At 66.8% G+C, this 56,306-nt stretch carries 56 protein-coding genes (1 of these 56 running past the window's edge); 30 read left to right on the forward strand and 26 right to left on the reverse strand.

Annotation, left to right across the window (positions count from 1 at the left end; genetic code table 11):
* Positions 1–138: 138 nt before the first annotated feature.
* On the reverse strand, positions 139–915 hold the full coding sequence (locus tag KVT39_RS27780; protein ID WP_105392265.1) for an enoyl-CoA hydratase: 777 nt from the start codon (positions 913–915) through the stop codon (positions 139–141).
* 129 nt (positions 916–1,044) lie between these two features.
* Between KVT39_RS27780 and paaN the strand changes: the two genes are divergently transcribed.
* The 5 genes from paaN to paaK all read left to right on the forward strand — a co-directional run bounded on the left by paaN (position 1,045) and on the right by paaK (position 6,669).
* A complete protein-coding gene (gene paaN, locus KVT39_RS27785; RefSeq protein WP_217590680.1) occupies positions 1,045–2,751 on the forward strand; it encodes a phenylacetic acid degradation protein PaaN in 1,707 nt (568 codons plus the stop codon).
* Positions 2,752–2,838: 87 nt separating this feature from the next.
* A complete protein-coding gene (gene pcaF, locus KVT39_RS27790; RefSeq protein ID WP_217590681.1) occupies positions 2,839–4,041 on the forward strand; it encodes a 3-oxoadipyl-CoA thiolase in 1,203 nt (400 codons plus the stop codon).
* A 45-nt stretch (positions 4,042–4,086) separates the two neighbouring features.
* Positions 4,087–4,878 carry a 2-(1,2-epoxy-1,2-dihydrophenyl)acetyl-CoA isomerase PaaG gene (paaG, locus tag KVT39_RS27795; protein WP_217590682.1) on the forward strand — a complete coding sequence of 264 codons (792 nt, stop codon included), beginning with the start codon at positions 4,087–4,089 and terminating at the stop codon, positions 4,876–4,878.
* Between the two features lies 1 nt (position 4,879).
* Positions 4,880–5,332 (forward strand): hydroxyphenylacetyl-CoA thioesterase PaaI, encoded by a 453-nt coding sequence (gene paaI / locus KVT39_RS27800; RefSeq protein WP_131946572.1) that lies wholly within the window; start codon positions 4,880–4,882, stop codon positions 5,330–5,332.
* Positions 5,333–5,370: 38 nt separating this feature from the next.
* Positions 5,371–6,669 carry a phenylacetate--CoA ligase PaaK gene (gene paaK / locus KVT39_RS27805; protein ID WP_217590683.1) on the forward strand — a complete coding sequence of 433 codons (1,299 nt, stop codon included), beginning with the start codon at positions 5,371–5,373 and terminating at the stop codon, positions 6,667–6,669.
* Positions 6,670–6,920: 251 nt separating this feature from the next.
* Here paaK and KVT39_RS27810 read toward each other — a convergent pair whose 3' ends face one another.
* Positions 6,921–8,045: a murein transglycosylase A gene (locus tag KVT39_RS27810; RefSeq protein WP_235212544.1), complete on the reverse strand. Its 1,125-nt coding sequence runs from the start codon at positions 8,043–8,045 to the stop codon at positions 6,921–6,923.
* Between the two features lie 28 nt (positions 8,046–8,073).
* Between KVT39_RS27810 and KVT39_RS38105 the strand changes: the two genes are divergently transcribed.
* Entirely contained in the window at positions 8,074–8,217 is a 144-nt protein-coding gene (locus KVT39_RS38105; RefSeq protein WP_014898203.1) for a hypothetical protein, read from the forward strand.
* 14 nt (positions 8,218–8,231) lie between these two features.
* Here the strand turns inward: KVT39_RS38105 and apaG are convergent, their stop codons facing one another.
* Positions 8,232–8,606 carry a Co2+/Mg2+ efflux protein ApaG gene (gene apaG, locus KVT39_RS27815; RefSeq protein WP_034183732.1) on the reverse strand — a complete coding sequence of 125 codons (375 nt, stop codon included), beginning with the start codon at positions 8,604–8,606 and terminating at the stop codon, positions 8,232–8,234.
* Between the two features lie 183 nt (positions 8,607–8,789).
* Here apaG and rpe point away from each other — a divergent pair, with 183 nt between their 5' ends.
* The 8 genes from rpe (at position 8,790) to KVT39_RS27855 (ending at position 16,105) form a co-directional block, all read left to right on the forward strand.
* Positions 8,790–9,476: a ribulose-phosphate 3-epimerase gene (rpe, locus tag KVT39_RS27820; protein ID WP_011883156.1), complete on the forward strand. Its 687-nt coding sequence runs from the start codon at positions 8,790–8,792 to the stop codon at positions 9,474–9,476.
* A 4-nt stretch (positions 9,477–9,480) separates the two neighbouring features.
* A complete protein-coding gene (locus tag KVT39_RS27825) occupies positions 9,481–10,245 on the forward strand; it encodes a phosphoglycolate phosphatase (RefSeq protein ID WP_105392260.1) in 765 nt (254 codons plus the stop codon).
* Between the two features lie 357 nt (positions 10,246–10,602).
* Positions 10,603–12,096: an anthranilate synthase component I gene (trpE, locus tag KVT39_RS27830; protein WP_105392259.1), complete on the forward strand. Its 1,494-nt coding sequence runs from the start codon at positions 10,603–10,605 to the stop codon at positions 12,094–12,096.
* A gap of 13 nt (positions 12,097–12,109) precedes the next feature.
* Positions 12,110–12,700, forward strand: a complete 591-nt coding sequence (locus KVT39_RS27835) for an aminodeoxychorismate/anthranilate synthase component II (protein ID WP_105392258.1) — start codon at positions 12,110–12,112, stop codon at positions 12,698–12,700.
* Between the two features lie 13 nt (positions 12,701–12,713).
* A complete protein-coding gene (gene trpD / locus KVT39_RS27840; protein ID WP_034183751.1) occupies positions 12,714–13,745 on the forward strand; it encodes an anthranilate phosphoribosyltransferase in 1,032 nt (343 codons plus the stop codon).
* 29 nt (positions 13,746–13,774) lie between these two features.
* Positions 13,775–14,560, forward strand: a complete 786-nt coding sequence (gene trpC, locus KVT39_RS27845; RefSeq protein WP_034183727.1) for an indole-3-glycerol phosphate synthase TrpC — start codon at positions 13,775–13,777, stop codon at positions 14,558–14,560.
* Positions 14,560–15,186, forward strand: a complete 627-nt coding sequence (locus KVT39_RS27850) for a CYTH domain-containing protein (RefSeq protein ID WP_217590684.1) — start codon at positions 14,560–14,562, stop codon at positions 15,184–15,186. Before trpC ends, KVT39_RS27850 begins: the two co-directional genes overlap by 1 nt.
* 13 nt (positions 15,187–15,199) lie before the next feature.
* On the forward strand, positions 15,200–16,105 hold the full coding sequence (locus KVT39_RS27855; protein WP_217590685.1) for a uracil-DNA glycosylase: 906 nt from the start codon (positions 15,200–15,202) through the stop codon (positions 16,103–16,105).
* A gap of 107 nt (positions 16,106–16,212) precedes the next feature.
* Here the strand turns inward: KVT39_RS27855 and KVT39_RS27860 are convergent, their stop codons facing one another.
* From KVT39_RS27860 to KVT39_RS27875, 4 genes are all read right to left on the reverse strand, one after another.
* The gene (locus KVT39_RS27860; protein WP_034183724.1) at positions 16,213–16,809 is read right to left on the reverse strand and encodes an FMN-dependent NADH-azoreductase; all 597 of its coding nucleotides are present in this window, start codon (positions 16,807–16,809) and stop codon (positions 16,213–16,215) included.
* Positions 16,810–16,956: 147 nt separating this feature from the next.
* Positions 16,957–18,756, reverse strand: coding sequence for a M61 family metallopeptidase (locus KVT39_RS27865; RefSeq protein ID WP_217590686.1), 1,800 nt, complete (start codon positions 18,754–18,756; stop codon positions 16,957–16,959).
* A gap of 103 nt (positions 18,757–18,859) precedes the next feature.
* Complete coding sequence (locus KVT39_RS27870) at positions 18,860–19,588, reverse strand: DsbC family protein (RefSeq protein ID WP_217590687.1); 729 nt, start codon at positions 19,586–19,588, stop codon at positions 18,860–18,862.
* Between the two features lie 90 nt (positions 19,589–19,678).
* Complete coding sequence (locus KVT39_RS27875) at positions 19,679–20,857, reverse strand: UbiH/UbiF family hydroxylase (protein WP_217590688.1); 1,179 nt, start codon at positions 20,855–20,857, stop codon at positions 19,679–19,681.
* A 245-nt stretch (positions 20,858–21,102) separates the two neighbouring features.
* Between KVT39_RS27875 and ychF the strand changes: the two genes are divergently transcribed.
* Positions 21,103–22,197 (forward strand): redox-regulated ATPase YchF, encoded by a 1,095-nt coding sequence (gene ychF / locus KVT39_RS27880; RefSeq protein ID WP_034183720.1) that lies wholly within the window; start codon positions 21,103–21,105, stop codon positions 22,195–22,197.
* Positions 22,198–22,270: 73 nt separating this feature from the next.
* Here ychF and KVT39_RS27885 read toward each other — a convergent pair whose 3' ends face one another.
* The 5 genes from KVT39_RS27885 to KVT39_RS27905 form a co-directional block, all read right to left on the reverse strand.
* Positions 22,271–23,332 (reverse strand): radical SAM protein, encoded by a 1,062-nt coding sequence (locus KVT39_RS27885; protein WP_217590689.1) that lies wholly within the window; start codon positions 23,330–23,332, stop codon positions 22,271–22,273.
* A 39-nt stretch (positions 23,333–23,371) separates the two neighbouring features.
* Entirely contained in the window at positions 23,372–24,241 is an 870-nt protein-coding gene (locus KVT39_RS27890) for an alpha/beta fold hydrolase (protein ID WP_175750186.1), read from the reverse strand.
* 375 nt (positions 24,242–24,616) lie between these two features.
* Positions 24,617–26,008: a GABA permease gene (gene gabP / locus KVT39_RS27895; RefSeq protein WP_105392250.1), complete on the reverse strand. Its 1,392-nt coding sequence runs from the start codon at positions 26,006–26,008 to the stop codon at positions 24,617–24,619.
* A gap of 418 nt (positions 26,009–26,426) precedes the next feature.
* Entirely contained in the window at positions 26,427–26,771 is a 345-nt protein-coding gene (locus KVT39_RS27900; RefSeq protein WP_217590690.1) for an MmcQ/YjbR family DNA-binding protein, read from the reverse strand.
* An 81-nt stretch (positions 26,772–26,852) separates the two neighbouring features.
* Complete coding sequence (locus KVT39_RS27905; protein ID WP_217590691.1) at positions 26,853–28,127, reverse strand: MFS transporter; 1,275 nt, start codon at positions 28,125–28,127, stop codon at positions 26,853–26,855.
* Positions 28,128–28,320: 193 nt separating this feature from the next.
* On the opposite strand from KVT39_RS27905, the gene gcvA reads away from it, so the two are divergent.
* The 3 genes from gcvA (at position 28,321) to ettA (ending at position 31,501) form a co-directional block, all read left to right on the forward strand.
* Positions 28,321–29,238, forward strand: coding sequence for a transcriptional regulator GcvA (gcvA, locus tag KVT39_RS27910; RefSeq protein WP_034183715.1), 918 nt, complete (start codon positions 28,321–28,323; stop codon positions 29,236–29,238).
* A gap of 102 nt (positions 29,239–29,340) precedes the next feature.
* The gene (locus tag KVT39_RS27915) at positions 29,341–29,649 is read left to right on the forward strand and encodes a DUF3761 domain-containing protein (protein WP_217590692.1); all 309 of its coding nucleotides are present in this window, start codon (positions 29,341–29,343) and stop codon (positions 29,647–29,649) included.
* Between the two features lie 184 nt (positions 29,650–29,833).
* On the forward strand, positions 29,834–31,501 hold the full coding sequence (gene ettA / locus KVT39_RS27920) for an energy-dependent translational throttle protein EttA (RefSeq protein WP_034183713.1): 1,668 nt from the start codon (positions 29,834–29,836) through the stop codon (positions 31,499–31,501).
* A gap of 136 nt (positions 31,502–31,637) precedes the next feature.
* Here the strand turns inward: ettA and KVT39_RS27925 are convergent, their stop codons facing one another.
* The 4 genes from KVT39_RS27925 to KVT39_RS27940 are packed head-to-tail and all read right to left on the reverse strand — an operon-like array spanning position 31,638 to position 34,952.
* On the reverse strand, positions 31,638–32,261 hold the full coding sequence (locus tag KVT39_RS27925) for an HAD-IA family hydrolase (RefSeq protein ID WP_217590693.1): 624 nt from the start codon (positions 32,259–32,261) through the stop codon (positions 31,638–31,640).
* Positions 32,258–32,809, reverse strand: a complete 552-nt coding sequence (locus tag KVT39_RS27930) for a cysteine hydrolase family protein (protein ID WP_072443018.1) — start codon at positions 32,807–32,809, stop codon at positions 32,258–32,260. The genes KVT39_RS27925 and KVT39_RS27930 overlap by 4 nt, the downstream gene beginning before the upstream one ends.
* A 55-nt stretch (positions 32,810–32,864) precedes the next feature.
* Positions 32,865–34,679 (reverse strand): aminopeptidase P family protein, encoded by a 1,815-nt coding sequence (locus tag KVT39_RS27935; RefSeq protein WP_175750190.1) that lies wholly within the window; start codon positions 34,677–34,679, stop codon positions 32,865–32,867.
* Between the two features lie 18 nt (positions 34,680–34,697).
* A complete protein-coding gene (locus KVT39_RS27940) occupies positions 34,698–34,952 on the reverse strand; it encodes a hypothetical protein (protein ID WP_034183709.1) in 255 nt (84 codons plus the stop codon).
* A 171-nt stretch (positions 34,953–35,123) separates the two neighbouring features.
* Between KVT39_RS27940 and KVT39_RS27945 the strand changes: the two genes are divergently transcribed.
* From KVT39_RS27945 to KVT39_RS27975, 7 genes are all read left to right on the forward strand, one after another.
* Entirely contained in the window at positions 35,124–35,885 is a 762-nt protein-coding gene (locus KVT39_RS27945; protein ID WP_034183708.1) for a response regulator transcription factor, read from the forward strand.
* Positions 35,886–35,911: 26 nt separating this feature from the next.
* Positions 35,912–37,210 carry a glutamyl-tRNA reductase gene (gene hemA / locus KVT39_RS27950; RefSeq protein WP_034183707.1) on the forward strand — a complete coding sequence of 433 codons (1,299 nt, stop codon included), beginning with the start codon at positions 35,912–35,914 and terminating at the stop codon, positions 37,208–37,210.
* Positions 37,211–37,291: 81 nt separating this feature from the next.
* Positions 37,292–38,374: a peptide chain release factor 1 gene (gene prfA / locus KVT39_RS27955; protein ID WP_105392244.1), complete on the forward strand. Its 1,083-nt coding sequence runs from the start codon at positions 37,292–37,294 to the stop codon at positions 38,372–38,374.
* Between the two features lie 7 nt (positions 38,375–38,381).
* Complete coding sequence (gene prmC / locus KVT39_RS27960) at positions 38,382–39,224, forward strand: peptide chain release factor N(5)-glutamine methyltransferase (protein WP_034183705.1); 843 nt, start codon at positions 38,382–38,384, stop codon at positions 39,222–39,224.
* Between the two features lie 67 nt (positions 39,225–39,291).
* Positions 39,292–39,603 (forward strand): Grx4 family monothiol glutaredoxin, encoded by a 312-nt coding sequence (gene grxD / locus KVT39_RS27965; RefSeq protein ID WP_006753626.1) that lies wholly within the window; start codon positions 39,292–39,294, stop codon positions 39,601–39,603.
* 26 nt (positions 39,604–39,629) lie between these two features.
* Positions 39,630–40,226 (forward strand): UbiX family flavin prenyltransferase, encoded by a 597-nt coding sequence (locus tag KVT39_RS27970; RefSeq protein ID WP_034183704.1) that lies wholly within the window; start codon positions 39,630–39,632, stop codon positions 40,224–40,226.
* Positions 40,227–40,436: 210 nt separating this feature from the next.
* Entirely contained in the window at positions 40,437–41,228 is a 792-nt protein-coding gene (locus KVT39_RS27975; RefSeq protein ID WP_034183703.1) for a class III extradiol ring-cleavage dioxygenase, read from the forward strand.
* A gap of 109 nt (positions 41,229–41,337) precedes the next feature.
* Here the strand turns inward: KVT39_RS27975 and KVT39_RS27980 are convergent, their stop codons facing one another.
* Positions 41,338–42,936: an APC family permease gene (locus KVT39_RS27980; RefSeq protein ID WP_034183702.1), complete on the reverse strand. Its 1,599-nt coding sequence runs from the start codon at positions 42,934–42,936 to the stop codon at positions 41,338–41,340.
* A 420-nt stretch (positions 42,937–43,356) separates the two neighbouring features.
* Between KVT39_RS27980 and KVT39_RS27985 the strand changes: the two genes are divergently transcribed.
* Positions 43,357–43,560 (forward strand): cold-shock protein, encoded by a 204-nt coding sequence (locus KVT39_RS27985; protein WP_034183701.1) that lies wholly within the window; start codon positions 43,357–43,359, stop codon positions 43,558–43,560.
* A 95-nt stretch (positions 43,561–43,655) separates the two neighbouring features.
* Here KVT39_RS27985 and KVT39_RS27990 read toward each other — a convergent pair whose 3' ends face one another.
* The 3 genes from KVT39_RS27990 to KVT39_RS28000 form a co-directional block, all read right to left on the reverse strand.
* On the reverse strand, positions 43,656–44,906 hold the full coding sequence (locus KVT39_RS27990) for an Hsp70 family protein (RefSeq protein ID WP_034183700.1): 1,251 nt from the start codon (positions 44,904–44,906) through the stop codon (positions 43,656–43,658).
* Positions 44,907–45,092: 186 nt separating this feature from the next.
* Positions 45,093–45,698: a nitroreductase family protein gene (locus KVT39_RS27995; RefSeq protein ID WP_034183699.1), complete on the reverse strand. Its 606-nt coding sequence runs from the start codon at positions 45,696–45,698 to the stop codon at positions 45,093–45,095.
* 156 nt (positions 45,699–45,854) lie between these two features.
* The gene (locus KVT39_RS28000) at positions 45,855–47,138 is read right to left on the reverse strand and encodes an MFS transporter (protein WP_217590733.1); all 1,284 of its coding nucleotides are present in this window, start codon (positions 47,136–47,138) and stop codon (positions 45,855–45,857) included.
* A 220-nt stretch (positions 47,139–47,358) separates the two neighbouring features.
* Here KVT39_RS28000 and KVT39_RS28005 point away from each other — a divergent pair, with 220 nt between their 5' ends.
* Both KVT39_RS28005 and KVT39_RS28010 read left to right on the forward strand, forming a co-directional pair.
* Positions 47,359–47,979, forward strand: a complete 621-nt coding sequence (locus tag KVT39_RS28005; RefSeq protein ID WP_034183698.1) for a TetR/AcrR family transcriptional regulator — start codon at positions 47,359–47,361, stop codon at positions 47,977–47,979.
* 76 nt (positions 47,980–48,055) lie between these two features.
* Positions 48,056–48,628: a DUF1415 domain-containing protein gene (locus KVT39_RS28010; protein WP_105392241.1), complete on the forward strand. Its 573-nt coding sequence runs from the start codon at positions 48,056–48,058 to the stop codon at positions 48,626–48,628.
* A gap of 49 nt (positions 48,629–48,677) precedes the next feature.
* Here KVT39_RS28010 and KVT39_RS28015 read toward each other — a convergent pair whose 3' ends face one another.
* The 5 genes from KVT39_RS28015 to KVT39_RS28035 all read right to left on the reverse strand — a co-directional run bounded on the left by KVT39_RS28015 (position 48,678) and on the right by KVT39_RS28035 (position 52,540).
* Positions 48,678–49,568: an SAM-dependent methyltransferase gene (locus KVT39_RS28015; protein WP_217590694.1), complete on the reverse strand. Its 891-nt coding sequence runs from the start codon at positions 49,566–49,568 to the stop codon at positions 48,678–48,680.
* Positions 49,569–49,657: 89 nt separating this feature from the next.
* Positions 49,658–50,791 carry a class I SAM-dependent methyltransferase gene (locus KVT39_RS28020; protein ID WP_217590695.1) on the reverse strand — a complete coding sequence of 378 codons (1,134 nt, stop codon included), beginning with the start codon at positions 50,789–50,791 and terminating at the stop codon, positions 49,658–49,660.
* Between the two features lie 125 nt (positions 50,792–50,916).
* Complete coding sequence (locus tag KVT39_RS28025; RefSeq protein ID WP_034183695.1) at positions 50,917–51,249, reverse strand: YegP family protein; 333 nt, start codon at positions 51,247–51,249, stop codon at positions 50,917–50,919.
* Positions 51,250–51,419: 170 nt separating this feature from the next.
* Positions 51,420–51,914 (reverse strand): LEA type 2 family protein, encoded by a 495-nt coding sequence (locus KVT39_RS28030; RefSeq protein WP_034183694.1) that lies wholly within the window; start codon positions 51,912–51,914, stop codon positions 51,420–51,422.
* A gap of 416 nt (positions 51,915–52,330) precedes the next feature.
* Positions 52,331–52,540, reverse strand: coding sequence for a hypothetical protein (locus tag KVT39_RS28035; RefSeq protein WP_217590696.1), 210 nt, complete (start codon positions 52,538–52,540; stop codon positions 52,331–52,333).
* A 17-nt stretch (positions 52,541–52,557) separates the two neighbouring features.
* Between KVT39_RS28035 and KVT39_RS28040 the strand changes: the two genes are divergently transcribed.
* Positions 52,558–54,726, forward strand: coding sequence for a M1 family metallopeptidase (locus tag KVT39_RS28040; protein ID WP_217590697.1), 2,169 nt, complete (start codon positions 52,558–52,560; stop codon positions 54,724–54,726).
* A 134-nt stretch (positions 54,727–54,860) separates the two neighbouring features.
* Here KVT39_RS28040 and KVT39_RS28045 read toward each other — a convergent pair whose 3' ends face one another.
* Positions 54,861–55,781, reverse strand: coding sequence for a LysR family transcriptional regulator (locus KVT39_RS28045; protein ID WP_034183692.1), 921 nt, complete (start codon positions 55,779–55,781; stop codon positions 54,861–54,863).
* A gap of 162 nt (positions 55,782–55,943) precedes the next feature.
* On the opposite strand from KVT39_RS28045, the gene KVT39_RS28050 reads away from it, so the two are divergent.
* Positions 55,944–56,306, forward strand: partial view of a zinc-binding alcohol dehydrogenase family protein gene (locus tag KVT39_RS28050; RefSeq protein WP_217590698.1) — the 5' end (the start) only. Its footprint extends 615 nt past the window's final position; 363 of the gene's 978 nt are visible here — the first part of the coding sequence; the start codon lies at positions 55,944–55,946; the stop codon falls past the right edge of the window.

Raw genomic sequence — 56,306 nt, forward strand, 5'->3', positions numbered from 1 at the left:
CGCAAGCCCCTTTGTGAAATTATTTTGAAACAGTCACCGTGCGCTATCGCGCACGGTGACTTGGGGCTCGACGGGCCGGGCGACTACGCCGCAACCGGTGCCAACCAGTCGCCAGACAGCTGCCGCTGCGCAGCCCACTTAGCGGTTCTTGAACTCGGGCTTCCGTTTCTCGACGAATGCCGCCATCCCTTCCTTCTGGTCCTCAGTCGCAAACAGCGAATGGAACAGCCGGCGCTCGAAGTGGACACCTTCTGCCAGCGTCGTCTCGTACGCGCGGTTCACCGACTCCTTGACCATCATCACCGCCGGCAGCGAGAACTCGGCGATCGTCGCCGCGGCCGCAATCGCCTCGTCGAGCAGCTTGTCGGCCGGCAGCACGCGCGACACGAGCCCGGCTCGCTCCGCTTCGGCGGCGTCCATGAAGCGCGCGGTCAGGCACATGTCCATCGCCTTCGCCTTCGACACCGCGCGCGGCAAACGCTGCGTGCCGCCTGCGCCCGGCATGACGCCAAGCTTGATCTCCGGCTGGCCGAACTTGGCCGTGTCCGCCGCGAAGATGATGTCGCACATCATCGCGAGCTCGCAACCGCCGCCCAGCGCGAAACCCGACACCGCGGCAATGATCGGCTTGCGGATCTGACGGACCGTCTCCCAGTTGCGCGTAATGTAGTCGCCCCGGTAAACATCCATATAGGAATAGGTGGCCATCATGCCGATGTCGGCGCCGGCTGCGAACGCCTTCTCGCTCCCCGTCACGACGATCGCGCCGATGCCGTCGTCCGCATCGAACGCCTTCAGTGCATCGCCCAACTCATCCATCAACGCATCGTTCAGCGCGTTCAGCGCCTTCGGACGGTTCAGCGTAACCAGCCCGACACGCCCCCGGGTCTCCGCCAGGATGTTCTCGTAAGCCATCTATTTCTCCTCGATCAATGAAATGAGAAACGCCTCGCACATGCGAATAGTTTGATGCTAACATTCTTCGACCAACCGGTCGGTTAATTAATCGATCCAACCCCTCTCATCGTCCATCAGGCCGCCGCCATGACCCATGCACTGTTCACGAAGCACGAAGACACGCTGAAGCACGCACTCGCCGCCATCGAGAGCCGCGGGTACTGGAGCCCGTTCGCCGAAATGCCGAGTCCCAAAGTGTACGGGGAAAGCGCGAACGCAGACGGCGAAGCAGCTTTCAAGTCGCACCTCGACAAGACGTTCGCACTCGACCAGCCGGCGTCCGGCGAAGCGGTCGGCGCGGAGCGATCGCCGTACGGCATCGCACTGGGCATCCGGTATCCGAAGTCGACGCCCGACGCACTGATCGCCGCCGCAGCCGCCGCGCAACGCACGTGGCGCGAAGCCGGCCCCAGCGCCTGGATCGGCGTCAGCCTCGAAATCCTCGCGCGCCTGAACCGCGCGAGTTTCGAGATCGCCTACAGCGTGATGCACACCACGGGGCAGGCATTCATGATGGCGTTCCAGGCCGGCGGCCCGCACGCGCAGGATCGTGCGCTCGAGGCTGTCGCCTATGCATGGGACGAACTGCGCCGCATCCCGGCCGATGCGCATTGGGAAAAGCCGCAAGGCAAGAACCCGCCGCTCGCGATGCACAAGCGCTACACGATCGTCCCGCGCGGCACGGGGCTCGTGCTCGGCTGCTGCACGTTCCCGACCTGGAACGGCTACCCGGGCCTGTTCGCCGATCTGGCAACCGGTAACGCCGTGATCGTCAAACCGCATCCGGGTGCGATCCTGCCGCTTGCAATCACGGTCCGGATCGCCCGCGACGTGCTGCGCGAAGCCGGGTTCGATCCGAACGTCGTCACGCTCCTTGCGACCGAGCCCAACGACGGCGCCCTCGTTCAGGACCTCGCGCTGCGCCCCGAGATCAAGCTGATCGACTTCACGGGCAGCACGCAGAACGGCACGTGGCTCGAACGCCATGCCCACCAGGCACAGGTCTACACCGAGAAGGCCGGCGTCAACCAGATCGTGATCGACTCGACCGACGACCTGAAGGCCGCAGCCAAGAACATCGCGTTCTCGCTGGCGCTGTACTCCGGCCAGATGTGCACGGCGCCGCAGAACATCTATGTGCCGCGCGACGGCATTCGGACGGCGGACGGCCATGCGAGCTTCGACGAAGTCGCGCAAGCCATCGCGGTTGCCGTGCAAAAACTCACCGGAGACCCGGCACGCTCGGTCGAACTGATCGGCGCAATTCAGAACGACGGCGTGACCGCACGTATCGACGACGCCCGCCAGCTCGGCCGCGTACTCGCCGACAGCGTGGCCCTTCAGCACCCCGCGTTCCCCGATGCCCGTGTGCGCACACCGCTCGTGCTGCAACTCGACGTGACCGATCGCGAGAAATTCACGCAGGAGTGGTTCGGCCCGATCTCGTTCGTGATCGCGACCGACTCGACCGCGCAGTCGCTCGATCTCGCCGGTGAAATCGCGGCGGAACATGGCGCGCTGACCCTCTCCGTCTACAGCACCGACGACGCAATCGTCGACGCCGCCCACGACGCAGCGGTGCGCGGCGGTGTCGCGCTGTCGATCAATCTGACGGGCGGCGTGTTCGTCAACCAGTCGGCCGCGTTCTCCGATTTCCACGGCACGGGAGCCAACCCGGCTGCCAACGCGGCGCTGGCCGACCCGGCGTTCGTCGCCAACCGGTTCCGTGTGGTGCAAAGCCGCGTCCATGTTGCCCCGAAGGCGGTACCCGCGGAAGCCGGCCAAACGGCATAACCCGAATGGCGGACGTGCAAACGCCGCCACGTTCTCTACCATGAACGAATCCGCCACCCTGCGGGTTCGTTGCTCATCGATACGCCCATGACAGACGCCTACATCTGCGACGCGATTCGCACCCCCATCGGCCGCTACGGCGGCGCCCTGAAAGATGTCCGTGCCGATGATCTCGGCGCGGTGCCGCTCAAGGCGCTGATCGAGCGCAACCGCAACGTCGACTGGACGGCGATCGACGACGTGATCTACGGCTGCGCGAACCAGGCAGGCGAAGACAACCGCAACGTCGCGCGCATGTCGGCGCTGCTCGCGGGCCTGCCGACCGCCGTGCCGGGTACGACGCTGAACCGGCTGTGCGGCTCCGGGATGGACGCGGTCGGCACGGCCGCGCGCGCGATCAAGTCGGGCGAAGCGCGCCTGATGATCGCCGGCGGCGTCGAGAGCATGACGCGCGCGCCGTTCGTGATGGGCAAGGCCGCGAGCGCGTTCGCGCGCCAGGCCGACATCTACGATACGACGATCGGCTGGCGCTTCGTCAATCCGCTGATGAAGCAGCTTCACGGCGTCGATTCGATGCCGGAGACGGCCGAGAACGTCGCGGTCGACTACAACATCAGCCGCGCCGACCAGGACCTGTTCGCGCTGCGCAGCCAGCAGAAGGCCGCGCGTGCGCAGCAGGACGGCACGCTCGCCGAGGAAATCGTCGCCGTCACGATTGCGCAGAAGAAGGGCGATCCGGTGGTCGTGTCGCGCGACGAACATCCGCGCGAGACGTCGCTCGAAGCCCTCGCGAAGCTGAAGGGCGTCGTGCGTCCGGACGGCTCTGTAACGGCCGGCAATGCATCGGGCGTCAACGACGGCGCGTGCGCGCTGCTGCTCGCCAATGCACAGGCAGCCGATCAGTACGGCCTGCGCCGCCGCGCGCGCGTCATCGGCATGGCGACGGCAGGCGTCGAGCCGCGCGTGATGGGCATCGGCCCCGCGCCGGCCACGCAGAAACTGCTGCGCCAGCTCGGCATGACCATCGACCAGTTCGACGTGATCGAGTTGAACGAGGCGTTTGCGTCGCAGGGTCTCGCGGTACTGCGCATGCTCGGCGTCTCCGACGACGATCCGCGCGTGAACCCGAATGGCGGCGCGATCGCACTCGGTCATCCGCTCGGCGCATCGGGGGCCCGGCTCGTGACCACGGCGCTCCATCAACTCGAGCGTACGGGCGGCCGCTTTGCGCTCTGTACGATGTGCATCGGCGTCGGCCAGGGCATCGCACTCGCGATCGAACGCGTGTAACCGATGCGCCGCGCGCCTATAACGAAGTCATGAAGGAGACACTGCATGTCCTATCAGGCGATTCAGCTGGATATCGATCAGGCCGTGCGCGTGGCCACGATCACCCTCAACCGCCCCGACAAGCTGAACAGCTTCACGCGGGCGATGCATCGCGAACTGCAGTCGGCTCTCGATGAAGTCGAAGCGGCCGGCGCACGCGCGCTGATTCTGACGGGTGCGGGACGCGGCTTCTGCGCGGGCCAGGACCTCGCCGACCTCGACTTCACGCCGGGCGCGTCCACCGACCTCGGCACGCTGATCGACGAGCATTTCAATCCGCTGATCCGCCGCCTGCAGCGTCTGCCGCTGCCGGTGATCGCCGCCGTCAACGGCACGGCAGCCGGCGCTGGCGCGAATCTCGCGCTCGCATGCGATCTCGTGTTCGCCGCCCGCTCGAGCAGTTTCATCCAGGCCTTCGTCAAGATCGGGCTCGTGCCCGATTCAGGCGGCACATGGTTCCTGCCGCAACGCGTCGGCATGGCACGTGCGCTGGGGCTCGCGCTGACCGGCGACAAGCTCGGCGCCGAACAGGCCGAACAGTGGGGCCTGATCTGGCGTGCGGTCGACGACGACGCACTCGCCGCATCAGCCCGCCAGCTCGCGACCCAGCTCGCGCAGCAGCCGACGCTCGCGATCGCATCGATCAAGCAATCGATGCGCGACAGCGTCACGAACACGCTCGACCAGCAGCTCGACCTGGAACGCGACATGCAGCGCAAGCTGGGCCAGTCGCACGACTACGCGGAAGGCGTGAAGGCATTCGTCGAGAAGCGTGCTCCACGCTTCGAGGGGCGTTGACATGACGGCCGCCACCGCCACGCTCGATCCCGATGCGCTCGCCCGCGCCACCGCGCAGGCCATGTTCGACGCCGATGCATGCAGCCGCGCGTTCGGGATGGAAATCGCGGAAGTACGCGCCGGCTACGCACGCCTGCAGATGCGCGTGCGGCCCGAATTCCTGAACGGGCATCAGACCTGCCACGGCGGGATCATCTTCACGCTCGCCGATTCGACGTTCGCGTTCGCGTGCAACTCGTACAACTTGAATACGGTCGCTGCCGGCTGCTCGATCGAATTCCTGCGCCCCGTGCACGGCAACGACGTGCTGACGGCCGAGGCGATCGAACAGGCGCGCGCCGGCCGCCAAGGCATCTACGACATCCGTGTCACGAACCAGACAGGCGAAACGGTCGCGATGTTTCGCGGCAAATCCGCCCAGATCAAGGGCACTGTCATCCCGGAAGACCGCTGACGTCAACGGCTCGCACATAACAAACACTGGAGACATGCATGACTACCCCGCTACCGCTCGAGCCGATCGAGACCGCCTCACGCGACGAGCTGACCGCGCTGCAGCTCGAACGCCTCAAGTGGTCTCTCCGGCATGCGTATGACAACTCTCCCGTCTATCGTCGCAAGTTCGACGATGCGGGCGTGCATCCCGACGACCTGAAGACGCTCGCCGACCTGTCGCGCTTCCCGTTCACGACGAAAGGCGACCTGCGTGACAGTTACCCGTTCGGGATGTTCGCCGTGCCGCAGGACCAGATCTCGCGCATCCACGCGTCATCGGGCACGACCGGCAAGCCGACGGTCGTCGGCTATACGGCCGGCGACATCGACACGTGGGCGAATCTCGTCGCGCGCTCGATCCGCGCCGCCGGTGCACGCCGCGGCGACAAGGTACACGTCAGCTACGGGTACGGCTTGTTCACCGGCGGGCTCGGCGCGCACTACGGCGCCGAACGCGCGGGACTGACCGTGATCCCGTTCGGCGGCGGCCAGACCGAGAAGCAGGTACAACTGATCCAGGATTTCCGGCCCGACATCATCATGGTGACGCCGAGCTACATGTTGTCGATCGCCGACGAAATCGAGCGCCAGGGCCTCGATCCCGTGCAGAGCTCGCTGCGCATCGGCATCTTCGGCGCGGAGCCATGGACCAACGACATGCGCGTCGCGATCGAGCAGCGGATGGGCATCGACGCGGTCGACATCTACGGGCTGTCCGAAGTGATGGGCCCCGGCGTCGCGTCCGAATGCGTCGAGACCAAGGACGGCCCGACCATCTGGGAAGATCACTTCTATCCGGAAATCATCGATCCGGAAACCGGCGAAGTGCTGCCGGACGGCGAATTCGGTGAGCTCGTGTTCACGTCGCTGACGAAGGAGGCGCTGCCGATCATCCGCTACCGGACACGCGACCTCACGCGCCTGTTGCCCGGCACCGCTCGCACGATGCGCCGGATGGAAAAGATCACCGGCCGCTCGGACGACATGATGATCGTGCGTGGCGTCAACGTGTTCCCGACGCAAATCGAGGAACAGTTGCTCAAGCAGCGCGCGCTCGCACCGCACTATCAGATCGTACTGACGAAGGAAGGCCCGCTCGACGTGCTGACGCTCTACGTCGAGCCCTGTCCCGACACCGCTCCGGATACGGCGGCGATCCACGCGGCGAAACAGGCGCTCGCGCATGACATCAAGTCGCTGATCGGCGTGACGGCCGTGATCAACGTGCTGCCCGTGAACGGGATCGAGCGCTCGGTCGGCAAGGCGCGCCGCGTCGTCGACAAGCGCAAGGGCTGACGGCAGACGCTGCGCGTGCGTCGCGCGGAGAGGCAATCCCGTTGCGCAACAAGAAAATAGCCCGATCGGCCAACGCCAATCGAGCTATTTATTGTGTTCCGCGACGTCGTTCAACGCGACAGGCGCATCACACAGACTGAAACCACACGGGTGCACCGCTCTCAAACCGACGCACTCCACGCGCACCGCCGCGCCCACGAATGCCGCACCTCATGCGCGGGCGGCCCCCGAGCAGCCGGCGCCGCCTCACGTCACGAATTCGGGAACAGCAGCCACATCCGGCCGACCTGCTTCATCCGGCCGGCCTGGTCGCCTGCGTCGTCGCCGAGTCCCCAGAAATAGTCCGCCCGCACGCCGCCCTTGATCGCGGAGCCCGTATCCTGCGCGAACACGAGCCGGTTCATCGGCGTATTCGTCAGCGGACGCGTGGTCTGCAGGAACACGGGCGTGCCGAGCGGGATCGACGACGGATCGACCGCGATCGACCGCTCCGCCGTCAGCGGCACGCCGAGCGCGCCGATCGGGCCGTCCGCGCCGCCGTGCGGCGCGTCTTCCTTGGTCGGCATGTCGCGGAAGAACACGAACCGCGGATTCGTGTCGAGCAACGCGTCGACGCGGTTCGGATTCGCCTTCGCCCACGCCTTGATGCCCTGCATCGTCGCCTGTGCGGGCGTCAGCTCGCCGCGATCGAGCAACCACTTGCCGATCGAGCGGTACGGCTGGTTGTTGGTGCCGCCGAAGCCGACCCGCATCACCGAACCATCGTCGAGCAGCACGCGCCCCGAGCCCTGCACCTGCAGGAAGAACGCCTCGATCGGATCGTCGACCCACACGAGTTCGTTGCCGTTCAGGATGCCCGCGCGCTCGAGCTGCGCGCGCGCAGGCAGCGCGGCGCCCGCGCGATAACCGGCCGGCCAGCGATAGAGCGCGTATTGATACGGGCCGCGGCGCACGCGCGAGCCATGCAGCAGCGGCTCGTAATAGCCGGTCACGAGCCCGTCGAGCGTGCCGTCGGTGTTCGCGAGCTGGAACGGCGTGAAATACGTTTCGAAGAAGGTGCGTGCGCTGCTGACGTCGAGTTCGTCGAGCCGGTCGGCGGCCGCACAAGCGCGCTGCCAGGCCGGCTGGCGCGCTAGCCGCGCGCAGTTCTGCCGCAGCGCAGCCGTCGCGCCGAGCAGCGAATCGTCCTGCCAGCCCGGCACCTGCTGCCATGCAACCGGCGTGAGCCGCTTCGCGGCAACCTGCCCCGGCACGATCGCCGTGCCGGTCGGTGGTTTCAGCGCAGACGTTCGCGTCGGCGCGCCGCCGCACGCTGCAAGCAGCGCCGCCGCCGCGGCCGCCGCAACCCAGCCGGCCAGCCGGGGCCCAAACCACATACAATGTCCGTTCTTGATGGAAACCGCCATGTCAGATTTTCTCGACCAATATCCGATGCTCATCTTCGCGCTCGAAGCCTTCGTAGCGCTTGCCCTGCTGATCTTCATCGTCGTGTGGACGTCGTCGGGCAGAAAGAAGCACGCCCGCAACAACGATCGCCAGCCGCGCTGACGCGCTCCGTACGCTCAATGCAGCGTGCGCGGCATATGCAGCGCAAACTCGTCGACCGGTGCCTCGAAACGCTCGCCGTCCTCCGCCACGCAGAAGTACGCGCCACGCATCGTGCCGACCGGCGTCGCGATCACGGCCCAGCTCGTGTATTCGAAATGCTCGCCCGGCTGCAGCAGCGGCTGGTGCCCGACGACGCCGAGCCCCTTCACTTCCTGCACGTGGCTCTCGCTGTCCGTGATGATCCAGTGACGCGCGATCAGCTGCGCCGCGACCTGCCCCGTGTTGCGGATCGTCAGCGTGTACGCGAATGCGTATTGACGGCGATCGGGGTCGGATTGTTCCGGCAAGTAGCTGGTTTTCACCGAAACGGTGAACTGATACTGACTCATGGTGTTTCCACTGGAGGGTGACTGTCCGTGCCGGCATGGGCGACGGGGCCGCGGACGCGCCGCTTTGGTTCGGCATTCTGCTTGATGCGGAATCGGGCCGCAACCGCACGGCCTGCCGCCGCGAGCCGGCCGCCGGGCGTTAGAATGTCGGTTTTGCGCCGCAACGTCCCCGCTCCCCCTGCCATGACCCAATTCCGCATCGCTCCCAGCATCCTGTCGGCCGATTTCGCACGGCTCGGCGAAGAAGTCCGCAACGTGGTCGCCGCCGGCGCCGACTGGATCCACTTCGACGTGATGGACAACCATTATGTGCCGAACCTGACGATCGGCCCGCTCGTGTGCGAAGCGATCCGCCCGCACGTGCAGGTGCCGATCGACGTGCACCTGATGGTACGCCCGGTCGACCGGATCGTGCCCGATTTTGCAAAGGCCGGTGCGAACCTGATCAGCTTCCACCCGGAAGGCTCCGATCACATCGACCGCACGCTGTCGCTGATCCGCGACCACGGCTGCAAGGCCGGCCTCGTATTCAACCCGGCCACGCCGCTGAACTACCTCGACCACGTGATGGACCGCCTCGACTTCGTGCTGCTGATGTCGGTCAACCCCGGCTTCGGCGGCCAGTCGTTCATTCCGGAAACGCTGAACAAGCTGCGCGAAGCACGCGCACGTATCGACGCGTACACCGAGCGCACGGGCCGCGAGATCCTGCTCGAGGTCGACGGCGGCGTGAAGACCGACAACATCGCGGAAATCGCGGCGGCCGGTGCCGACACCTTCGTCGCGGGTTCGGCGATCTTCGGCAAGCCCGACTACCGCAAGGTGATCGACGAGATGCGCGCCGCGCTCGCCACCGTCGAGCGGAGCTGACGCCGTGGCCGAATCGTCGCTCGCCGGCCGTGCGCCGGCCGGGGCCGCAACGAACGCCGCCCCGATCCGCTTCGCCGCGCCGCGCATCGACGCGGCGCTGATCGATCTCGACGGCACGATGGTCGACACGGCCGACGATTTCACGGCCGGCCTGAACGGGATGCTCGCGCGGCTCGACGCACCGGCCACGTCGCGCGACGAAGTGATCGGCTACGTCGGCAAGGGCTCCGAACACCTGATCCGGAGCGTGCTGAAGCCGCGCTTCCCGGCCGACGAGGCGCACGCGCGCTTCGACGACGCACTGGCGATCTACCAGACCGAATACGCGAAGATCAACGGCCGCCATACGCGCCTCTATCCGGACGTGGCCGCCGGTCTCGACGCGCTGCGCGCGGCCGGCATCCGGCTCGCGTGCGTGACGAACAAGCCGCACCGCTTCGCGGTCGAGCTGCTCGAACAATACGGGCTGGCCGACTGCTTCGGCATCGTGCTCGGCGGCGACAGCGTCGCACGCAAGAAGCCCGACCCGCTGCCGATGCTGACGGCCTGCGACGCACTCGGCGTCGTGCCGGACGCGGCGGTCGCGATCGGCGACTCGGAAAACGATGCGCTGGCGGGCCGTGCGGCCGGGATGGCGACGCTGACGGTGCCGTACGGCTACAACCACGGCAAAGCTATACAAACGATAAATTCGGATGGTATAGTCGATTCGTTGCTGGTCGCAGCCCGCGCGATCACCGCGCACAACGCCGGCCGGCCAACCCTCTGATTATTTCTTCCATCCGCATGTTTCTGAATAAAAAACGGAGTCTGAGCAGCATCGACCGGGGAGCCTGGCCCTGGCGTCGCTGGTCGCGCTAACCTCTTCGATGAGGTACGCTGAAGCACGTCTTCAGCGCCGTTTTTTATCTCGCTGCGCATCCGCGCGCCGATCGTCGCACCACCTCGAGTTCCACCGCGTCCGAACGCTTGCGTTCAGGATCGGCCGCAGGCTCGCGACGTTCACGCCCGGACTGCCGGCCGGCAACAGGCACTTCTCGATCGACCGCCCTTTCGCCGACGGCAACCCGCGCAGCGTCAAGTGATCCCTGGCGCACGCGCCGCTCGTCCCGAACAGGACCGGAACATGACCGAACTCGAATTCCAATCGCTCGCGAACGAAGGCTACAACCGCATCCCGCTGATCGCGGAAGCCCTCGCCGATCTCGAAACGCCGCTGTCCCTCTACCTGAAGCTGGCCCAGCCCGAACGCGCGGGCGCCAACTCGTTCCTGCTCGAATCGGTGGTCGGCGGCGAACGCTTCGGCCGCTACTCGTTCATCGGCCTGCCCGCACGCACGCTCGTGCGCACCCGCAACGGCGTGTCGGAAGTCGTGCGCGACGGCCAGGTCGTCGAGACGCATGACGGCGACCCGTTCCAGTTCATCGAATCGTTCCAGGCGCGCTTCAAGGTAGCGCAGCGTCCGGGCCTGCCGCGCTTCTGCGGCGGTCTCGCCGGCTACTTCGGCTACGACGCGGTGCGCTATATCGAGAAGAAGCTCGCAAACACCGCGCCGCGCGACGATCTCGGCCTGCCCGACATCCAGTTGCTGCTGACCGAGGAAGTCGCGGTAATCGACAACCTCGCCGGCAAGCTGTACCTGATCATCTATGCGGACCCGGGCCAGCCGGAAGCCTACGCGAAGGCGAAACAGCGCCTGCGCGAACTGAAGCAGCGCCTGCGCACGACCGTGCAGCCGCCCGTCACGTCGGCGAGCGTGCGCACCGAGACGTTCCGCGAGTTCAAGAAGGAAGACTATCTGGCCGCGGTGCGCCAGGCGAAGGAATACATCGCGGCCGGCGAGCTGATGCAGATCCAGGTCGGCCAGCGGCTGACCAAGCCGTACCGCGACAATCCGCTGTCGCTGTATCGCGCGCTGCGTTCGCTGAATCCGTCGCCGTACATGTACTACTACAACTTCGGCGATTTCCACGTGGTCGGCGCATCGCCGGAAATCCTCGTGCGCCAGGAAAAGCGCGGCGAAGACCAGATCGTCACGATTCGCCCGCTCGCCGGCACGCGACCGCGCGGCAACACGCCCGAGCGCGACGCGGAACTCGCGACCGAACTGCTCAACGATCCGAAGGAGATCGCCGAGCACGTGATGCTGATCGACCTCGCGCGCAACGACGTCGGCCGCATCGCCGAAATCGGCTCGGTGCAGGTGACCGACAAGATGGTCATCGAGAAGTACTCGCACGTGCAGCACATCGTCAGCTCGGTCGAGGGCAAGCTGAAGCCCGGCATGACGAACTACGACGTGCTGCGCGCGACGTTCCCGGCCGGCACGCTGTCCGGTGCGCCGAAGGTACGCGCGATGGAGCTGATCGACGAGCTCGAGCCGATCAAGCGCGGGCTGTACGGCGGCGCAGTCGGCTACCTGTCGTTCTCGGGCGAGATGGATCTCGCGATCGCGATCCGCACGGGCCTGATCCACAACGGCAACCTGTATGTGCAAGCGGCGGCCGGCGTCGTCGCGGATTCGGTGCCCGAATCCGAATGGCAAGAGACCGAGAACAAGGCGCGCGCGGTGCTGCGTGCGGCCGAACAGGTCCAGGACGGCCTCGATAGCGACTTCTGACCGGAGACTGACCATGCTGCTCATGATCGACAACTACGACTCGTTCACCTACAACCTGGTCCAGTACTTCGGCGAACTGGGCGAGGACGTGCACACGTACCGCAACGACGAAATCACGCTCGACGAGATCGCGCGCCTGAATCCCGACGCGATCTGCCTGTCGCCGGGCCCGAGCAACCCGCAGCACGCGGGCATCACGCTCGACGTGCTGCGCGAATTTGCGGGCAAGAAGCCGATCCTCGGCGTCTGCCTCGGCCACCAGGCGATCGGCGAGGCATTCGGCGGCCGCGTCGTGCGCGCGAAGACCATCATGCACGGCAAGGTGAGCCGGATCGAAACGGACTGCCGCGGCGTGTTCGCCGACCTGCCGAAACATTTCGACGTCACGCGCTACCACTCGCTCGCGATCGAGCGCGAATCGCTGCCCGACTGCCTCGAGGTGTCCGCATGGACCGACGACGGCGAAATCATGGGCGTGCGCCACAAGACGCTGCCGGTCGAAGGCGTGCAGTTCCACCCGGAATCGATCCTGTCCGAGCACGGCCATGCGCTGCTCGAGAATTTCCTGAAGCAGGCCCGCGCCGCGGCCGCACAAGCCGCCTGACGGGAGCCTCATGATGACGATTACCCCGCAGGAAGCGCTGCAGCGCACGATCGAACACCGCGAGATCTTCCACGACGAGATGCTGCACCTGATGCGGCTCATCATGCGCGGCGACATGTCGCCCGTGATGGCTGCCGCGATCATCACCGGGCTGCGCGTGAAGAAGGAGACGATCGGCGAGATCGCCGCCGCCGCGACCGTGATGCGCGAATTCGCGAACCACGTCGACGTGCAGGACAACTCGAACTTCGTCGACATCGTCGGCACCGGCGGCGACGGCTCGCACACGTTCAACATCTCGACCGCGTCGATGTTCGTCACGGCGGCGGCCGGCGCGAAAGTCGCGAAACACGGCAACCGCGGCGTGTCGAGCAAGTCCGGCAGCGCCGACGTGCTCGAGGCGCTCGGCGTGAACATCGACCTGCAGTCCGACCAGGTCGCCGCGTCGATCGCCGAAACGGGCATGGGCTTCATGTTCGCGCCGAACCATCACCCGGCGATGAAGAACATCGCGGCCGTGCGCCGCGAGCTCGGCGTGCGCACGATCTTCAACATCCTCGGCCCGCTGACCAATCCGGCCGGCGCGCCGAACCAGTTGATGGGCGTGTTCCACCCCGACCTCGTCGGCATTCAGGTGCGCGTGATGCAGCGCCTCGGCGCGCAGCACGTGCTCGTCGTGTACGGCAAGGACGGGATGGACGAGGTGTCGCTCGGCGCCGCGACGCTCGTCGGCGAATTGCGCGACGGCAAGGTGCACGAATACGAGATCCATCCGGAGGACTTCGGCCTGCAGATGGTGTCGAACCGCACGCTGAAGGTGGAAAATGCCGAAGAATCGCGCACGATGCTGCTCGGCGCACTGGACAACCAGCCGGGCGTCGCCCGCGAGATCGTCACGCTGAACTCGGGCACCGCGCTCTATGCGGCGAACGTCGCCGAATCGATCGCGGACGGCATCCAGCTCGCCCGCGAAGCGATCGCGAGCGGCAAGGCGCGCGCGAAAGTCGACGAACTCGTGCGCTTCACGCAGCAGTTCAAGCGCTGACTCCCCTTACGACTCAAGCAGGAACCCACATGAGCGACATTCTCGACCGAATCATCGCCGTCAAGCGCGAAGAAGTCGCGGCGGCCATGCGCAGCACGCCGCTCGAGGCACTGAAGCTGGACGCATCCGCGCGCGACCTGCGCGACTTCGTCGGTGCGCTGCGTGCGAAGCACGCGGCCGGCGATGCCGCCGTGATCGCCGAAATCAAGAAGGCAAGCCCGTCGAAGGGCGTGCTGCGCGAGCATTTCGTGCCGGCCGACATCGCGCGCTCGTATGCGGCGCATGGCGCCGCGTGCCTGTCGGTGCTGACCGACGAGCAGTTCTTCCAGGGCAGCGTCCGCTACCTCGAAGAGGCGCGCGCGGCCTGCGCGCTGCCCGTGCTGCGCAAGGACTTCATCGTCGACGCGTACCAGATCCTCGAGGCGCGCGCGATGGGCGCCGACGCGATCCTGCTGATCGCCGCCGCGCTCGACACGCCGCTGATGCAGGATCTCGAAGCGTATGCGCACTCGCTCGGCCTCGCGGTGCTGGTCGAAGTGCACGACCGCAACGAGATGGAGCAGGCGCTGACGCTCAAGACGCCGCTGCTCGGCATCAACAACCGCAACCTGCGCACGTTCGAGACGTCGATCCAGACCACGCTCGACATGCTCGACATGATTCCGCCGGACCGCATCGTCGTGACCGAATCGGGCATCCTGTCGCGCATCGACGTCGACACGATGCGCGCGGCGAACGTGAACACGTTCCTCGTCGGCGAAGCGTTCATGCGCGCCGACCAGCCGGGCGAGGAACTCGCGCGGATGTTCTTCTGATGGCGATCGAAAAGGAAATCAAGCTCGCGCTGCCGGCCGGCCAGGCCGATGCCGCGCGGCGCTTCTTCGAGACGCTGACCGGCGAACCCGGTCAAGACATCACGCTCGCGAATGTCTATTACGACACGCCCGATCTCGCGCTGGCCCGCTCGAAGAGTGCGGTGCGCGTGCGCCGCACGCCGCACGGCTGGTTGCAGACGTTCAAGACGGTCGGCAGCGCGGAAGGCGGCCTGCATCGCCGCCACGAATGGGAACTGCCGGTGGCCGGCGACGCGCTCGAGATCGATGCGCTCGTCGCGGCCTGCGACGTGCCGGAAGCCGCCGCAGCGCTGAGCGACGCGGCCGGCGCGCTGTCCGCGCTGTTCCGCACGGATTTTTCGCGTACGCTGTGGCGCATCGCAATCGGCGGCGCAACCGTCGAAGCCGCGGTGGACCTCGGCGAAATCGTCGTCCAGGGGGAACACGAAACGCGCCGCGAACCGATCAGCGAAATCGAACTCGAACTGATCGACGGCCCGGAAGCGGCGCTCGCGACGCTCGCCGCCGAACTGCAGCAGGCGCTGCCGGGCCTCGCTCCCGAAAACATCAGCAAGGCGCAGCGCGGCTACCGGCTGCGCGCGCAATAAACACGCATCACGCATGGCAACCCGCAAGACTTCCCGCGCGCCGCAACAGGCGTCGCTGTTCGATGATCCCGTGCCGGAAACGGCACCGGCCGATATTCCGTCCCCGGTTTCCGCGTCGCCCGCGGCCGGGCGCAAGCCCGCAAGGAAAGCCGCCGCGCCGGCCCCGGCCACCACGGCGCCGAAGCCCGTTGCCGCCGACGTCCCGCACCTCGCCGCGCAATTCGACGCGCTGCCGGCCGTCTGGCGCGACGTGCTGAAACCGTTTACCGACAGCGACGCGTACGCGCCGCTGTGCCGCTTCGTCGACGACGAGCGTGCGGCCGGCAAGACGGTCTACCCGACCGACGTGTTCCGCGCGCTGCGCCTCACGAGCCCGGACGACGTGAAGGTCGTGATCCTCGGCCAGGACCCGTACCACGGCGACGATCGCGGCACGCCGCAGGCGCACGGCCTCGCGTTCTCGGTGCCGCCAGCCGTCCGCACGCCGCCGTCGCTGCGCAACATCTTCAAGGAAATCGCCGCGAACTTCGGTCACGACACGCCGCGCCACGGCTGCCTCGACACGTGGGCGCGCCAGGGCGTGCTGCTGCTCAACACCGTGCTGACGGTCGAGCGCGGCGCGGCCGCGAGCCACGCGAAGCGCGGCTGGGAGCAATGCACGGACACGCTGATCCGCGAACTCGCCGGCCGCCATCGCGGGCTCGTCTTCATGCTGTGGGGCGCGCACGCGCAGGCGAAGCGCGCACTGTTCGACACGAGTGCGCATTGCGTGCTCGAGGCGCCGCATCCGTCGCCGCTGTCCGCGCACCGCGGCTTCCTCGGCTGCCGCCATTTCACGCTCGCGAACGACTATCTGGTCGAAGCAGGCCGCGAACCGATCGACTGGCGCCTGCCGGAAGCGGCCGAGACGCTCGCGTAACGGTCGAGCCGGTTCTGTCGCCGGCCAAAATGCAAAAACGCCGCGCCCCTTCAGGGACGCGGCGTTTTTTCTGGCGATGCAGCGGGTGCGTCACACCCGCATCGACCTTACGCGGCAGCGATCGCTTCGCGTGCGCTGGCGAGCGCGGCGCTCTGCGCATCCGGGCCGAGGTTCAGGCCTTCCGCGAAGATGAAGCTCACGTCGGTCATGCCGACGAAGCCGAGGAACGTGCGCAGGTACGGCGTCTGGCTGTCGTTCGGCGTACCGGCGTACTTGCCGCCGCGGGCCGTCACCACGTGGACCTTCTTGCCCTTGATCAGGCCTTCCGGACCGTTCTCGGTGTAGCGGAACGTGACGCCTGCGCGTGCGATCCAGTCGAAGTACGTCTTCAGTTGCGACGAGATGCCGAAGTTGTACATCGGCGCGCCGATCACGATGATGTCGGCGGCTTGCAGCTCGGCGATCAGTGCATCGCTCTTCGCGACGATCGCATTCTGCTCCGCGCTGCGCTGGTCGGCCGGCGTGAAGAACGCGCCGAGCACCGATTCGTCGAGGTGCGGCAGCGCGTCGGCCAGCAGGTCGCGAACCACGACCTTCGAGCCGGGGTTCGATTGTTGCAGCTTTGCCGTCAGTTCGTTGGCCAGCAGCGTGGATTGCGCGCCTTGCGAACGCGCAGCGGAATTGATTTGCAGAATGGTCGTCATGTCATGCTCCGGTTGGGTTGCGCTTCGGTAGCGCGAGTGACGCCATTGTGCGTGGCCGCATTTGCCGGAAAAAGCGGGTTCAGGGCGACGGATTGTTGCAGCAGCAGAACAATCCTCGATCGCGCCCCGATTGCCGCTGCCGTGCACTCAGCCCTTCAGCCAGGCCTCCCGGGCCTTCGATGCCGCGGCCGGCTTCGCGGCCGACGTCAGCCGGTAGCGCGTGATCTCCGGACCGTCGAGCTTCAGTTTCGCGGTACGCAGCTCGTCGCGGCGAAACGCGTGAACCTCGACCTTGTCGCCCGGCCGGTAGCGTGCGAGCAGCGCGTCAAGGTTGGTACCCGTGACGCGCAACCCGTCGACCGCGATCAGCGTGTCGCCGGCCGACAGCCCCGCGCGATGCGCGGCGCCGCCTTCATAGACAGCCGCGAACGTGCAGTCCGCACCGCCGCGCAGGCGCGCGCCGATCGTCGGCTTCGCGGCCGCGCCGCTCGCGACATCGGGCGCGAGCGTGACGCCGAACGGCGCAAGCAGTTCGCCAAGCGGCAGGTCGCGCGTGCCGTGCACGGCGTCGGCGAACAGGCGCCCCAGCGCGACGCCCGTCGCCTCTTCGATCAGCGTCTCGACTTCGTCTTCCTCGACGCCCGCCTGCTTGCCGCGATAGAAATCGCGCCCGTAGCGTTGCCACAGCAGGCGCATCACGTCGTCGAGCGATTTCCGGTTGCGCGTCTGCGCGCGGATCGCGAGATCGAACGCGAGCGCGACGAGCGAACCCTTCGTGTAGTAGCTGACGATCGCGTTGGTTGCGTTCTCGTCCTGGCGGTAGTACTTGATCCACGCGTCGAACGAGCTTTCCGCGACGCTCTGCTTGAGCCGGCCCGTGCCGCGCAGCACGCCGCCGACCGTACGGCCGAGTGCCGCGAAATATTCGTCCTGCGACATCAGCCCGCTGCGCACCAGCATCAGGTCGTCGTAATACGACGTGAAGCCTTCGAACAGCCACAGCAGCGACGTGTAGTTCTCGCGGGTCAGGTCGTACGGCACGAACGCCGCCGGCTTGATGCGCTTCACGTTCCACGTATGGAAGTACTCGTGGCTGCAGAGGCCGAGATACGTGCGGTAGCCTTCGGTCGTCTCGGGACGCCCCTTCACCGGCAGGTCGGTGCGGTTGCAGATCAGCGCGGTCGATGCGCGATGCTCGAGGCCGCCGTAGCCGTCGCTGACCGCGAGCGTCATGAACACGTAGCGGTCCATCGGCACCTTCTTCGATTTCGGCTCGAACAGCGCGATCTGCGCTTCGCACACGCGCTTCAGGTCGGTCCGCAGCCGCTCCAGGTCGAGCTGCGTCACGCGCCCCGCGACCACGATGTCGTGCGGCACGCCATGCGCGTCGAACGTCGCGAGCGCGAATTCGCCGATCGTCACCGGATGGTCGGAAAGCTCGTCGTAGTTCGCTGCACGATACGCGCCGAAACCGTAGCGCTTCGTGCCGCGCGCCTCGGGCAGCGCGGTGCCGACGCGCCACGCGCGGAATGCCGCGCCGGCCGGCTTCGCGATGTCGACTTCGCACGGCGCGTCCTCGCGGCCGGCGACGCTCAGGAACACGGCCGTCGCGTTGAAGAAGCCGCCCGATTCGTCGAGATACGCGGAGCGCACCGACAGGTCCCACGCATACACGTCGTAGCGCAGCGTCAGCGCACCGGTCACGGGTGCGGCCTGCCACGTGTGCTTGTCGGTCTTCGCGATCCGCACCTTGCGACCCGCGGCGTTGAACGCGCCGAGCGTCACGATGTTGCGCGCGAACTCGCGCACGAGGTAGCTGCCCGGAATCCACACCGGCAGCGAGAAGCGCTGGCCTTCGGGATCGGGATCGGCGACCGTCACCGACACTTCGAACAGGTGCGCGGCAAGATCTTTCGGGACAATCGAATAGCGGATCGGCTGGGTCATCGTGGCAATCGGTCGAATACGGCGGCGAAAACGAAGAGAGGCGCCGGCAGATCATGCGGGCGCCCCTCGCTGGCCGGGCCATGCGGCCCGGCGTGTCGGTCGGTTACTTGCTCGAGGCGAGCGCCTGGTTGAGCTGGTCGGCCGATACCGCGCCCGGCAGGCGGCGGCCGTCCGGCAGGAAGATCGTCGGCGTGCCCGTGACGTTCATCCCGCGGCCAAGCGCGAGGTTCTTGTCGAGCGCGCTGGTATCGCAGGTACCGGCGCCGGACGGCGCACGGTGGTCGAGCATCCAGCCCTCCCACGTCTTCGCGCGGTCGGTCGCGCACCAGATCGCCTTCGACTTCGCGGTCGAATCCGGCGACAGCACCGGGTACAGGAACGTGTAGACGGTAACGTTGTCGACCGACTGCAGCGTCGTCTCGAGCTTCTTGCAGTACGGGCAGTTCGGATCGGAGAACACCGCGATCTTGCGTGCGCCGTTGCCCTTGACGACCTTGATCGCATTCGCGAACGGCAGGCTCGCGAAGTCGATCTTGTTGACTTCGGACAGGCGCGCGTCGGTCAGGTTCTTGTGCGTCTTGGTGTCGACGAGATCGCCGAGCAGCACGTAGTCGCCGGCCGCGTCGCTATAGATGATCTGCGAGCCAAGGTTCACTTCGTAAAGGCCCGCGACCGGCGATTTCGACACGCTCTTGATCGGCGCGTCGTTGCCGAGACGGGCCTGCAGCGTGGCCTTCAGCTTGTCGGTGGTCTGGTCGGCCTGCGCGGTGCAGCCCAGCGTCGCCATCGTGACGGCCAGCGCCAGCGACGCGATGCGGATCGTTTTTTTCATCGAAATCTTCCTTCAGCTCAATCGGTATGCACGGCACAGTGTACGCCGTAACGGAACCGAGTCCGACCGGCGAAGCGGCCGAAGGTTCGATCAGCCGAGCGCGGCCGACACGAGCCAGCGCTTCACGAGCGGCTGCGCCCCGACGAATGCCATGCCCGCGTTGCGCACGGCCTTCGCGAGCGAGCCCGGCACCGCGAACAGCCGCTGCAGGCCGTCGGTCGCGACCATCAGCGCGCGGATGTCCTCGCGGCGCGAACGCTCGTAGCGGCGCAGCAGCACCGTATCGCCCAGATTGCGGAAGCTTTCCTTGCCGGCGATCGCGTCGGCGAGCGCCGCGACGTCGCGCAGCCCGAGGTTCATCCCCTGCCCCGCGAGCGGGTGGATCAGGTGCGCGGCATCGCCGACGAGCGCGACGCGCGGTGCGATCAGCTTGTCGACCGTCTGCAGCGCCAGCGGGAAGCCGGCGGCCGGCGTCACGCATTCGAGTGTGCCGACCTGGCCGTGCGACACGCGCTCGACCTCGGCCGCGAGCTGCGCCGGATCGAGTGCGAGCAGTTCGTCCGCATGCGCGGTGTGCGCGGACCATACCAGCGACACGTGGCCGTCCGGCAACGGCAGCAGCGCGACGATCTCGCCTTCGTGGAACCACTGGTAAGCCGTCTCGCGGTGCGGCAGCGACGCCTTGAAGTTCGCAACGACGCCCGTCTGCCGGTAGTCGCGCCGTTCTACTTTGGCCCCCATTTGGGACCGTACCCACGAATGCGCGCCGTCCGCGCCGACGACGAGGTCGGCTTCGAGCACCTGCCCCGACGACAGCGTGAGCACGGCCGCATCGTCGCGCACGTCGAAGCCCTGCGCACGCGCATCGAACCACGTGAGGTTCGGCTGGAACCGCAGCGCGGCATCGAGCGACGTCTCGACCAGCGACGATTCGGCGATCCACGCGAGCTGCGGCACGGAGGCCTGGTACGCGGAGAAATGCAGTTCGGCGTGCGCATCGCCGTACACACGCATGTCGTAAACAGGCGCGAGCCGGCCGTGGTCGAGCGCCTGCCAGACCCGCAGCCGCTCGAGCAAGGCCTGCGAACTGGACGATAGCGCGTACACGCGCGTGTCGAACGCGAGATCGGCGGGGCGCGGCGCGGCCGGCTGGGCAAGCAAGGCTGTCTTGTAGCCGGACTGGGTCAGCGCGAGCGCGGCCGTCTTGCCGACGAGCCCGCCGCCGACCACGGCGACGTCGAAGGAGTGGTGGGCAGTCATGGCGGGCATTATAGCCGTGGGGCCAAACCCTTACGCGGCCGGACTTTGCGGGAAATCAGCAGAATCGCAGGTGGACGCGGCGGCGCGGCGGCCCGCCGCATCGGCCGATCGGCGCCAGCCCGGAAACCGGGGCGTCGGCACGGTACAATAGCGCCTTTGACCGTCGGCTCGACGCGCCCCAAGCGCCGGCCGCCCTTTTTCCCGCGCCGCCGTGCCCTGTCCGGCCGCGCCGCTTTACCCGTTCGAAGGATTCCATGAGCCTCAAATGCGGCATCGTCGGCTTGCCCAACGTCGGCAAGTCCACCCTGTTCAATGCGCTGACCAAGGCCGGCATCGCCGCCGAGAACTACCCGTTCTGCACGATCGAGCCGAACGTCGGCATCGTCGAAGTGCCCGATACGCGCCTGAAGGCGCTCGCGGAGATCATCAACCCCGAGCGTGTCGTGCCGGCCGTCGTCGAATTCGTCGACATCGCCGGCCTCGTCGCGGGCGCGAGCAAGGGTGAAGGCCTCGGCAACCAGTTCCTCGCGAACATCCGCGAAACCGATGCGATCACGCACGTCGTGCGCTGCTTCGAGGACGAGAACGTCATTCACGTCGCCGGCAAGGTCAGCCCGATCGACGACATCGAGGTGATCAACACCGAACTCGCGCTCGCCGACCTCGGCACCGTCGAGAAGGCGCTCACGCGCTATTCGAAGGCCGCGAAGTCGGGCAACGACAAGGAAGCGGCCAAGCTCGTCGCAGTGCTCGACAAGGTGCGCGCGCAGCTCGACCAGGGCAAGGCCGTGCGCGGCCTCGCGCTGTCGGACGACGAAGAGGCGCTGCTCAAGCCGTTCTGCCTGATCACCGCGAAGCCGGCGATGTATGTGGCCAACGTGAAGGACGACGGTTTCGAGAACAATCCGCACCTCGATGCGGTGCGCAAGTACGCGGAGAGCGAGAATGCGCCGGTGGTCGCCGTGTGCGCGGCGATCGAGGCGGAAATCGCCGATCTCGACGACGCGGACAAGGAAGCATTCCTCGCCGACATGGGCATGGAAGAGCCGGGCCTCGATCGCGTGATCCGCGCGGGCTTCAAGCTGCTCGGCCTGCAGACCTACTTCACCGCGGGCGTGAAGGAAGTGCGCGCGTGGACGATCCATACCGGCGACACGGCGCCGCAGGCGGCCGGCGTGATCCACACCGACTTCGAGCGCGGCTTCATCCGCGCGCAGACGATCGCGTTCGACGATTTCATCACGTACAAGGGTGAACAGGGCGCGAAGGAAGCCGGCAAGATGCGCGCGGAAGGGAAGGAATATGTCGTGCACGATGGCGACGTGATGAACTTCCTGTTCAACGTCTGAGCGTTAAATCGAGGTCTCAATGAAAAGCCCGCTGCAGCGGGCTTTTTCTTTTCCGGACGAGCCGCCCATCGCGTCATTGCATCGTACGACTCGACACATGCTCGAGACGATTACGCGGATGGTATCTCGACCAGACGAACTGACTGAAATAGCTCTCCGCCACTTCCGTCCACGTTCTAAGCCCGCCGTCTTCCTGCATCACGTGCTTGGCATTGACCAGCAACCATGACATCACGGCCTGGCTGTCGCGACACTTGGCACATTCTCCCGATGTGCAACAGCGCGCCAGCGTATGCATGTCTGCACGATACGCGTTGAATTTCGGCAACGCGGGCCACCCCGACGCGAAACGTGTGGCGTTCTGCGGATGAGCTTCGCTGACGCTCGGGCAACTGGTATGGTCGAATGTTCCCCAAGTGGTCTCCCCGCGCATGAGTGCAGCCAGATAGTAGGGATGGCTCGCCACTGTTTCCGGATATTTCGCCTTCAATTCGAGCAACACATCCAGGAGCCGCTCCTCACCACGTCGGCGAAGCGGCCCGGCAACATCGTATGGACTGTAGTAATTGAACAGCAGGCGATTTCCGTTATCTCGGATCTTGCGCACCGTTTCTTCGATATAAGCAATTCCGTCGATCGACACGGCGTAGACGAAACCTGCCCGCTCGTCGTTGCGATAATTCAGCAACGCCTTGTCGAACAAGCCCGTGAAACGCTTCCCATTCGGACCAATCGCGCGCAGTTCGTCATCGAGCGGCCCGCCACCGAATACAGAGACCGCGATGGTGATATCTTCGAAGCCCTCGAAAGGGATTCGTCGGAGGCCGTTTGTCGAAACGGACACCTTCGGCATGTGCTTCCGGAATATTCTTATCCGGTCGAGATACAACGCGGGCTCGCCGCCTATCAGCAATGGCGCGTTGATTCCGCGCTCGGCCTCATCCTTCACGCGCGCCTCGATATGCGACGTATCGTTTAACTCATCCGATGCGACGTCGAATTCGTTTTCGAAGAACCAGCACCCCTTGCATCGCAAGTTACATTGATTCGTGAGATGGTAAAGCGATGCGCGTGTCTCCTTCGCCTCGTTTCTGACTGCCTTGAAACGCGCCTTCATGCCGGTTGAATTGTCCATCCTGGTCTCCTGATACGAGGACGCAAGCGCGCCTGAGCGTCAACTCCACAATCCTCTGGTGAGTTCCGGCCACAGCGACGAGTGCTGGCGGCGGAACATGCCGACGTGACCGATTGCTCGGCCATCGCAGTTTTCCGGGCTGACGAAATGGAGGGTGCTTCTGGCTTGCGGCAACCATCGGAGCCAGTCTTCGATATTGGCCGGCGTTGCGAGCGGGTCGTCGACCGCGGCGACTACCGTGACGGGAGCGGAGAATTCGTTGTAGTAGTGGCGCGCAATGCCGACCCCGAACTCGTTCGCCATATACCCGGGGCGGCGACACCATCGAGCCCACTGAAGCCCGACGCGTGCAGGCAAATCGTCGCCCCAACCGAGCACCCTGGCAGGCACATAGCCGAGCAGATGCGCGGTAACCGGGACGTAGAGATTCGCCAGCAACAACGCGGCAATTCGCTTCGGCCACCGGATGTTGCCGACGTATCCGGACGACGCGGAAATTGCACATAGCGAACGGATCGACGCGTGATTCGGCATCAGTCCGGCCAGTTGCGCTCCGGCGCTATGGCCGATTAGATGCGCATTGCTCGCACCGGTTTCCCCAAGGAGCCACGCGAGCGCAGCGGGCATGTCAAGTTGGCCCCAGTCCTGCTTCCGCGCGCGCGACTGGCGTACATGGCGCACACCGAGCGATGCGCCAATTCCGCGGTAATCGAATACGAACGTCGGATATCCTGCATCGCGCAGCCAATCCGCGAACGGAAAGTAAAAGGACTGCCGAAGCCCCGTTGCGGGACAGATGAGCACCGGGAAACAGGTTGCGCAGGCAGCAGGGAAATAAGTGCCGTGCAACGGGAATCCGTCGCCGGCTCGAAATGCAATGCGCACGCGGGACATCGGCTGCCCGTTCATCGTTCAGGTCCCGGCGCAATGATCCAGCAAAGACGCGATCCGTAATCGAGAATGAACGAACCATCTCGCTTCCAGATTCGGCTGGGTAACAAAGGATTCCAAATCGATTCGCCCATCGATTCACCCCGGTTATCGAAGTGATCAATGTATTAAGTTGTTGCCGCCGGCGAAATCAGACAAGTTCGATTTTTTGACCACAAATTTCAATGCCGTAAGTTGTTGCCGAACAACCCGTGTCGATACCGGGAACGGCATCCGCTTGCCCCGAAAAGCAAATGGCCCGACCGGCTTTCGCCGACCAGGCCATTTTTCATGGCGGGAATTTCCCCGCCAGCCGACGGCGAACACTCAGTCCGCCGCCGCTTCGTCACTCCATCACGTCGCCGACACCCGCCGCCCCGCATCCGCCTGCGCGTCGCGGCCGCGCTTGTTCAGCCACGACGCCAACAGCACGATCAACGCCAGCACGGCCGTCGCACCGACTTCCATCCGGTGCGCCTCGCTGACGAACATCACGGTCAGCGTGCCGCAGATGAACAGGATCACGGCCCACGTAAGCCACGGGAACATCCACATCCGCAGCGTCAGGTCGGCGCCGCTCGATTCGAGCGTCTTGCGCATCCGCAGCTGCGAGATCGCGATCACGAGATACACGAGCAGCGCGATCGCGCCCGACGTCGCGAGCAGGAAGCCGAACACCTGCTCCGGCATCAGGTAGTTCGCGATCACGGTCACGAAGCCGAATGCCGTCGACGCGAGCACGGCCGCACGCGGCGTGCCGGTCGAATCGGTGCGGTGCAGGAACGCAGGCGCGTCCTTGCGCTTCGACAGCGAGAACAGCATCCGCGACGCCGTGTACAGCGCCGAATTCAGGCAGCTCGCGACCGATACGAGCACGATCACGTCGATGATCGCCTTCGCGTTCGGGATGCCGATCAGCTCCATCGCGCGCTGATACGAGCCGTGCTTCGGCAGCAGCGGGTCGTTCCACGGCACGATGGCCGCGACGACGAGAATCGAGCCGAGATAGAACAGCGTGATGCGCCAGATCACCGAGTTCGTCGCGCGCACGATCTGGCGCTGCGGGTTGTCCGATTCGGCGGCCGCGATCGTCACGATCTCGGTGCCGAGGAACGAGAACATCGTCGTCAGCATCGCCGCCAGCACCGCACCGGCGCCGTTCGGCATGAAGCCCTGATGCGCGAACAGGTTCGACACGCCCGATACGGCCGGCGCCGGTATGATCCCGACGATCGCCGCGCCGCCGATGCACAGGAACACGACGATCGCGACGACCTTGATCAGCGCGAACCAGAATTCGAATTCGCCGTAGTTCTTGACGGAAAAGAGGTTGGTGACGGTGAGCAGCAGCGTGATGCCGAGCGCGAAGATCCAGGTCGCGATGCCCGGGAACCATGCATTGAGGATGGTTGCCGCAGCCGTTGCCTCGATCGGGATCACGAGCACCCAGAACCACCAGTACAGCCAGCCGATCGAGAAGCCGGCCCAGTGGCCGATCGCGCGATCGGCATAGGTCGAGAACGACCCGCTGTCCGGATGCGCGACGGCCATCTCGCCGAGCATGCGCATCACCAGGACGACCAGCACGCCCGCGATCGCATACGCGAGTATCGACGCCGGACCGGCTTCCGCTATCGCGTGGCCGGAGCCGACGAACAAACCCGCGCCGATGACGCCGGCAATCGACATCATCGTCACGTGACGCTGCTTCAGGCCCGTGCCGAGGCCTGTGTTGCTTCCACTCATCTGTCTCTCTCCAAAAAACGGTTCCGGTACGACCGGGTGTCGCGTGAAGGCGGCGCGGGGAGTTGTCGTTCTTGAGCCGGGCCAGGCACGGCGCCTGCATTGCATGCAGGCCCGAGGCCGGATCGGGGACCGTTCCGGTGGGACGCGCCGCGCAGTCTGCGAAGCTGCGTGGGCGATGCGGCGCACGAGGCGCCGGCGCATCGCGTGCGCCCGTTCCGTCGGCTTTCGTCAGCCGCCTTCGAAGCGAAGGAGTGTAAGCATCAAACGGTTCTTCACTAAGAACCAATTGAAGAATTTCGATGGGACCACTTGTTGCATCGATGCGAACCGATGCAACGCTTGGTCCGGTCGGCGCCGGCTCGCGCACCGTCAGGGCGCTTCCGCCAAAGGCAATCCGGCAGCGTCGCGCGCCGGATGCTCAGTTCCCGCCGCGCGCGACTTCGTCCCGCCATTTGGCAGGCACGATCGCGTGCCATTCTCGCAGAAGCAGGTTTTTCACGGCGTCGGGATGCGCGGCCGACAGGCGCACCATCACGATCGGCCAGCCCGCGTAGTGATCGGTCACGTAATACACGTCGGGTTCCGATTCGATCAGCCACGCGCGTTCGTCGGGGCCGACGCCCTTGACGACGAGCGTGTCGCCGTCCTCGCGCAGCCGCGCGAGCAGCTTGCCCTTCACCTTGAGTGCGGGCGTGCCGTACGACGTGCCTTCCTCGACGCCGCGCCACGCCAGCGCGATCTGCCGGACTTCGTCGAATGTCACGATGCCTCCTCGACCGTTGGTCGACGGTTGACGGTCCGGCCACCCTATCGGAAATCGCGCGGCGCGCCCAGCGATGTGCGCCTATCCGCCGGTCGCTCGCGCGGCCACCGGCGCGCGTCCGGTGGTCGCGACGATGGCGAACGCGATCGCATTCGCGACGGCGCTCGCGAGGATCGGCACGAGATAGCCGCCCCCCGCGTCATAGATGAAGCCGGCAGCGGCCGGCCCGATCAGCGTGCCGAACGCGACGCTCGTGTACAGGATGCCGATGATCGCGCTCACGTTGCGGCCGCCGAAATAGTCCATCACGACCGCCGGCAGCACCGCGACCCAGCCGCCATAGAACACGCCGAACACGAGTGCGAACGCGGCAAGCGTCGCAACGGTGCCGGCGCCCGCCCACGCGACGAGCGCAACGGTCATGCCCGCGAACATCGCGAGCAGCGATGCGCGGCGGCCGAAGCGGTCGGCGAGGCCGCCGAGGAAAAAGCGGCCGGCCGTACTGCCGACGCCGATCGCGCCGAGCAGCAGCACGGCCGTCGATGGCGCGACGCCATGATCAAGCGCGTACGGCACGAGGTGGACGAACGGGACGAATACGCCGAACGAGCATACGAGACAGGCGGCGTAGAGACTCGCGAACGGCCGCGACGTGACGGCCTCGCGCACAGTCGCGCCAGCGTGCACCGTCGTGGCGGCCGCGCCGGCTCCGGAAGCACCGGCATTCCGGCCGCCGTCGCTGGCCGCATCGCCATCCGGCAACAACCCGCGCCCGCGCGGATCGTTCTCGATCAGCAGCGACATGCCTGCCCCCAGGACCACCGCGATCGCTGCCAGCGTGAAATACGCGCCGCGCCAGCCGACATGCGCGATCAGCACGGACGCGAGCGGCGGCATCACGAGCGTGCCGACGCCGATCCCCGCGACCGCGAGCCCCGACGCGAAGCCGCGCCGGCGGACGAACCAGCGCTGCACGGCCCCGACCGCCGGCACGTACGCGCAGCCGACGCCGAGACCGACGCCAAGCCCATACGCGACATAAACCTGCAGCAGCGTGTGCGCGGCGCCGGCGGCCGCGAGCCCGGCGCCCGTCAGCAGCATGCCGGCGACGGCGAGCCGCCGCGAGCCGAAGCGATCCGCAAGCGGCCCGCTGACGATACCGAAGCCGAAATACAGGAAGCCGGCGAGCGAGAACACGAGCGAGATCTGCCCGCGCGATGCGGCGAAATCGCGCTGCAGCGACTCGACGAACGCGCTGAACGTATACGCGCTGCCGAACCCGACGAACGTGACGGCGAACGCGGCCGCGACCACGTACCAGCCGTAGAAGAGGCGCGATGCGCCCGGGCGGTTCATGACGATGCTCCTCTCAGGTCCCTCCGGACGCCGCGCGGCATCCGGATTGCCTCATGGATATAGTTGAACTATGTTGATCGCATCGGCTGCCGCAAGGCAGCCCTGAAGAATGCGATCCGATGCGACAACGGTACTCGCGCGTACGCATCGCCTCAAACGATATTTCGTCGGCCTTTCGCTTTAGAAAATCTGAATGAATCGTTCCCGCCTGCCGCCGCTCAACGCGCTGCGTGCATTCGAAGCGGCCGCCCGCCACCTGTCGGTGAAGTCGGCGGCCGAAGAACTGTCAGTCACGCCCGGCGCGGTGAGCCAGATGATCCGCACGCTCGAAACGCATCTCGGCGTGCAGCTGTTCGAGCGCGTCAACCGCGGCATCCTGTTGACGGCAGCCGGCCGCGACTACCTGCCGCCGGTGCGCAATGCGTTCCGGCAGATCGCCGATGCGTCGCAGCGCGTGTCTGGCGCCGCCGACAGCGGCGTGTTGACGGTGAGCGTCACGCCGTTCTTCGCGTCCGCGTGGCTCGTGCCGCGCCTCGCGCAGTTCCGGCACGCGTGCCCGGACGTCGACCTGCAGATCGTCACGAGCCATGCACTCGCGGATTTCGCGCGCGACGGCGTCGACGTCGCGATCCGTCACGGCCTCGGGCGCTACATCGGGCTGTGCAGCGAACGCCTGCTGACGGTGGAAATCGTCGCGCTCGCGTCGCCCGAACTCGTCGCGCGGCTCGGCATGCCGGCGACACCGGCCGATCTCGTCGGCTGGCCGCACCTGCACGATGCCGAGCGCAAGGGCTGGCACATCTGGTTCGGCGCACAGCGTATCGACGATTTCGGCCCGCCCCGCGGCCCCGCGTTCGACGACTCGGGCCTGTTGCTGCAGGCGATCGTCGCCGGCCAGGGCGCCGGGCTGCTGCCGGCCGCGATGGTGCGCGGCGAGCTCGAAAGCGGCCGGCTCGTGCAGCTCGCCGACGTCGCGTGGCTCGACGATTTCGCGTACTACCTCGTCTATCCGCCGCATCACGCGGAACGGCCGAAGATCGCCGCGTTCCGCCGTTGGATTCTCGACGCCGCGCAGGCCGACGGCGCGGCGTCGATGTCCGGCGCGGCTTGACGTCGCTTCACCGCGAGGCGCCAGCGCCCCCCCCTGGCCGATCGGCTAACATGCGGCGCGGGCCATCGGCCCGACATCGATAACAACAGACCGAGAGAGACCATGACTGCCCTGCTCCGCCGCGCGACGCACGTTGCGACGCTGTCGATCGCGCTCTTCGTCGCGTGCGCCGCCCTGCCTCCTTCCGCGCAGGCGTACCGCGCACCGCCCGGCTACGGCAACGAAGCCGATCTCGACCGTCACGACACGTATCGCAACCGCGACGGCGAAACCGTGCACGCGCCCGCACATTCGAAATCGGGCCGCGTGCCCGACGGCGCAAGCGCGCGCTGCCGCGACGGCACGTACAGCTTCAGCCGCCACCGGCGCGGCACGTGCTCGGGGCACGGCGGCGTCGCCGCGTGGCTGTGAACGCCGCGCGCCCGAATGCCTGCGTCGTGCCAGCGACACCCGGCGGCGAAGTACAATAGCCGCTCGCGCCGCCGCCACTCGGCGACGCCGCCGCGCCTTGCGCGGCACGCTCCGTACCGAATCACCCGACGCCGCCCTGCCAGCGCGCTGCGCGGCCGTCTCAACTTCTGACTTTCACACCCAAATGGCCCAATACGTTTTCACGATGAACCGGGTCGGCAAGATCGTGCCGCCCAAGCGCCAGATCCTGAAGGACATCTCGCTGTCGTTCTTTCCGGGCGCGAAGATCGGCGTGCTCGGCCTGAACGGCTCGGGCAAGTCGACGCTGATCCGCATCATGGCGGGCGTCGACAAGGACATCGAAGGCGAAGCGACGCCGATGCCGAACCTGAACATCGGCTATCTGCCGCAGGAACCGCAGCTCGACCCGACGAAGACGGTGCGCGAAGCCGTCGAGGAAGGCCTCGGCGACCTGTTCCAGGCCAACAAGAAGCTCGAAGAGATCTACGCGGCGTATGCCGAGCCGGACGCCGACTTCGACGCGCTCGCGGCCGAACAGGCGAAGTACGAGGCGATCCTCGCGTCGAGCGATGGCGGCAGCCCCGAGCAGCAGCTCGAAGTGGCCGCCGACGCGCTGCGCCTGCCGGCGTGGGACGCGAAGATCGAGCACCTGTCGGGCGGCGAAAAGCGCCGCGTCGCACTGTGCAAGCTGCTGCTCGAAAAGCCCGACATGCTGCTGCTCGACGAACCGACCAACCACCTCGACGCCGAATCGGTCGACTGGCTCGAACAGTTCCTGGTGCGCTTCCCGGGCACCGTCGTCGCCGTCACGCACGATCGCTACTTCCTCGACAACGCGGCCGAGTGGATTCTCGAACTCGACCGCGGCCACGGCATTCCGTGGAAGGGCAACTACAGCAGCTGGCTCGACCAGAAGGAAGAGCGCCTGAAGCAGGAAGAAGCGTCGGAGTCGGCGCGCCAGAAGGCGATCAAGAAGGAACTGGAGTGGGTGCGCCAGAACCCGAAGGGCCGCCAGGCGAAGTCGAAGGCGCGTATCGCGCGCTTCGAGGAGCTGAACAGCCAGGAATACCAGAAGCGCAACGAGACGCAGGAAATCTTCATTCCGGTCGGCGACCGCCTCGGCAATGAAGTGATCGAGTTCAAGAACGTCAGCAAGGCGTTCGGCGACCGCCTGCTGATCGACAACCTGAACCTGAAGATCCCGGCCGGCGCGATCGTCGGCATCATCGGCCCGAACGGCGCCGGCAAGTCGACGCTGTTCCGGATGCTGACGGGCAAGGAGCAGCCGGATTCGGGCGAGGTCGTGATGGGCCCGACGGTGAAGCTCGCGTACGTCGACCAGAGCCGCGATGCGCTCGACGGCTCGAAGACGGTGTTCGAGGAAATCTCGGGCGGCGCCGACGTGCTGACGGTGGGCAAGTACGAGACGCCGTCGCGCGCGTACATCGGCCGCTTCAACTTCAAGGGCGGCGACCAGCAGAAGATCGTCGGCAACCTGTCCGGCGGCGAACGCGGCCGCCTGCACCTCGCGAAGACGCTGATCTCGGGCGGCAACGTGCTGCTGCTCGACGAACCGTCGAACGACCTCGACGTCGAAACGCTGCGCGCGCTGGAAGACGCACTGCTCGAATTCGCGGGCTCGGTGATGGTGATCTCGCACGATCGCTGGTTCCTCGACCGGATCGCGACGCACATCCTCGCGTTCGAAGGCGATTCGCAGGTCACGTTCTTCGACGGCAACTACCAGGAGTACGAAGCCGACAAGCGCGCGCGCCTCGGCGAGGAAGCCGCGAAGCCGCACCGACTGCGCTACAAGCCGATCACCCGCTGAGCGGCGCGGCCCGGGCGCCCGGCACTGCGGCAACGTGGGGCCGGATGCCGAAGGTGGCCGCTTCCTTCCGGATCGGCAAAACGACAAAGCGGGCCCGTGGCCCGCTTTTTTCATCTGACGATCGCTCGCCCGCCGCCTACGCGAGCGCGCCCAGTTCGCGCAGCCGCGCCTCAGTCTGCGCCGCGCTCGTGTGATGAATGCCGTGCCAGCCGAGCGCCGTTGCGGCCGCGGCGTTCTTCGCGTTGTCGTCGATGAACACGAGCTCGCGCGGCGCGATGCCCGGCAGGTGCGGATCGATTCTCGCGTGCATCTCGCGGTAGATCGCCGGATCGGGTTTCACGAGCTTCACGCGGCCCGACACGACGATGTCCCTGAACCGCCGCAGGACCGGGAAGTTGTCCCACGCATACGGAAACGTCTGCGCGGACCAGTTCGTCAGCCCGAACAGCGGCATCCCCTGCGCGTCGAGCCGCTCGACGAGCGCGGCGCCTTCGTCGAGCACGCCGCCGATCATCTCGTGCCAGCGTGCGTAGAACGCGCGGATCGGCACCTCGTGCTCCGGAAACTTCGCGACGAGCTCGGCCGTACCTTCCTCGATCGTCTGCCCGCCGTCCTGGCGAATCACCCAGTCCATCGCGCAGACATGCGTGAGGAACCAGCGACGCTCGGCCTCGTCGGGAATCAGTTGCCGGTAAAGGTAGTCGGGGCTCCAGTCGATCAGCACGCCGCCGAAATCGAACACCACCGCCTTGATCGTCATGCGAACTCCGCGGCGAGCACGTCGGCGAGCGGACGCGGCGTGACCGCGTTGCCCGACAGCGAATTGTTTGCCCAGACGAAGTGATGATGCGCGACGATCTGCGCGGCCGACAGGTGCGCACGCTCGTTCGTCGTATGCAGGTCGGACACGACGGTCGTCCGGTAGCCGAGCAGTGCCGCACGGCGCGCGGCCGAATCGACGCAGAACTCGGTCGCATAGCCGCAGATCAGCACCGAACGGATGCCGTGGCGGTCGAGCTGCGCCGCGAGCGGCGTGTCGTGAAACGAGTCGCTCACCTGCTTGCGCACGCGCCAGTCGTCGCTCCCGACGACCAGCCCCGCATGCAGCTCCCAGCCCGGCGTGCCGGGCACGATGTCGTCGTCTGCGTCGCCGTCGTGCTGCACGAAGCACACGGGCGCGTTCGCCGCGCGTGCCGCCGCCGTCAACCGGTTGATGCCCGACACCACGTCGTCGAGCCGGTACGCGGGCTGCGCCCGCTCCACCAGTCCGCGCTGCATGTCGACCACGATCACTGCGGTGTCCGCCATATTTTGCCCTCGCTGTTGTGGTTCGGCCGTCGTCCGGCCGTTATCGCACGTCGCGTCAGATCGGCTGCGTGCGCGCGTCGAGCCATGCCTTCGCGTCGCCGCTCAGGTGCCGGCCGACGCGCTCGCGCACCGTCGCGTGATACGTGTTCAGCCACGCGCGCTCTTCGTCGTGCAGCATCTCGATCAGCACGCAGCGCGTGTCGATCGGGCACAGCGTCAGCGTCTCGAACGCGAGGAAATCGCCGAACTCGGTCTTCCCGGCCGCGCGGTTCACGACCAGGTTCTCGATCCGGATGCCCCACTGGCCGGGGCGGTACACGCCCGGCTCGATCGACGTGATCATCCCCTCTTCCATCGCCGTGTACGGCTCGGCCGGCGCGTAGTGCGAGATGACCTGCGGGCCCTCGTGCACGTTCAGGAAATAGCCGACGCCATGCCCCGTGCCGTGGCCGTAGTCGAGCCCGGCCGCCCACATCGGCGCGCGCGCGATCGCGTCGAGCATCGGCGAGCGGATGCCGCGCGGGAAGCGTGCGCGCGACAGCGCCATCATCGATTTCAGCACGATCGTGAAATCGCGCCGCTGCAGGTCGCTGACGGTGCCGACCGGCACGACGCGCGTGATGTCGGTCGTGCCAGTCACGTACTGGCCGCCCGAATCGATCAGCAACAGGCCGTCGCCGGCGATCGTCGCGTGCGACTCGGGCGTGGCGTGGTAATGCGGCATCGCGCCGTTCGCGTTGAAGCCGGCGATCGTCGCGAAGCTCGGCGACACATAGCCGGGGCGCCGTGCGCGCGCGGCCGTGAGCTTCTCCTCGATCGTCAGTTCGGTGATAGTCTCGCGGTTCACGGCCTGCTCGAACCAGGCAAAGAATTCCGCGAGCGCGGCGCCGTCGTGCTCCATCGTCACGCGCACGTGCTCGATCTCGGCGGACGTCTTGCGCGACTTCGCGAACGTCGACGGATTCACGGCCTCGACGAGCTTCACGCCGGCCGGCACGGCCTCGAGCGTGCCGAACGTCACGCGGCGCGGGTCGACCAGCAGCGTCGCGCCGTCGGGCAGCGCCGCGAGCGATGCGCGTGCGGCATCGTATGCACGGACGTCGACGCCGTCCTGCGCGAGCGACGCGGCCAGCGCCGGCGACACCTTGCCGTCGGCGACGAACAGCGTCGCGCGATCGGCACCGATCATTGCGTGCGCAACGAATACGGGATTGAAGTTGACGTCGGCGCCGCGCAGGTTGAACAACCAGGCCAGATCGTCGAGCGTCGACACGAAATGCCACTGCGCGCCCTGCGCGTGCATCGCGCGGCGCACTTCGGCCAGCTTGCTCGCGCGCGTCGTGTCCGCCTGCGGCGCCGCGTGCTCGAACACCGCGTCGCCGGGTAGCCCCGGCCGCTCGGGCCAGATCGCGTCGAGCAGGTCGAGATCGGTGCGCAGCGCGATGCCGCGCGCGCTCAGCGCGGCCGTCAGCCCGCGCGCGGCCGCGACGCCGAGCACGGCGCCGTCGACGCCGACCGTCGCGCCCGCTGCCACGTTCTGCGCGAGCCAGTCGACGTGCGGCGCGCTCTGCTGCCCGCCCGTCATCTTCATCAACTGCACGCCCGTGCCGGCCAGTTCGGCATCGGCCTGCACCCAGTAGCGGCTGTCGACCCACAGCCCCGCGAAATCCGCGGTCACGACCAGCGTGCCGACCGAGCCCGTGAAGCCGGACAGCCAGCGGCGGGCCTGCCAGCGCTCGGGCAGGTATTCGGACAGATGGGGATCGGCGGACGGCACGAGATAGGCGGCCAGGTCCTCGCGGGCCATGGCGCCGCGCAGCAGCGCAAGGCGGGCCGGCACCGACGAGACTTCGGGAAGACGGGCATTCATGATTTCACCTGAGAGCATTCAGCGACGGGCCGACAGCGCGACCGTCACGGCTACGGCAAGGAACGCGACGCCGGTGCAGACCGGCCATTCGAGCGTCTCGCCATCGTAAAACAGTCCCGAGAGATTGCCGGCCATGCGGGCGGCAGCCGCACCCACGATGCCGACGAGTACCGCGATCCACCACGCCGGCCGGCCCGTGCGCCGCATCGGGTGCAGCCATCGGCCGAACAGCCCGACGGCCGCTCCCAGGACAAGGATTCCAAACCAGTTCATTCGACGCCTTCTATAAATTCAGATTCGTCCCATAGGCGTGAACGTTGCCAGCGGCTAGCATCGATTCATCCATCGAACCCGAGACCAGCCGGGCGCCGCGAACGTTCGAGTGTAGGGGCCGACTCGACGTTATGGCAAGCGCGCACCGGCTGCCGTATTGAAGAAACTCTCATGCGAATCGCTCTGATCGATCCGGAGGCGCGTCATGCCGCGCTCCTGAACCGCCTGCTCTTTGCAGGCGGTCATGTGTGCCACGCGTTTTCGTCCAGCACGGCGTTCTTCGAATGGCTCGCCACCGACACCTGCGACATGCTGATCACCGGCAACTGGGCCGGCGACCAGCCTGCCGAGGAAGTCATACCGCGCGCGCAGGCGATCCTGCCCGGGCTGCCGGCCATCGCCGTGATGCAGTTGCCGCGCGAAAGCGAAATCGTATCGTGCCTGCACGCGGGCGCCGACGATTGCCTCGTGCGCCCCGTCAGCGGACCCGAACTGCTCGCGCGCGTCAACGCGCTGAGCCGGCGCGCCGGCGTGCGCCGGCCGCCGACCCGCTCGCGCGAAATGTATGGCGAATACGCATTCGACGCCACGCATTGCCTTGTGCGCTTCGGCAACGCAATCGTTTCACTCACGCCCAAGGAGTTCCGCTTCGCGCAGTTGCTGTTCGCGAACCTGTCGCGGCCCGTATCGCGCGCCCATATCCTCGAAACGGTGTGGGCCCGCCGCCGCGACATGAAGTCGCGCACGCTCGATACGCATGCGTCCCGGCTGCGCAGCAAGTTGCAGCTGCTTCCGGAGCACGGCTACCGCCTGTTGCCGCTCTACGGCTATGGCTACCAGCTCGAACGCGTGCCGATCGAGCCCCCAAATTCCCGGCCGTGCCACACCGATGCCCGGTATGCGGCGAGTGAGGAAATCGCTGAAACGCTATAATATGGGGCTAAACGATAGCCCTCGATATGCAACTCCTCACGATCGGAATCAATCACCACACTGCGCCTGTCGCCCTGCGCGAACGCGTGGCGTTTCCGCTCGAGCAGATCAAGCCGGCTCTCGTCACGTTCAAGAACGTGTTTCTCGGGCCCCAGGCGCCCAACACGCCCGAAGCGGCGATCCTCTCCACCTGCAACCGCACCGAACTGTATTGCGCGACCGACGATCGCGCAGCACGTGAAGGCGCGCTCCGCTGGCTGTCGGAGTATCACCGGATTCCCGTCGACGAGCTCGCCCCGCATGTTTACGCGCTACCGCAGTCGGAAGCGGTCCGCCATGCATTCCGCGTCGCATCCGGCCTCGATTCGATGGTGCTTGGCGAAACGCAGATTCTGGGCCAGATGAAGGACGCCGTGCGCACCGCGACGGAAGCCGGCGCGCTCGGCACCTATCTGAACCAGCTGTTCCAGCGCACATTCGCGGTGGCGAAGGAAGTGCGCGGCACGACCGAGATCGGCACGCAGTCGGTGTCGATGGCCGCCGCCGCGGTTCGCCTCGCACAGCGGATCTTCGAAAAGGTGTCGGATCAGCGCGTGCTGTTCATCGGCGCCGGCGAGATGATCGAGCTGTGCGCGACGCACTTCGCCGCGCAAGGCCCGCGCGAGCTCGTCGTCGCGAACCGCACGGCCGAACGCGGCCAGCGGCTCGCCGAACGCTTCAACGGCCGCGCGATGCCGCTGTCGGATCTGCCGGCCCGCATGCAGGAATTCGACATCATCGTGTCGTGCACGGCGTCGACGCTGCCGATCATCGGCCTCGGCGCGGTCGAGCGTGCGGTGAAAGCACGCCGCCACCGGCCGATCTTCATGGTCGACCTCGCGGTGCCGCGCGACATCGAGCCCGAGGTCGGCAAGCTGAAGGACGTGTTCCTCTACACCGTCGACGATCTCGGCGCGATCGTGCGCGAAGGCAACGCATCGCGCCAGGCGGCGGTCGCGCAGGCTGAATCGATCATCGAGACGCGTGTGCAGAATTTCATGCAATGGCTCGACACGCGCAGCGTCGTGCCGGTGATTCGTCACATGCATACGCAGGCCGACGCGCTGCGCCGTGCCGAAGTCGACAAGGCACAGAAGCTGCTCGCACGCGGCGACGATCCGGCCGCCGTGCTTGAAGCGCTGTCGCAGGCGCTGACCAACAAGCTGATCCACGGCCCGACGAGCGCGCTCAACCGCGTGAACGGCGCCGATCGCGATTCGCTGATCGACCTGATGCGTGGCTTCTACCAGCACGCGCCGCGGTCGAACGACCAGTCCGGCCACTAGCGCCGGCCGGTTGCCCTGCCGCCGGCCGCGAGCCGGCCTATCCTTTCCGAATACCCTTGCCCGGGAGCGCCGCTCCACACCATGAAGACGAGCATGCAACGCAAGCTCGACCAGCTGTCCACACGGCTGGCCGAACTGAACGACCTGCTGAGCCGCGAAAACGTCACGGCCGATCTCGACCAGTACCGCAAGCTGACGCGCGAACATGCGGAACTCGGCCCGGTCGTCGAGCAGTACGCGCTGTGGCGCCAGTCGCGCAGCGACGAAACGGCCGCGCAGGAACTGCTCGCCGATCCGTCGATGCGCGATTTCGCCGAGGACGAGATCCGCAGCGCGCGAGAAAGCATGGCCCGCCTCGAGGTCGAGCTGCAGAAAATGCTGTTGCCGAAGGATCCGAACGACGATCGCAACATCTTCCTCGAAATCCGCGCGGGCACGGGCGGCGACGAATCGGCGCTGTTCGCGGGCGACCTGCTGCGCATGTACCTGCGCTTCGCGGAACGCCATCGCTGGCAGGTCGAGATGATGTCGGAGAGCGCGTCGGATCTCGGCGGCTACAAGGAAGTGATCGTGCGGATCGCGGGCCAGGGCGCGTATTCGCGCCTGAAGTTCGAATCGGGCGGCCATCGCGTGCAGCGCGTGCCGGCGACCGAGACGCAGGGGCGCATCCATACGTCCGCGTGCACGGTCGCGGTGATGCCGGAAGCCGACGAGATCGGCGAGATCGAGATCAATCCGGCCGACCTGCGGATCGATACGTTCCGTGCGTCCGGCGCGGGCGGCCAGCACATCAACAAGACCGATTCGGCGGTGCGCGTCACGCACATCCCGACCGGCATCGTCGTCGAGTGCCAGGACGACCGTTCGCAGCACAAGAACAAGGATCGCGCGCTGAAGGTGCTCGCCGCGCGCATCAAGGACAAGCAGTATCACGAGCAGCACGCGAAGGAAGCGGCGACGCGCAAGAGCCTGATCGGCTCCGGCGACCGCTCGGAGCGGATCCGCACGTACAACTTCCCGCAGGGCCGGATGACCGACCACCGGATCAACCTGACGCTGTACCGGCTCGAGGCGATCATGGACGGCGATCTCGACGAACTGATCGGCGTGCTCGTCAGCGAGCACCAGGCCGAACTGCTCGCGTCGCTCGGCGACGCCGACTGAGGCCGCGATGCCCGACACCACCGCCGACGAACTGTTGCGCGCGTCGCCGCTCGACGCGGTCGATGCGCGCGTGCTGCTCGCGCACGCGCTCGGCTGGACCCGCACGCAACTGATCACGCGTGGCGACACGCCGCTCGACGCTGCCGCGGTCGAACGCTATCGCGCGCTCGAAGCGCGCCGCGTGGCCGGCGAGCCGGTCGCGCAGCTCGTCGGGATGCGCGAATTCTTCGGCCGGCCGTTCGACGTGACGCCCGACGTGCTGATCCCGCGCCCCGAAACCGAACTGCTCGTCGAAGCCGCGCTCGACGCGATCGACGGGCTGCCGCATCCGGCCGTGCTCGATCTCGGCACCGGCAGCGGCGCGATCGCCGTATCGATCGCGGCCGAGCGTCCCGATGCACGCGTGTGGGCGCTCGACCGTTCGCCGGCCGCGCTCGCAGTCGCGCAATGCAACGCCGGCAAGCTGCTGGACGCGCACCGCCCCGGCGGCCCGCTGCACTGGCTGCAGAGCGACTGGTACGCGGCGCTCGATCCGGCGCTCGCATTCGACACGATCGTCAGCAACCCGCCGTACATCGCGCAGCACGATCCGCACCTCGCGCAGGGCGATCTGCGTTTCGAGCCGCGCGGCGCGCTTACCGACGACGCCGACGGCCTCAGCGCGATCCGCACGATCGTCGCGGGCGCCGGCGCCTACCTGAAACCGGGCGGCACGCTGTGGATCGAGCACGGCTACGACCAGGCCGAAGCCGTCCGCGCAGTGCTGTCGTCGCACGGCTTCGTCGCAGTCGAATCGCTCGCCGATCTGGCTGCGATCGAACGCACGACCGGCGGCCGCCTGCCGGGCTGATGCCCGGCCCGCCCGGTTGAAATCCGCTATCATTTCGATCTAACGCCCCGCAAACGCAAGGTCAGTCATGGACACCCAACAACGTATCAAGCAAATCGTCGACGAAAACCAGGTCGTGCTCTTCATGAAGGGCAACGCGCAATTCCCGATGTGCGGCTTCTCGGGCCGCGCGGTGCAGGTGCTGAAGGCCTGCGGCGTCGACCAGTTCAAGACGGTCAACGTGCTCGAGGACGACGAAATCCGCCAGGGCATCAAGGAATTCTCGAACTGGCCGACCATCCCGCAGCTCTACGTGAAGGGCGAATTCGTCGGCGGCTCGGACATCATGATGGAGATGTACCAGTCGGGCGAGCTGCAGCAACTGTTCGCAGCCGCTTAATACGCCCGACCTGCCCCACCCTTTCGATGGCATCTCCCAGCGCGCCGCCACGCCGGCTGATCGTCGCGATCACCGGCGCCACCGGCGCGATCTACGGCGTGCGGCTGCTCGACCTGCTGCGCGCCGCCGGCGGCGTCGAAACGCATCTGCTGATTTCGAACGCCGGCTGGCTCAACATCCAGCATGAACTGAAGCTGCCGAAGGCCGATGTCGAAAGCCGTGCGGACGTCGTGCATTCGGTGCGCGACGTCGGCGCGACGATCGCGTCGGGCTCGTTCGCGACCGACGGGATGGTGATCGCGCCATGCTCGATGAAGACGCTCGCGAGCGTTGCGCACGGGCTGTCCGACAACCTGATCACGCGCGCGGCCGACGTCACGCTGAAGGAACGCCGCCGTCTCGTGCTGATGGTGCGCGAAACGCCGTTCAACCTCGCGCATCTGCGCAACATGACCGCCGTCACCGAAATGGGCGGCATCGTGTTTCCGCCGTTGCCCGCGTTCTATGCGATGCCGAAGACGATCGAGGAACTCGTCGACCAGACCGTCACCCGCGTGCTCGACCTGTTCGCGCTCAGCGCACCGCTGACGACACCGTGGGCCGGCATCCGGCACGCGCAGTAAGCCGATCGCCACACCCGCTTCTTCGCGCATCTTCACCGATTCAATCGGCAATTCATTCGATTTCACGCGTACTGACGTCTACCCACACCAGAACGCATTGCATCGCGACGATTATCAACAAACAAGCATCAATCAAATTCTCTGGCGCGGATTTATCAATGTCAGGTGCACGCCTATAGTCACAGGCAAACCCTTTTGCAGGCCACCGCCATGAACCGCTTGCCTTCGCTGTACCTGTCCCACGGCGCGCCGACGCTGCCGATCGACCCGACGCTGCCGTCCGGTGCGTTCACGCACCTCGGCGCCGAATTGCCGCGCCCGCGCGCGGTGCTGATGCTGTCCGCGCACTGGGGCACGCAACAGCCGGTCGCGAGCGTCGCCGCACACCCGGAAACGATCCACGACTTCTACGGTTTTCCGCGCGCGCTGTACGAGATCCGCTATCCGGCGCCGGGCGCCCCTGACGTCGCCGAGCGCGCGGCTGCGCTGCTGAACGCGGCCGGCATCGCGACCGCGACGACCGAGCACGGGCTCGACCACGGCGCGTGGGTGCCGATGCTGCTGATGTTCCCGGAGGCCGACGTGCCGGTCGCGCAGTTGTCGATCCAGCCGCGCGCGGATGCGGCCCATCACTTCGCACTCGGCCGCGCGCTGCGGCCGCTGCGCGACGAAGGCGTGATGGTGATCGGCTCGGGCCAGATCACGCACAACCTGCGCGCAGCCGATTTCGGCGCGGCGCCCGAGGATGCGGACCCGCGCGTGGCGGAATTCACCGACTGGTTCGAGGCGAAGCTCGCCGCGCGCGACGTCGACGCGCTGCTCGACTACCGCCGGCAGGCACCGCATGCGGCGCTGATGCATCCGACCGACGAACATCTGCTGCCGGTGTTCACGGCGCTCGGCGCGGCGGACGACGACTACCAGCTCGGCATCCAGTCGCTCGGCACCTACCAGCGCGTGCTCGCGATGACGAACTACGTGTTCGCGAGCGCGGCCGCCTGAATTCCGCGAGACAACCTGCGACAACAAACAAAAAACCCGCCCGGGCATTGCCCGGGCGGGTTTTTTTCACTGCTTCCCGCCGCCGCCGAATCCGGCGGCAGGTCACGCGTCAGACACCGACCCCTTCGAGGATCTCGTCGTGCGTCTCGCGCTCGTCGAGATACTGGGTCCGGTAGCCGGTACTCACGCCCCAGAAGTAGAACACGAGCGAAATCGCAGCGACGATCAGCATGTCCCAGCCGTACGGCAGATAGCCGTGACCGCCGAATTCCTTGCTGCCGATCAGCGACAGCACGGCCATCGTCGGCAGGTACGCGACCAGCCACCATGCGGCCTTCAGGTCGGCACCCCAGCCGGTCCAGCCCGACTTCGCCTGGAAGTAGAAATACACCGGCAGTGCGACGATCATCAGCAGGATGATTTCGCCCGTCAGCGGCCACTTCGCCCAGTACAGGATCAGCGACGCGCAGACGAACGCGAACGGTGCGATCAGCTTCATCAGCGGAATCGACAGCGGGCGCTCGATGTCGGTCGCCGCGCGGCGCAGCGCCATCAGGCTGATCGGGCCGGTCAGGTACGAGATCACCGTCGCAACCGAGATCACTGCCGCGAGCGAGCTCCAGCCGCGGAAGAAGAACAGGAAGATGAACGAGACCAGCAGGTTGAACCACATCGCCTGGCGCGGCACGCCGTAGAGCGGGTGCACGTTGCCGAACATCTTCGGCATCGTGTTGTTGCGCTCCATCGCGTAGATCATCCGGGTGGTCGTCGCCATGTAGGTCGTGCCGGTGCCGCTCGGGCTGATGAACGCGTCGACGTACAGCAGGATCGCGAGCCAGTTCAGGTTCAGCGCGATCGCGAGTTCCGCGAACGGCGACGAGAAGTTGAAGTGCGACCAGCCCTGCGCGACGTCGGCCGGATTCACCGAGCCGATATAGGCCACCTGCAGCAGCACGTAGATCACGAGCGCGATCAGGATCGACGAGATCACCGCGAACGGCACGCTGCGCGACGGATTGCGCGCTTCGCCCGCGAGGTTCACGGGGCTCTGGAAGCCGTTGAACGCGAACACGATGCCGCTCGTCGCGACCGCGGTCAGCACCGCCGACCAGCCGTACGGCGCAAAGCTTGCATTGGATGCAGTGCCGAGGTTCTCCGAATGGAAGCTCGTCAGCATCAGGCCGAGGATCGTGAGGCCGGGGATCAGGAACTTGAAGATCGTGATTGCGGTGTTCGCACGCGCGAAGGCCTTCACACCCCAGTAGTTCAGCATGAAGTAGATGACGACCAGCACGGCCGACAGCAGCAGCCCGGGTGTCGTCAACTCGCCGTTCACGAACAGGCTGTGCGCCCACGGATACGGCCACGTGCTCATGTACTGGATCGACGCTTCGGCCTCGATCGGGATCACGGAGACGATCGCGATCCAGTTGGCCCATGCGCTGATGAAGCCCACCAGCGAACCGTGCGAATAGCGCGCATAGCGCACCATGCCGCCCGACTCGGGGAACATCGCGCCCAGTTCGGCGTAAGTCAGTGCAATCGCGAGAATCACGACCGCGCCGATGATCCATGCGCAGATCGCCGCCGGACCGGCAATCTTCGCGGCCTTCCAGGCGCCGAACAGCCAGCCCGAGCCGATAATCGAACCCAGCCCCGTCAGCATCAATGCAAACGGGCCGATGTTCCGTTGAATAGAACTCTTCACATCCTCTCCTGTGTCTCAAAAAGCATGGTCGGCCCGCAGTCCGGGATCGGCTCGGACTGCACCGCGCACGCATTCTTGGGGGGACGAGTCATCCGATCGGGGCAACCCGTCCGCGCGGCGCGTAGTTTAACGGTTGCACCTCGAACGTGGCGCCAAAATCGTTCGGCCCCTACAAAAAATTCGCATCGTCTGCAAGCTTTGTAAACCTGATATACGCAATAACCCTGAGAGCATGGAAATACGGTTGACCACACGATCGATTAGCCGTATAAAGGACTTCGCAGGATTTCAAGCGGCGAGTGAATTGGTTCTTTCGTAGTTCGCCCATCAACGGTACTCCGGTTGGTCCTATTACCCCTTCCTTGATTTTCCGCACCCCATGGGCTTCGGCCCCGTTTTATCTTTTTAGGAACAAGTAACATGGCAACCGGTACCGTCAAGTGGTTCAATGACGCAAAGGGCTTCGGCTTCATCACCCCGGAAGGCGGCGGCGACGATCTGTTCGCGCACTTCTCGGAAATCCGCACCGAAGGCTTCAAGACGCTGCAAGAAAACCAGAAGGTCGAGTTCGAAGTGAAGACGGGCCCGAAGGGTCTGCAAGCTGCGAACATCAAGCCGCTGTAAGTTCTGCGCGAGATTTGATGTAAAAAAGCCCCGCTTCGGCGGGGCTTTTTGTTTTTCTACGCCAATCCGGCACGGCGGAATGCGGCTGCCTGCATTCAGCCGAACAGCCGCTGCGCGTGAATGCCGAGCCCCGTCGCGACACTCGCGAGGCGGTCGCCGAATACCGGCTGCGCATCCGGGAACGCGCCCGCGAGCGCGCCCGACAGGAACGCAAGCCCCGTCGAGCCGCCGGTGAAATACAGTGCGCCGACGTCGCGCGGCGCAACGCCCGCGAGCCGCACCGTCTCGCGCGCGGCGTCGACGATGCGCGCGGTGTCGTCACGGCTCGCATCGACGAGACGATCGGAATCGAACGCGATCAGCAGGTCTTCTTCCACGTCGTTCAGGTCGATCATCGTCTCCCCGCCCGCCGCGACGCCGATCTTCGCCTCTTCCGCGCGCGCCATCAGCGCATGCCCGAGCCGCTGCTCGACCACGCTCGTGAGCCGGTCGTATTGCCGCGCATCCTGGTACAGGTGCTTCATCAGCTTCAGCTCGCCGAGCCGCTTCGGCGTGTAGACCGTATTGATCAGGTGCCAGGTCGCGAGATCGAAGTAGATCTTGTTCGGCAGTTCGCGCCCTTCCGGGTCGAGCGAACGGTAGCCGAACGCAGGCAGGATCGCCGCCAGCTCGACACGCCGGTCATAGTCGGTGCCCGCGACGTGCACGCCGTGGTGAGCCAGCACGTCGTCCTTGCGCTCGAGCCGCACCATCCGCTCGGGCCCGACGCGCACCAGCGAGAAGTCGGACGTGCCGCCGCCGATGTCGGCGACGAGCACGAGGCGTTCGGCCTGCTGGCGCGATTCGTAATCGAACGCGGCGGCAATCGGTTCGTACTGGAAGTGAACGTCCGCGAAGCCGACCGACCGCGCGGCCGCCTCGAGCTGATCCTGCGCGAGACGGTCGGCGCGCGGATCGTCGTCGACGAAGAACACGGGCCGGCCGAGCACCGCGCGGCCGATCGGCGCGCCCGCGCGCGCTTCGGCCTTGCGCTTCAGGTGCGTCAGGAAGCGCGCGATGATTTCGGTGTACGCGATCGCGCTGCCGTCGCCGAGATCGGTCGTCGTTTCCGCGAGCGGCGAGCCGAGGATGCTCTTCATCGAACGCATCAGCCGGCCGTCGAAACCGTCGATATAGGACGCCAGCGCCGCGCGGCCGTACTCGACCGTCTCCTCGTCGTTGTTGAAGAAGATCGCGGTGGGCAGCGTCAGGTGGTCGCCCTCGACGGGCGCGAGGCGCATGCCGTCGCCGTCGGGCAGCGCCACGGCGGAATTGGACGTGCCGAAATCGATCGCGCAGTAAGTCATGGGAAGTTGCCGCAGCAGGGCCGGCGCGAAAACGGAAAGGACGGGCTTTTTAACATGAAGCCCGCGGGATCACAACCGGGCCCGCCACCGGTGCCGCGGAACGGGCTTCGGTGACGACGGCGCGCGGCCTGGCGCGCCGGAGATGCGCGCGGACGGGATGCACGATGCAGCCGCCCGCCTGGCAGGTCAGGCTGCCGCGTCGAAGCTCTTCTTCCACGCGCTCGCATACACGACTTCGCCGATCGCATGGCGCGTGCGCGGCGCCTTCTCGCGATCGCGCAGCACGGGATCGAGCTTGTCGACGTTGCCGTAGTGGCCGAGCGAGATGATCGATACGATCGCGACGTCGGCCGGAATCGCGAATGCGTCGCGGAACGCCTTCGCGTCGAAACCGCTCATCTGGTGCGCGGCGAGGCCGAGCGCGTGCGCCTGCAGCACCAGCGACATCGCCGCGGCGCCTGCATCGTACAGCGCGGTCGGCGCCGGTTCGCCCTTAGGCGAAAGCGTATGCGCGGTCACCGCGATCAGCACGGGCGCCGGCGCATTCCAGCCCTGGTTGAACGGCACCAGCGTCGCGAATGCGCGCTTGAATGCGTCTTCGTCCTGGGTGCGCTCGAATACGATGAAGCGCCACGGCTGCGCGTTGTATGCGGACGGCGCCCAGCGCGCGGCTTCGAGCACCGCGTGCAGATCGCCGGCGCTGACGGGTTCATCCGAATACGCGCGCGGGCTCCACCGGCCCGCGATCAGATCGTGAATCGAAACAGTGGTGGGAGCAGGTTTGACGGACATGCGGTTCCTCGCTGACATCGATGAAGGGGCGCGAACGCCTGGCGAACCGCAAGCATACCCGCTTGAGCGTTTGCGCGCCCGATCCTCCCGCGCTATGCAAATCACCGTACCTGCAATGGCCGGCCGCATGCGGTGCGGCCGGCCGGGCCGCCGTGCTCAGGCTGCCTGCGCTGCCGCACGCGACGGGCCGCGGTTGATTCGCAGCACGATCAGCGCACCGACGATGCACAACCCGCCCGAGATCATCGACGCGATCGTGTAGGTGCCGAGGCTCGCGCGCAGCAGCCCCGCGCCGAGCGCCGCGAACGCCGCGCCGAGCTGGTGGCCGGCGACGATCCAGCCGAACACGACCGGCGCCGCGGCCTTGCCGAACACGTCGGTCGCGAGCCGCACGGTCGGCGGCACGGTCGCGATCCAGTCGAGCCCGTAGAACATCGCGAACAGCGGCAGCCCGAAGAAATCGATGCCGAACGCATGCGGCAGGTAGATCAGCGACAGCCCGCGCAGCCCGTAGTACCAGAACAGCAGCACGCGGTTGTCGTAACGATCGGACAGCCAGCCCGACAGCGTCGTGCCGAACAGGTCGAACACGCCCATCGCCGCGAGCAGCGACGCACCCTGCACTTCGGTCATCCCGTAGTCGCTGCACATCGCGATCAGGTGTGTGCCGACGTAGCCGTTGGTGCTCGCGCCGCAGATGAAGAAGCTGAAGAACAGCAGCCAGAAGTCGCGCGAACGGCTCGCCATCAGCAGCGTGCGGAACGCGACCGCGAGCGGGTTCTCCTTCGTCGCGTCGGGCGCGGGCGGCGCATCGGCCGGCTCGCCGTACGGGCGCAACTGCACGTCGGCCGGCCGTTCGGGCAGCAGGAACGCGACGAGCGGAATCACGATCGCGGCCGCTACCGCGACGACCAGCACGACCGGCCGCCAGCCATGGCGCTGCGCGATCGCCGCGAGCATCGGCAGGAACACGAGCTGGCCGGTGGCCGTGCTCGCGGTCAGGATGCCCATGACCAGGCCGCGCCGCGCATGGAACCAGCGCGTGACGAAGGTCGCGGACAGCGTCAGCGCGACGACGCCCGTCGAGCAGCCGACCATCAGGCCCCAGATCATCACCATCTGCCAGCTCTGCGTCATCATCGACGACAGCGCGACGCCCGCGCTCATCGTCACGAGCGCGGTGAGGATCGTCGGGCGCAGCCCGAAGCGCTGCATCGCGGCGGCCGCGAACGGCCCCGTCAGCCCGTACAGCGCGATGTTCACCGAGATCGCCAGCGAAATCGCCGCGCGGCTCCAGCCGAGTTCGCGCTCGAGCGGCACCATCAGCACGCTCGGCGTCGCGCGGGTGCCGGCTGCCGCCAGCAGGATCAGGAATACCACCGCCGCCGCGAGCCATCCGTAGTGGAAGCGCCCGCCGATTCGTGTCACCGCCCAGTTCATCGTCATCTTCTCCAGTTGGCGGCTCCGGCGCCATCGCACCTGCTCCGCCCTACCCAGCCAGGCCACCTCCGCCGCACACTGCATCGGCTGACCCGGGCCGACGCTTGGCATTTGTCTGTCGATCCGACCAGCATTGTTACCGACCGGTCACAACTGTGTTGCGATCGTAGTTACCAGTCGGTAACATGTCAAGCAATTCATCACGTAGTCGAGGGTCATCATGTCCGGCATCGAAGCCGCCAAACCGCTGGCGCGCCGCACGCGCCGGCCGATCGACGGGGCCACTGCGCACGAGCACCTGCTGCGCGCCGCCGAGGAGCTGTTTTACCGGGAAGGCGTTCGCACGGTCGGCGTCGAGGCGGTCGTCGAGCGCGCGGGCGTCAACAAGATGAGCCTGTACCGCCAGTTCTCGTCGAAGGACGAGCTGATCCTCGCGTACCTGGAGCGGATGGACGCGTGCTTCTTCGAGCGTCTCGACACGAGCGTCGCCAAGCATCCGGGCCAGCCGAAGGCGCAATTGATCCAGTATTTCGTCGATCTTGCCGAGCGCGCGACGCAGAAGGACTATCGCGGCTGTCCGTTCGTCAACGTCGCCGCGGAATTCCCGGATGCGTCGCACCCGGCGCGCGAGCGCGTCGCGCAGAACAAGGAGCAGTTGATGAAGCGGCTCGTCGCGCTGTGCGAAGACGCCGGCGCACGGCAGCCGCAGGCGCTCGCCGATGCGCTCGCGCTGGTGGTCGAAGGCATCTATGCGGCGAGCCAGACCTACCGGCACGGCGAAACGCCGATCGGTATCGCGCCCGCGCTCGTCACGCAGTTGATCGAGGCCGCATGCGCGTGACGGGCAGCGCACGCCCGAACCCGGCGTGCCCGCTACAATGCGGCCCTCTCCGCTCCACCGCCCGACTGGTTTCACGATGACCGACACCCGCCCCGAATCGCACGACGACATCCTCGCTGCCACGCGGCACTGGCTCGCGCGCGCGGTGATCGGGCTCAATCTGTGCCCGTTCGCGAAAAGCGTCTACGTGAAGGAACAAGTGCGCTACGCGATCAGCGAAGCGACGACGCTGGAAGACGCGCTCGCCGAGCTCGAAACCGAGCTGCGCGCGCTCGACGCGGCGGACCCGCAGCAGGTCGACACGACGCTCGTGATCTTCCCGCATGCGTTCGCCGATTTCGTCGACTACAACGATGCGCTGTTCTTCGCCGATCGGCTCGTGCAGCAACTGCGGCTCGACGGCGTGCTGCAGATCGCGAGCTTCCATCCGCAATACCGGTTCGAAGGCAGCGCCCCCGACGACATCGAGAACTACACGAACCGCGCGCCGTATCCGATCCTGCACCTGCTGCGCGAGGACAGCATCGCGCGCGCGGTCGACGCGTTCCCGGACGCGTCCGCGATCTACGAAAAGAATCAGGAAACGCTGCGCCGCCTCGGCCACGACGGCTGGCGCGAATGGATGCGCCGGCCGGGCGACGACGTCTGATGCGCCGCGCGCTCGCGCCGGCCGCTACGCGGTTCGGCCCGCCCGCGCGTCAGCCTTCGGCCGGCTCGACGGCCTCGCCGCCCGCTGCCGCGGCCTCCGGCACGAAGAAGCGCTCGTTCAGTTCGGCGAGCCCGAACATCCCGAGGATCTCGTTCAGCCGCTCGCCGGGCCGCCGGCGCGGCAGGTTCTTGTACTGCGCGATGATCAGCTCGTTCTTCATCGAATGCTCCCAGCCGACCAGCTCGGTCACGCTGACCTGGTAGCCATGCGCTTCGAGCTGCAGGCAGCGCAGCACGTTGGTGATCTGGCTGCCGAATTCGCGCGTATGCAGCGGATGCCGCCACACCTCGGTCAGCGCGTTCGCGAGCGACTTGCCCTTGTTCCGGCGCAGCACGCCCGCGACTTCCGCCTGGCAGCACGGCACCAGCACGATGTGCTGCGCGCGCTTCGCGAGCGCGAAGCGGATCGCGTCGTCGGTTGCCGTGTCGCACGCGTGCAGCGCGGTGACGACGTCGACCGTTTCGGGCAGCTGCGGCGACGTGATCGAATCGGCGACCGACAGGTTCAGGAACGACATGCCGCCGAACCCGAGCCGCGCGGCGAGCTCGGCCGAGCGCGTGACGAGCTCCTCGCGCGTCTCGATCCCGTACACGTGCGATGCGAACGCCGGCGTGCCGTGCCCCGGCTGCAGCTTGAAGAACAGGTCGTACAGGATGAAGCCGAGATACGACTTGCCGGCGCCGTGATCGACGAGCGTCACGCTGCCCTTGTCGGCCTGCACGCCGGCCAGCAGCGGCTCGATGAACTGGAACAGGTGATAGACCTGCTTCAGCTTGCGGCGGCTGTCCTGGTTCAGCTTCCCGTCGCGGGTGAGGATGTGCAGTTCCTTCAGCAGCTCGACGGATTGCTCCGGGCGGATTTCGTGGGTCTTGTTCGACATCGTGATGCGGCGCCGGGCCACGGTCGGTCGACCACGGCCCGGCGGCGGGAATTCGTGAGGGAGAGTGACAGTTTACCGAAAATGCGCGGTCAGGCTCGGGCGCCGAGCCGCCACAGCGACGTGACCTCGGCGCGGCGTGCCGCATGCAGCGGATCGTCGGCGTCGGTCGACTTCGGGTGCGCGGGGCGGATGTCGTCGCGGCCGAGCACGACCAGGCCCGCCTCGTCGATCCATTGCAGCAGCGTGTCGCGCGGGCGCAGGCCGAGGTGCTCGGCGAAATCGGACAGGATCAGCCAGCCCTCGCCGCCCGGCTCGAGATGCGCGGCGAGCCCGGCGAGGAAACCGCGCAGCATGCGGCTGTCGGGATCGTAGACCGCGTATTCGATCGGCGCGCTCGGCCGGGCCGGCACCCACGGCGGGTTGCAGACCACGAGCGGCGCACGGCCGGCCGGAAACAGGTCGGCCTCGACGACGTCGACGCGATCCGCATGACCGAGCCGCGCGACGTTCTCGCGCGCACAGGCGAGCGCACGCGGATCCTGGTCGGTCGCGACGACGCGCTCGACGCCTCGCGACGCGAGCACGGCCGCGAGCACGCCGGTGCCCGTGCCGACGTCGAACGCGAGCGACATCGCCGGCAGCGGCGCGCGCGCGACGAGTTCGACATATTCGCCGCGCACCGGCGAGAACACGCCGTAGTGCGGATGGATCGGCGCGCCGCCGAGCGCCGGGATCGGCACGCCCTTCTTGCGCCATTCATGCGCGCCGACGAGGCCGAGCAGTTCGCGCAGCGACACGACCGACGGCGCGCCGCCCGGCCCGTACGCCTCCTCGCACGCGGCGCGCACGTCGGGCGCGCGGCGCAGCGGGATCGTGTAATCGGCGTCGAGCGGGATCAATAGCATCCCGAGCGTGCGGGCGCGCTGCGACTGAGCGAGACGATGCAGGTTGAATGCGTCGGCGCCGGCCGCGGCCTTCGCCTTCTTCGGCTTGCGCTCGACGCGGCGCGCCATCGCCTGCACGAGCTGGCGCGCATTCTGGAAGTCGCCCTGCCAGACGAGCGCGGTGCCCTCGCACGCAAGGCGGTAGGCCGCGTCGGCAGTGAGGCGGTCGTCGGCGGGCACCGCGCGCTTCGGCGGCTGCACACCGGCTTCGGAGCGCCAGCGCACGGCATGATCAGCGCCGTCGGCGTCGGTCCAGTGGAAAACGGGGAAATCGGTCACGCGAACTCGGTTACGGTTGGCTTCAACGGGCGGCGGCATCGCGCCGCGCGGCTCACACCATACCGCGCTTTGCCCGCGCGGCAAAGCGCGGGCGGCGGCACGCACCGCCGCCCGGGACGCGCGCGTCAGGTCTCGTCGTCGAGCGCCGCGTCGGGTGCGTTCTGCTTCACCGACGCGATGCCGTTCTCGCGGCCCGCTTCGGCCTTGTACAGCTCGCTCGTGCCGATGATCTCGTGATTGCCGGCCTTCAGGTTGAACATGAACTGGCCGTTGCTCGCGGTCTTGCGCTCGTAGCGCGCGTCGTCCGGCGCGTTCTTGCGCACCGACGCGACGCCGTTCTCCGCCGACGCCTTGGTCTTGTAGAGCTCGCTGCGCAGGATGATCTCGCCGTTGCCGGCCTTCAGGTGGAACAGGAACTGACCGTCGCTCGCTTTCTTGATGACGAATTTCGCTGCCATTGGGATCCCCTCGGGTGAAAGTTCGTCCGGCCCTCCGGACCCGGCCAGTTTAAGCGCGATCCCGCCGGGAAAACGCAAGGCCGGTGCAATTCAATCGTCAGGAATCGTCAGGGCCGGCGCGCACGCGCCGCTTCGTCCGGCATGGCGCCGGCATCCGCGCGGCGCCCGGGCTATCCGCCCCATCCCGGCATCGCGGGCAGGCGCAGCGTGCCCGCGTCGTTGAAGTGCACGGTGCCGAGCACGCCGCCGGCGAGCCGGCCGCGCAGCGCATACGGCAGCTCGCCGTTCGCAGCCGCGCCGGGCAGGTTCCACGCCTGCCGCGCGGCGGCGAATGCCGACACGGAAACCGGCACGTCGAGCACGGCCTCGCCGAAACGCGGCACGGTGCCCGAGCGATCGCTGACGCCGCTCGCGAACGGCGTGCCGTTCAGGTCGAGCGCGACCGAGATGCCGTCGTACTCGATCGGCGCATCGTTCGGGTTCTGCACGCGCAGCTTCAGGCTGAAACGCATCTCGAGCCCCTGCCCGACGAGCGGGTCGAGCCCGGCGACCGACACGCGCACGGGGTCGCGCGTCAGCCCCGCACAACCGCCGAGCAGGAACACGGCGGCGAACAGCAGCAGCACGGCGCGCAGCGGCGCGATACGGAACAGGGCTCGTGGCATCGGAAGGTCTCCTCGCGGCAATCGGTGAACGGGTCGTCGATGCATTGTACCGAGCGTGCCGCGGCACGCCGGATTTCGTAGTTTTCGCAACCTCGCCAGATCGTTAATAGATTAAAACTACGAAGCCATCGGCTAAACGGAAAGCGTATTAATGACTTCCAGCATTCAATGAAGCGGGGAAAATTCAATAGATGCATCTTCTAAATTTTTCGTTTCCTTTACCTAAAACCATCAAGTATATTTACGCATCCTTCGAGCTGGCCGACAAACCTTGAAGCCGCATGACGGCGAATTTACGGAACGGCGACCCGCCTTCCTTCCGTCCTGCGGACTGGCCCGGCCAGCCCCGTAGGTCGTCGGTTCAAAGGGATTGCGCGCCCGTGCCGGGCGTGCGGCCCCGTGTCGTGCGCGCGAAATCAATTCAGTACAACACGCGCTCGTCCATTTTGAACCGGCAAGTTAACCGACATCCGGAAATCCAGAGGGGGCAGTAAACCATGATTACCTTCACGTAGTCGGCCGCCGTCTTTTTCGAATAATCCGTCATTGGCATTTTCATCGCCGTTGATTAACGGCGAGGGGATTGCTTTTGCCGGCGTTTTCGCAGCACTGAACGATTCTTTCAACAATCGAGGTTTCAGTCATGTCGATCAACATTCGCAAGATGCGTTATCTGCCGCTCGTCGCCGCACTCGCGCTCGCCGGGTGCGGCGGCGACGACGGCGGCGCGGGCTCGGCTTCCGCGCTCAGCTCCGCCGGCGCGCCGCACTCGGGCTCGTCGCCCGCCGTCACCTCGCCGCCGAGCGCATCCAACGTCGACAAGAGCGTGTCGCCTGTCGAGCTGCCGGACACCGTCGTACCCGTGAACTACCGGCTGTGGTTCCGCCCGAACGAAGCGCTGAACGCGTTCGACGGCCGCGCCGACGTCGAGATCAAGGTGCTGAAGCCGGTCAACAACATCGTGATCGCCGGCCACCGGATCAAGTTCACGAACGGCCGCATCACGCTGCAGCCGGGCAACATCCAGCTGATCGCGACGCCGCAGGACAAGGGCGACTTCTACCAGCTGCGCCCCGTGAGCGGCACGATCTCGCCGGGCAACTATTCGCTGCACATGGAGTGGTCGGGCATCATCAACTTCAAGTCGTATGACGATCCCGTCACGAAGACGGGCGGCAGCTGCGGCGACGATCCGTATCCGGGCTGCTCGGCCGCGGAAGGCATCTTCCGCGTCGACCTGAAGAGCACCGACGGCACGACGAGCGGCGCGATCCTCACCCAGGGCGAAACCAACCTGGCGCGCCAGTGGTTCCCCGGCTGGGACGAGCCGGCGTTCCGCCCGACCTATGAAGTGACGGCCGAAGTGCCGCAAAGCTGGCGCGTCGTGTCGAACGCGGCCGAGAAGCCGTCCACCAGCATCGGCGGCGGCTACAAGCTCGTGCAGTTCGAGAAGACCCCGCCGATGCCGTCGTACCTGCTGTTCTTCGGCGGCGGCCTGTTCGACACCTACGAGGACGACTTCACGAGCCCGCTGCCGGGCGGCAAGGGCGGCCTGCACCTGCGCGTGTTCACGCCGCCGGGCATGAAGGACTGGGCGAAGCCGGCGATGGACCGCACCAAGCAGGCGCTCGACTACTACTACCGCTACACCGGCATCGCGCTGCCGCTGACGAAGTTCGACACGGTCGCCGCGAACGACGCGTTCAAGGAGCAGAAGGACCTGAACTTCGGCGGGATGGAGAACTGGGGGTCGATCCTCGAGTTCGCCGACGACATCCTGCCGCAGCCGGGCCAGCCGATGTCGCGCTACGGCAACGAGGTGCTGACGCACGAAGTCGCGCACCAGTGGTTCGGCGACCTCGTCACGACCGACTGGTGGGACAACGTGTGGCTCAACGAATCGTTCGCGACGTTCTTCGAGACGAAGACGACGATCCAGTTCTTCCCCGACGAGTTCAGCTGGCTCGACCAGGTGAAGAACAAGTACCGCGTGATCAATCGTGACATCGGCCCGAACGCGTTCCCGGTCGCACCGAACTTCAACGGCTGGGCGTCGAACGATTTCGTGCTGAGCGCCAGCGCGTTCACGTACGACAAGGGCGGCCACGTGCTGAAGACGCTCGAGAACTATCTCGGCGAACAGACGCTGCGCAAGGGTCTGCAGCAGTACCTGGTCGACTACTCGTTCGGCAACGGCACGCCGAAGCGCCTGTGGGACGCGCTGTCGAAGGCGAGCGGCCAGTCGGTCGGCGCGATCGGCGACAGCTACGTGCGCCAGACCGGCGTGCCGCTGATCTCGCTCGACACGCAGTGCGACCTGACGAAGAACCAGACGATCGTCACGCTGAAGCAGCAGCCGTTCCCGAACAAGAACGCGTATCCGGGCCTGCAGTGGACGGTGCCGATCACGCTCGCGTACGGCCAGGGTCTCGCGCAACGCACGACGCTCGCGCTGAAGGACACGCAGACGCAAACGCGGATCGACGGCTGCACGGGCGTGGTCGCGGACCCGAGCGGGCTCGACTACTACGTCGTGAACTACAGCGACGCGGCCTGGAGCGGGTTGCTCACGCAGGTCAACGGCTCGTCCGATCCGGTGCTGCTGTCGAACCTGAAGAGCGAGGCCGCGCTGCTGGTCGCGAACAACCTCGCGCCGGCTTCGCGCTCGACGTCGATCGGTTCGGTCGCTTCGCCGGCCGCGATGAAGCTGCGCCAGACGCCGACCTTCGGCGGCATCGCGCCGGCGACGAAGGAACGCCCGGCCCTGCAATACCAGGGCATCTTCAAGCCGCGCAAGGTAGTGACGCAGTAACGGTGCGCGTCCGGCCGGTGCCGCGCAGCCTGCGGCGCCGGCCGGCGTACCTCCTCCCGACCTTTGACGGGCCTCGCGAGCGAGGCCCTTTTTTCTGTCGGCGCGGCGCTATCGCCCGACGCGCCTTCTTGCGCTCACGCCCACGCGGCATCCCACGCCGGCTGCGCGAACCACGTTGCCAGGAACGCGACGAGCCGCGACGCACGCGCGCTGCCGCGCGCCTGCTGGCGCAACACGTGGATCGTCGCGTGCTCGGGCGCCGCCGCATACTGCGGCAGCACCGCGCGCAACCGTCCGTCGCGCAATGCATCTCCGGCGAGCCAGGTCGGCAGGTGCGCGAGACCGAGCCCGTCGATCGCGGCTTCGAGCAACGCCTCCGAATGATTGCTGCGAAACCGCGGCTGCGCCGGCACGTGGCGGCGGTCGCCGAAGCGCCAGGCGCCCGGCGGCGGCGCGCCATGCCACGCGAGACAGTCGTGTCCGGCGAGCGCGTCGGGCGATTCGGGCTCGCCGCGCCGCGCGAGGTAGGCCGCGCTCGCGCACAGCACGCGCCGCTGCGGCGCCAGTACGGTCGCGACGAAGCGCGTGTCCTCGAGCGGGCCGATGCGCACCGCGAGATCGACGTCGGAACCGAGCCGCGCTCCTTGCAGGTCGACCATGCTGTCGGTCAGCACCAGGTCGACCTGCAGCGCCGGATGACGCTGCATGAACGCGGCCAGCGCGGCCATCAGGTGCAGGCGGCCGAACGGCGCCGGACAGTCGACGCGCAGCAGCCCGCTCGGCTCGTCGTGCTGGCTGTGCAGGTCTTCCTGCAGGCCGCGCAGCTCGGCCAGCATCCGCAGCGCGCGCCCGTACAGCAACTGCCCGGCCTCGGTCGGCCGCAGTGCATGGGTGGTGCGATGCAGGAGACGGATGCCGAGCTGCGCCTCGAGCCGGTCGATGCGCCGCGTGACCGACGACGCGGCGACGCCCAGCCGGCGCGCGGCCGCCGAGAAGCTCTGCTGGTCGACCACGTCGACGAACAGCGCCAGATGCGGGGAAAGGAAGTCGTCCATTCAGGGGGCCTCGGGTTTTGCTATGCGCAAATCGCAAAACAATCATCCACCTTTGCATATTTCCGCGTCAAACCGCCCCGACTAGACTGCATTCATCCTTTCCACCCGTTGCACGCGCCGGCCCGCCGGGCAGCGCGGCAGCCATCCGCCACGGAGACCATCATGCGCAGCATCCGCTTCGACGCCCCCGCCGCCGACATCGAGTCGCTCGACGCACGCGTCAGGGAAATCGACCAACCCGTGCCGGCCGACGGCCAGATGCTGATCGAGGTGCGCGCGGCCGGCGTCAACCCGAGCGACGTGAAGGCCGCGCTCGGCCGCATGCCGCACGCGGTGTGGCCGCGCACGCCCGGGCGCGACTGGGCCGGCATCGTGCGCAGCGGCCCGGCCGAGTGGATCGGCGCGCCCGTGTGGGGATCGGGCGGCGATCTCGGCGTGGGGCGCGACGGCTCGCACGCGGAATGGCTCGTGCTCGACGCGGCACTGGTGCGCCGCAAGCCGGCCGTGCTGACGCTCGACGAAGCG

The organism is Burkholderia sp. GbtcB21 (assembly GCF_019091065.1).
Taxonomy (GTDB): Bacteria; Pseudomonadota; Gammaproteobacteria; order Burkholderiales; family Burkholderiaceae; genus Burkholderia; species Burkholderia pyrrocinia_C.

Bases quoted from the DNA above. Each gene is read 5' to 3' on its own strand.
- KVT39_RS28025 (WP_034183695.1), bottom strand. From the start codon at position 51,249: ATGGCAGCGAAATTCGTCATCAAGAAAGCGAGCGACGGTCAGTTCCTG.
- KVT39_RS27915 (WP_217590692.1), top strand. From the start codon at position 29,341: ATGACTGCCCTGCTCCGCCGCGCGACGCACGTTGCGACGCTGTCGATC.
- apaG (WP_034183732.1), bottom strand. From the start codon at position 8,606: ATGAGTCAGTATCAGTTCACCGTTTCGGTGAAAACCAGCTACTTGCCG.
- grxD (WP_006753626.1), top strand. From the start codon at position 39,292: ATGGACACCCAACAACGTATCAAGCAAATCGTCGACGAAAACCAGGTC.
- KVT39_RS27935 (WP_175750190.1), bottom strand. From the start codon at position 34,679: ATGAATGCCCGTCTTCCCGAAGTCTCGTCGGTGCCGGCCCGCCTTGCG.
- KVT39_RS28015 (WP_217590694.1), bottom strand. From the start codon at position 49,568: ATGTCGAACAAGACCCACGAAATCCGCCCGGAGCAATCCGTCGAGCTG.
- ettA (WP_034183713.1), top strand. From the start codon at position 29,834: ATGGCCCAATACGTTTTCACGATGAACCGGGTCGGCAAGATCGTGCCG.
- KVT39_RS27835 (WP_105392258.1), top strand. From the start codon at position 12,110: ATGCTGCTCATGATCGACAACTACGACTCGTTCACCTACAACCTGGTC.
- KVT39_RS27885 (WP_217590689.1), bottom strand. From the start codon at position 23,332: ATGGACAATTCAACCGGCATGAAGGCGCGTTTCAAGGCAGTCAGAAAC.
- KVT39_RS28005 (WP_034183698.1), top strand. From the start codon at position 47,359: ATGTCCGGCATCGAAGCCGCCAAACCGCTGGCGCGCCGCACGCGCCGG.
- KVT39_RS27930 (WP_072443018.1), bottom strand. From the start codon at position 32,809: ATGGCGGACACCGCAGTGATCGTGGTCGACATGCAGCGCGGACTGGTG.
- paaN (WP_217590680.1), top strand. From the start codon at position 1,045: ATGACCCATGCACTGTTCACGAAGCACGAAGACACGCTGAAGCACGCA.
- trpD (WP_034183751.1), top strand. From the start codon at position 12,714: ATGACGATTACCCCGCAGGAAGCGCTGCAGCGCACGATCGAACACCGC.
- KVT39_RS27870 (WP_217590687.1), bottom strand. From the start codon at position 19,588: ATGAAAAAAACGATCCGCATCGCGTCGCTGGCGCTGGCCGTCACGATG.
- paaI (WP_131946572.1), top strand. From the start codon at position 4,880: ATGACGGCCGCCACCGCCACGCTCGATCCCGATGCGCTCGCCCGCGCC.
- KVT39_RS27810 (WP_235212544.1), bottom strand. From the start codon at position 8,045: ATGTGGTTTGGGCCCCGGCTGGCCGGCTGGGTTGCGGCGGCCGCGGCG.
- KVT39_RS27860 (WP_034183724.1), bottom strand. From the start codon at position 16,809: ATGACGACCATTCTGCAAATCAATTCCGCTGCGCGTTCGCAAGGCGCG.
- KVT39_RS27985 (WP_034183701.1), top strand. From the start codon at position 43,357: ATGGCAACCGGTACCGTCAAGTGGTTCAATGACGCAAAGGGCTTCGGC.
- paaK (WP_217590683.1), top strand. From the start codon at position 5,371: ATGACTACCCCGCTACCGCTCGAGCCGATCGAGACCGCCTCACGCGAC.
- trpE (WP_105392259.1), top strand. From the start codon at position 10,603: ATGACCGAACTCGAATTCCAATCGCTCGCGAACGAAGGCTACAACCGC.
- hemA (WP_034183707.1), top strand. From the start codon at position 35,912: ATGCAACTCCTCACGATCGGAATCAATCACCACACTGCGCCTGTCGCC.
- KVT39_RS27850 (WP_217590684.1), top strand. From the start codon at position 14,560: ATGGCGATCGAAAAGGAAATCAAGCTCGCGCTGCCGGCCGGCCAGGCC.
- KVT39_RS28045 (WP_034183692.1), bottom strand. From the start codon at position 55,781: ATGGACGACTTCCTTTCCCCGCATCTGGCGCTGTTCGTCGACGTGGTC.
- KVT39_RS27940 (WP_034183709.1), bottom strand. From the start codon at position 34,952: ATGAACTGGTTTGGAATCCTTGTCCTGGGAGCGGCCGTCGGGCTGTTC.
- KVT39_RS38105 (WP_014898203.1), top strand. From the start codon at position 8,074: ATGTCAGATTTTCTCGACCAATATCCGATGCTCATCTTCGCGCTCGAA.
- KVT39_RS27780 (WP_105392265.1), bottom strand. From the start codon at position 915: ATGGCTTACGAGAACATCCTGGCGGAGACCCGGGGGCGTGTCGGGCTG.
- KVT39_RS27855 (WP_217590685.1), top strand. From the start codon at position 15,200: ATGGCAACCCGCAAGACTTCCCGCGCGCCGCAACAGGCGTCGCTGTTC.
- KVT39_RS27905 (WP_217590691.1), bottom strand. From the start codon at position 28,127: ATGAACCGCCCGGGCGCATCGCGCCTCTTCTACGGCTGGTACGTGGTC.
- KVT39_RS27990 (WP_034183700.1), bottom strand. From the start codon at position 44,906: ATGACTTACTGCGCGATCGATTTCGGCACGTCCAATTCCGCCGTGGCG.
- gcvA (WP_034183715.1), top strand. From the start codon at position 28,321: ATGAATCGTTCCCGCCTGCCGCCGCTCAACGCGCTGCGTGCATTCGAA.
- rpe (WP_011883156.1), top strand. From the start codon at position 8,790: ATGACCCAATTCCGCATCGCTCCCAGCATCCTGTCGGCCGATTTCGCA.
- KVT39_RS28010 (WP_105392241.1), top strand. From the start codon at position 48,056: ATGACCGACACCCGCCCCGAATCGCACGACGACATCCTCGCTGCCACG.
- KVT39_RS27865 (WP_217590686.1), bottom strand. From the start codon at position 18,756: ATGACCCAGCCGATCCGCTATTCGATTGTCCCGAAAGATCTTGCCGCG.
- KVT39_RS28030 (WP_034183694.1), bottom strand. From the start codon at position 51,914: ATGCCACGAGCCCTGTTCCGTATCGCGCCGCTGCGCGCCGTGCTGCTG.
- KVT39_RS27890 (WP_175750186.1), bottom strand. From the start codon at position 24,241: ATGAACGGGCAGCCGATGTCCCGCGTGCGCATTGCATTTCGAGCCGGC.
- KVT39_RS27970 (WP_034183704.1), top strand. From the start codon at position 39,630: ATGGCATCTCCCAGCGCGCCGCCACGCCGGCTGATCGTCGCGATCACC.
- KVT39_RS27925 (WP_217590693.1), bottom strand. From the start codon at position 32,261: ATGACGATCAAGGCGGTGGTGTTCGATTTCGGCGGCGTGCTGATCGAC.
- pcaF (WP_217590681.1), top strand. From the start codon at position 2,839: ATGACAGACGCCTACATCTGCGACGCGATTCGCACCCCCATCGGCCGC.
- paaG (WP_217590682.1), top strand. From the start codon at position 4,087: ATGTCCTATCAGGCGATTCAGCTGGATATCGATCAGGCCGTGCGCGTG.
- gabP (WP_105392250.1), bottom strand. From the start codon at position 26,008: ATGAGTGGAAGCAACACAGGCCTCGGCACGGGCCTGAAGCAGCGTCAC.
- KVT39_RS27995 (WP_034183699.1), bottom strand. From the start codon at position 45,698: ATGTCCGTCAAACCTGCTCCCACCACTGTTTCGATTCACGATCTGATC.
- KVT39_RS28040 (WP_217590697.1), top strand. From the start codon at position 52,558: ATGTCGATCAACATTCGCAAGATGCGTTATCTGCCGCTCGTCGCCGCA.
- KVT39_RS28000 (WP_217590733.1), bottom strand. From the start codon at position 47,138: ATGAACTGGGCGGTGACACGAATCGGCGGGCGCTTCCACTACGGATGG.
- KVT39_RS27875 (WP_217590688.1), bottom strand. From the start codon at position 20,857: ATGCCCGCCATGACTGCCCACCACTCCTTCGACGTCGCCGTGGTCGGC.
- prmC (WP_034183705.1), top strand. From the start codon at position 38,382: ATGCCCGACACCACCGCCGACGAACTGTTGCGCGCGTCGCCGCTCGAC.
- trpC (WP_034183727.1), top strand. From the start codon at position 13,775: ATGAGCGACATTCTCGACCGAATCATCGCCGTCAAGCGCGAAGAAGTC.
- KVT39_RS27975 (WP_034183703.1), top strand. From the start codon at position 40,437: ATGAACCGCTTGCCTTCGCTGTACCTGTCCCACGGCGCGCCGACGCTG.
- prfA (WP_105392244.1), top strand. From the start codon at position 37,292: ATGAAGACGAGCATGCAACGCAAGCTCGACCAGCTGTCCACACGGCTG.
- KVT39_RS27945 (WP_034183708.1), top strand. From the start codon at position 35,124: ATGCGAATCGCTCTGATCGATCCGGAGGCGCGTCATGCCGCGCTCCTG.
- ychF (WP_034183720.1), top strand. From the start codon at position 21,103: ATGAGCCTCAAATGCGGCATCGTCGGCTTGCCCAACGTCGGCAAGTCC.